This is a genomic window from Pseudomonas indica NBRC 103045, assembly GCF_002091635.1.
Lineage (GTDB): Bacteria > Pseudomonadota > Gammaproteobacteria > Pseudomonadales > Pseudomonadaceae > Pseudomonas_M > Pseudomonas_M indica.
In genome coordinates, this window is the sequence record NZ_BDAC01000026.1 from 1 (window position 1) to 55,747 (window position 55,747).

The window sequence follows — 55,747 nt, forward strand, 5'->3', positions numbered from 1 at the left end:
GGCTTGTATTTCCTCTCCGATCACTTCCTGATCCTGGCGGTTGGCGTGCTGATCCTCCTGGCCACGCTCAAGACCCTCCTGCAACGCCTGTTCAACCCCACCGTCACGACCACGTTCGCCGCCGCTCCGCGAGCGGCCTCGCCGGATGTCAGCGGCGCGTGACCGAAATATGAGCCCGGGCAAAGCCCGGGTTCTTACGCCCGGCGCATGCCGATGTGGGGAATATCGTCTTCCAGGTAGACCTCGGTGACCGGCGTGAAGCCGTAGCGCCCGTAATAGCCTTGCAGGTGGGCCTGAGCGGACAGGTAGACCGGCCGCTGCGGCCAGCGCTGGTGGCATTCTTCGAGGGCGCGGACCATCAGTTCATGACCCAGCCCCTGCCCACGGGCCTCGGCGGCGATCACCACGCGGCCGATCACCACGTCGCCCTCGTGGCGCTCAGGGTCCAGCAGCCGCAGGTAAGCCACCAGCCGACCGTCCTGCCAGGCCATCAGGTGGCAAGTATCTCCCTGCAAGTCCTGACCATCGACCTCCTGATAGGGGCACTTCTGCTCCACCACGAAAACCAGGGTGCGCAGCTCGAGGATGGCGTAGAGGGATTCCTTGTCGAGTTCGCTGTGATGCTGGCTGGTCCAGATGAGCGGCATGGCAAGTTCCTTGGCGGCAAAGCCGGGGTTATACGGAATGCGGCGGGGTGGCTACAACTGGGTGGTGCTCTTCTGGGAGGTGCATGGCCGTGATTGCTGCGCTGTGACCACCTCCGCCCCCTCACCCCAGCCCTCTCCCCAGAGGGGCGAGGGAGTGGATTGTCCGGGCTCGAAAATCTGGCAATCGCTCTTCTCTTCCGTCTAAGAGACAAGACGGCTATTCGGGGCGGACTTGCAGATTCAGAACCTTGCTCTTTCCCCACTCTTCTCTCGGGCGAGCCTCAAACCCGAGGACTCGCACGATCTGCCCCCTCGCCCTTCTTGGGGAGAGGGCTGGGGTGAGGGGGCGGAGATCAGGGACCTACACAGAGCGTCTACAGCCCAGAAAACAACTCTCCCGCCGTAACGCCCAAAGCCTTGGCCGTAGCTTCGGAGCAAGCCCCACTCCTAGTCCTCTCCTCAGCGGAGAGAGAGGAAAGAAAGCGAACCCGGACCTCCGAGCCCACACAAACCTGCCCCCTCGCCCCTCTGGGGAGAGGGTTGGGGTGAGGGGGCGGATTCAAGGCCAGCTCTGCATTCAAGACATTCACCATCAAAAAACCCCGATGCCATATTGCACTGCCAACACCCTTCGGCCCTGTCGGGTAATCGATGTGACGATAAGTCCGTGGCCTCCCCCAAAACGATCCGGCCTAATCACGCCAAGCGGAATGCTCGACCAGCCACGGCAAGGACAACCCCATGCGCAAGGACAACCTCTGCTCCATCCCTCCCGCCGACGGCCAGCCCGGCCTCGAACTGGTCTGGCTCGAAGACTGCCAGCCAGCCCTCGACCAGGGCGTCGCCTGCGCCGAACGCTGGCTCGTTCGGCGCAACGGCCCGCTATGGACAGCCGTCATCCTGGGCCGTGAAGAACAGCCTGGCGGCCACCGGCAAACCGCATTCGACGTCGGTTTTCTAACCCGTTTGCAACAACGCCTGATGGCCATTGATCACTGATCGTCCGCACAGGAAGCTAACCGTCGGCTGGCACGCCCCAAGTCCGCGGCCACCAACTAGGCTCTCAACGAAACGATCCGGCCACGTGGCCCGCGAGACGCGCCAGGCTTCACCCTGCACGTCGAGCCCCCGGGCCCCGGCCACTGGTGTATAAACGCGCCTTTTCTCTGGGGAGGGAACTGCTGTGGAAGAAGTCATCGAACAGCTGCGCGAATTGAACGAACCGGTTCCGGTACCGCTGGAACTGCCGGACGACGATCTGCTGGTGGAGATCGAGGAGCAGTTGCTGATCAACCTGCCCTTCGAGCTGCGCGAGTTCCTGCTCAAGGTCAGCGACGTGGTCTACGGCCGCCTGGAGCCGGTGACTGTGACCGACCCGCAATCCCACACTTACCTGCCGGAAATCGCCGCCACCGCCTGGGACCTGGGCGTGCCGCGCGATCTGGTGCCGATCTGTGAGGATCGCGGCGATTACTACTGCGTCGATCAGGAAGGCGAGGTCGTGCTCTGGTCCGGCGATGAGGCCGAGCTGACCGACGAGCGCTGGGATTCCGTCTGGCACTGGGCCAGGGATGTCTGGCTGGAAAGCTGAGCCATCACTCAACCGCTTCCTCGAACAAGCCGAGCAGGATCGACCGGAAGTGCAGCAGGTCCTGTTCGATGGCCTGCCGCGCTGCCGCGGGATCGCCCTGGTCCAGGGCATCGAGGCAGTGTTGGTGGAAATCGTTGAACAGGGACAGATCGGTTTCGCGAAAAAGCCGGTTGAACAGCGGCCCGGCCTGTAGCCAGAGCGATTCGATCAGGCGGAGCAGCACCGGGTTGCCGCTGGCGCGGTAGAGCGTCAGGTGGAACTGGCTGTTGTCGTACAGGTAGCCCTGCGCATCGCGGCGCGCCAGGGCGGCAGCCATCCGCTCGGTGCAGGCGTGCAGTTGCTCGCGACCGGCGGCATCCAGGCGCCGCGCGCCCTCCTCGGCCGCCATTCCTTCCAGGCTCAGGCGCACTTGGTAGAGCTGGATCAGGCGCTCGGCCGTGATGACCGGCACCCGCACCGAGCGCTGCGGTTCTCCCTCCAACGCGCCTTCGGCGACCAGCCGTTGCAAGGCGCCGCGCACCGGCATCGGACTGGTGCCCCAGCGCGCGGCCAGATCGCGTAGCTTCAGCGCTTCGCCGGGCTCGAAGCGCCCTGCCAGCAGGCCCTCGCGCAGGCGCTGGTACATCTGTTCCTGAAGGTTCTCGGCCATCCTCGGGGGGTTCCCTGTCTTCGCCGGCCGAGCCGGTTTGGCTGAATCTGTAACGCGGGTGAGACAGTCTGGCGTTCGTTCAAGGCACCGGCAAGAGAAGCGATTGGCGCGGATACACCGGAACCGGTCGGCAACGACCTCAAAAAGCTTTTCTTCACGGTCCTATTGACAGCCCTGTGATCACAAAACAATGATGCGTGCAAAAAAACGAACGAGGTGTTCAACATGACCGCCAGCGGTATCGCCGATCGCGCCGTGGAAATCCTGGCCGCCCGCGAACGGGCCCGTTTTCTCGAGCAGAATCCCAAGTCCGTCACCCTCGCCGAGCGCGCCCGCCATTCGCTGTTCGGCGGCGTGCCCATGCACTGGATGAGCGACTGGTCCACGCCCTGCCCGCTGTTCGTCAGCCGCGCCCAGGGCGCGCGTTTTTATGACGTGGACGGCCATGAGTATCTGGACTTCTGCCTCGGCGATACCGGCAGCATGTTCGGCCACTCGCCGGCGCCCATTGCCCGCGCCATTGCCGAGCAGGGCGCCAACGGCCTGACCACCATGCTGCCGGGCGAAGACGCGGTGGTCGCCGGCGAACGGCTGGCGGAACGCTTCGGCCTGCCCTACTGGCAGGTGGCGACCACCGCCACCGACGCCAACCGCTTCGTGCTGCGCTGGGCGCGAGCGATCACCGGGCGCAACACGCTGCTGGTGTTCGACGGCTGCTACCACGGCACCGTCGACGACACCCTGGTGCGCTTCAAGGAAGGCCGCACCGTGCACCGCCCCGGCCTGCTCGGCCAGGCGCGCAACCTGGCCAAGTACAGCCGGGCGATTCCCTTCAACGATCTCCAGGCCCTGGAAGCGGCGCTGGCCCAGGGCGACGTCGCCGCCGTGCTGTGCGAGCCGGCGATGACCAACATCGGCATGGTCCTGCCCGACCCGGGCTATCACCAGCGGCTGCGCGAACTCACCCGCCAGTACGGCACCCTGCTGATCATCGACGAAACCCACACCATCTCCACCGGCCCCGGCGGCTGCACCCGCGCCTGGAACCTGCAGCCGGACTTCATCACCCTCGGCAAGCCCATCGCCGGCGGCGTGCCCTGTTCGGTGTACGGCTGCACGGCGGAGATGGCGCAGGCCATGCAGATCGTCCGCCAGCATGCCGGCGAGCATGGCGAAGTCCATGGGCACAGTGGCATGGGCACCACGCTGTCGGCCAATGCCCTGGCGATGCACTGCATGCGCGCCAACCTGGAAGAGGTGATGACCGAGCAGGCCTACGCCCACATGCTGCCGCTGGCGGCGCGTCTGGCCGAAGGCTTCCGCCGGCTGATCGACAAGCACGGACTGGCCTGGTCGGTGACCGAGCTGGGCGCGCGCTGCGAGTTCCAGTTCTGCGCCAAGCCGCCCCGCACCGGTGCCGAGGCCGAGGCGGCGTTCCACGATCACCTGCAGCAGACCCTGCACCTGTACCTGATCAACCGCGGCATCCTGATCACGCCGTTCCACAACATGACACTGTGCTGCCCGGACACCCGCACCGAGGACGTCGACCGGCTGACCGACACCCTCGACCAGGCGCTCGGCGAGCTGCTCGCGCTCCCTGGCGCACGCATCGCCTGACCCAGGCCCCCGGACGCACGACAAGGACATTCCCATGCGATTCGCCGATCTCAACGAAGCCCAGACCTTCCTCGCCGCCCATCCCGAGGTGAAGAGTTTCGAGCTGTTCATCATCGACCCCAACGGCGTACCGCGCGGCAAGCTGCTGCGCCGGGAAGAGCTTTTGGCCATCTACGAAAGCGGCCGTCCGCTGCCGAGCACCATCCTCGGCCTGACCATAAACGGCGACGATGTGGAGGACTCCGGGCTGGTCTGGGAGGTCGGCGACGCGGATTGCTGGGCCTACCCGCTGCCCGGCAGCCTGGTACTGCAACCCTGGCGCAGCGCGCCCACCGCACAGTTGCAGGTGAGCATGCACCCGACCCAGGGCCTGCCGGCGACGGTGGCCGATCCGCGCCATGTGCTCGCCCGGGTGATCGACGGGCTTAAGGCGGACGGCTACCACCCGGTGATGGCCGCCGAACTGGAGTTCTACCTGATCGACCGCGAGCGCGGCGAAGGCGGCCGACCGCTGCCGGCGCGCCAGATGAACGGCGCCAGGCCCCACGCCACGCAGGTCTATGGCGTCTACGAACTGGAGCAGCTACAGCCGTTCCTCGACGATCTCTACGCCGCCTGCGAGGCCCAGGGGCTGCCGGCGCGCACGGCGATTTCCGAATACGCACCGGGGCAGGTGGAAATTACCCTGGAGCACCGTTTCGATGCGCTCCAGGCGATGGACGAAGGGGTGCGCTACAAGCGCCTGGTGAAGGGTGTGGCCAACCGCCATGGTCTGCAGGCCTGCTTCATGGCCAAGCCGTTCGGCGACCTCTCCGGCAGCGGCCTGCACATGCATGTGAGCCTGGCCGACGCGGACGGCAACAACCTTTATGCCAGTGAGGCGCCGGAAGGCACGCCGCTGCTCAAGCACTCGGTGGGCGGCATGCTCGCCACACTGCTCGACAGCCTGGCACTGTTCTGCCCCAACGCCAACTCGTTCCGCCGCTTCCAGGCCAACAGCTACGCGCCGCTGGCGCCGACCTGGGGCATCAACAACCGCACCGTGAGCCTGCGCGTGCCGGGCGGTCCGGCGAAGAGCCGGCACATCGAGCACCGTATCTGCGGTGCCGATGCCAACCCCTATCTGGCGGCAGCGGCGATCCTCGCCGGCATCCACCACGGCATCCGCCAGCAACTCGACCCCGGCGCCCCCATCGAAGGCAACGGCTACGCCCAGGCCCGGGAGTTCCTCCCCACCGACTGGCTCACCGCCCTGAACGCCCTGGAAGACTCCAGCTGGGCCCGCGACGCCCTCGGCGCCGACTTCCTCAAGGTCTACCTGGCGATCAAACACGCCGAATACCGCACGTTCATGGGCGAAGTGGGCGAGCAGGACTGGCGTTGGTATTTGAACCATGCGTGAGGGGCGAGTGGGAGGCGTGAGGAGAGAGAAGTGAGGGCCCCGGATTGCGCTGGGGTTTATCCGGGCTTCAAATCACGCTCTTCGGCGCGTTCCCCATTCGTATCGCCCCACTCGCACAACGCCCTCTCCCCTGTGGGGAGAGGGCTGGGGTGAGGGGGCGGTCTTTCGGCCCATACCTATGCTCGAATCTGTACCCGCCCCGGATTGCGCTTCGCTTATCCGGGCTACGGTTATGGCTTCACCGACGGAGCTGCTCCAGGCTCAGGCGGCACAGCAGCTTGCCGGGTTCGCGTTCGACCGCCACCACGCCGGCCACGGGGTCGATGCGGTAGGTGAGGTCGTAGAGCTGGATCGGCTGGGACAGCGGGTCGGCACGGAAGGCGCCGAGGCATTCGCCGGTGGGCCAGCGGGCCGAGGGGTAGAGCAGGCCGGGGATACCTTCGTGGGACAGGCGCTTGCCGATGGCCTGGGTGTAGGCGTAGTCGTCGGCGACCAGTTCGGGGAATTCCGTTTCCTTGCCGCGCAGGTCGATGAACAGGCCCGCTGCCTGGACCTGCCAGACCTTGCGGTAGCGCGTCACCACCCGGTCGACGCCTTCGATGTCGCGGAGCATCTGGATCTGGTGGTAGCAGGTCTCGGCCAGGGCGGTATCCTCGTCGAGGGCGCCGTACCAGACGCGCACGGTGCCGTCGCCGTAGCGGCTGGCAACGCTGGTGTCGGCCTCGAACGGGTAGCCGATGGCTTCGCTGTAGGCCAGACCCCGTTCGATCACGCCGGGGCCGACGCTGCGCACGCGCATCTCCGCATCGTTGGCCGCCTCCTGGGCCCGGCTGTCGGCGACCAGGTCGTCGAACAGGTTGGCCGAGACGCGCAACGAAACGATGTTGCGGTAGACGGTGCCGGAAAAATCGCAGGTGGTATCGAGCAGGGCCATCAGCGTCCTCGCTGGAAGTCGATCAGGCGGGCAACCCGGGCAATACCGATCAGGCCGTCGCGCGCCATGACTTCTAGCGGCGTCTCGCCTTCCAGGGCACGGTTGCGCCGGCGTACCCAGCTGAAGCGCAACTCTTCGTCCTCGGGGAACAACAGGCGCAACCCCTTGTGAATGCCCAGCAGGTAGCCGATGCGGTCCAGGGTGTCGCGGTTGGCCGGCAGTGCGGCTTCGCCGGCGCGGTAGCGGGGCAACTGCTTGCGGCTCTTCGGGCTCATGCCGAGCAGTTGCATCTGCAGGTCGGTATCCAGTCCCCAGCGTTCGAACAGGGCGCCGATGACCCGTGCGAGATCGCGGCGGGAGTCTTCGGACGCGAAATCCTGGATGTCGTGGCGTAACGCGGCAGAACTCATGGATCACCTCTCAGGTTGCTTCATCAACATTATTAGGCGATATATCTACAAACACAAGTTCGGCTGGCCATAAAAGTGCTTCGCCGGGAGATTCGTTCATCTACCTGCTAAACCTGAAACGGGTACCTCAGAAAACGCAGGCGAGGCAACTCAGGTAGTTTTCGAAGGTGCCCGGACATAGCCGCAGCAGTCGAGGAGCGAGCCATGGAACCCGGAAATGCCCAACTGTCGATGACCGTGCTGATGACCCCGGACATGGCCAACTTTTCCGGCAATGTCCATGGCGGCACCCTGCTGAAATACCTCGACGAAGTCGCCTATGCCTGCGCCAGCCGCTACGCCGGGCGCTATGTGGTGACCCTGTCGGTGGACCAGGTGATCTTCCGCGAGCCGATCCACGTGGGCGAACTGGTGACCTTCCTCGCCTCGGTGAACTACACGGGGCGCACGTCCATGGAAATCGGCATCAAGGTGGTGACCGAGAACATCCGCGAGCGCTCGGTCCGCCACACCAACAGTTGCTTCTTCACCATGGTGGCGGTGGACGACCAGCGCCAGCCGACGCCGGTCCCCCCGCGCGAACCGGTAACGCCCGACGAGAAGCGCCGTTTCGCCCAGGCCCAGCAGCGCCGCCAGATCCGCGAGGAACTGGAGCAGCGCTATCGGGAGTTGAAGGGCAGTTGGAACGAGTGAACCTGCCTACGATCTGCTGCGCGTCGGCCCTGCTGCGTTGAAAACAGGTTCTATGTGATAGCCCGCTCCGGCTGCCACGCCAGCCACAGCCGGTCGAGCAGCCAGACCGCGATCATCGACAATCCCACCAGCGGGAAGGCGACACCGAGCACCAGCATGATTGCCACCCCGCCCTTCCACAGCGGCAGGTCGTGGCGCAGTGGCGGAACGCCGAAACGCCCGGCGGGGCGGCGTTTCCACCACATCACCAGGCCGCTGACGGCGCTCAGCAGGATCAGCAGGCAGATGCCCAGCATCAGCAACTGGTTGGGCCAGCCGAACATCTTGCCTTCGTGCAGCATCACGCCGGTTTCCACGCTGCGCGCCACCAGACCGTAGTCGCGCCAGCGCACGTCGGCCAGCACCGCGCCGCTGTACTGGTCGATGTGCAGGGTGGCGTCGTTGCGCGGGTCGTCGGCGAACACCGCGATGGAGAACACGCCCTTCTCGCCCTTGGGCCAGGTGATGCCGTAGCCAGGCACCACGCCACGCGCCTCGGCGATGTCCACTACCTGTTGCAGGCTGATCTGCGGGGCGGCGACACCATGTCCGGCGTGGCCCTGGTGTTCGGCGTGGGCGCCGGAGATCGGCAGCGGGGTGTTCTCCACCGCCCAGGGCACGTTCTGCCGGGCCGCGCTGTTGAGGCTGCGCGCCTCCAGGTCGGAGGTCGGCACCTCGTTCCACATGGCCGCCGGGAAACGGTTCCAGACGTCGGCGAAGGTTTTGCCCCAGAAGCCGGTCCAGGTCATGCCGGTGAGCAGCATGAACAGCGTGAGCAACGCGCCCCAGAAGCCGAGCACGGCGTGCAGGTCGCGCCAGAACAGCCGTCCCCGGCTCGCCAGGTGCGGCCAGAGCACACCCGCCCCACCCTGCCCACGCGGCCACCAGAGGTAGAGCCCGGACACCACGAGGACAATCCCCCAACCCGCCGCCAGCTCGATCAACCGGTCGCCCAGGGTGCCGACCATCAGTTCGCCGTGCAGGGCGCGGGCGATGGCTTGCAGGTTGTTGTGCGCGTCCTGGCTGCCGAGCAGGGTGCCGCGGTAGGGATCGACGAACAGGTTCAGCTCGCGGCCGTCCAGCGTGGCGACGAACTGGGCGCTGCGCCCGGCATCCGGCGGCGGCAGGTACTGGCTGACCCGGGCATGTGGATAAGCCTCGCGAACCCGCGCCAGCAGCTCGTCGGCGGCGAGCCGGTGCTCGCCCGCCGGGACCTGCATCAGGTCGGCGTAGAGCAGCGTATCGAGCTGCGGCTTGTACAGGTAGACGATCCCGGTGATCGCCAGCAGGATCATGAAGGGCGCGACGAACAGCCCGGCGTAGAAATGCCAGCGCCAGGCCAGGTTGTAGAACGAAGGCACGGTTTTTCTTGTCATTGGTTTTCCTCGGCGGGCGCCCTCAACGGAGGGCGCCCGCGCTCGTCAGAACGAGAGATCGACCTTGGTCCAGAGGGTCCGGCCGGGTTCGTGGATGCTGCGCGGATCGTCCGCCGGGAAGCCGAAGCCGGCGTTGCCCGCCAGGTTGAGGTGTTCGGCGTAGTCCTTGCCGAGCAGGTTGTCGACACCGGCGCTGAGGCGCAGGTGTTCGCTCACCCGATAGGCACCGTTGAGCGACAGCACGCCGAAACCGGGGCTGGATTCCAGATCCTTTCCGACCACGTTGCCCTTGCCCACGGCAACCCGGTTCTGCGCCCGCACCACTCTCCAGAGAGCACCTGCGCTCCAGTCGTCGGTGGCGTAGGTCAGGCCGAAGCGCGCCTCCAGCGGCGGCATCTGTGGCAGTGCCTCATCGTCCGTGCGGTTCTCGCCCCAGGCGTAGGCCAGGGTGGCGTCGGTGGTCCAGCGCTCGGTCAGGTGGTAAGCCGCACCCATTTCGCCACCCATGATGCGGGCGTCGATGTTTTCCGCCCGCGAGCTGCCGCTGCGGTAGTCGAACAGGATGAAGTCGCGGACCACCCCGGCGTAGGCGGAAACCCAAGCGTCCACGCGCTTGTCGCGATACTGCACGCCGACGTCCAGCTGGGTGGTCTTCTCCGGCTCGATGCCGTCGAAGGCGTTCACCTCGCCAGTGGGCGCCTGGCGCGGCGAGAACAGTTCCCAGTAGTCCGGGAAGCGCTCGACGTGGCCGAGGCCCGCGTACCAGGTGGCGCCGCCCTGGTCGTGCTCGTAGCGCAGGAAGCCGCTCGGCAGGGTGTCTTCGCGGCGCTCGTCGGCGGTGGGGTTGGGCGTGGTGGCCATGCCGCTGCCGAGGGTGTCGCGGTAGTCCTTCACCGTGGCGCGGTCCAGCCGGGCGCCACCGATCAGGCGGTCGCGGTCGCCGGCGAACCAGGTCAGCTCGCCGAACGCGCCGTAGCCGTGGAAGGCGGCGTCCTTGGTCCAGGGCTTGTCGTCGTAGGTGTCGATGCCCATGGCGCTGCGCTTGCGGTGGGTGTTGGCCTGGCCGTCGACACCGGCGATCAGTTGCAAATCGTCCCAGCGCCAGGTGCCGGCCAGTCGCCCGCCGACCGTACGACGGTCGACGTTGGAAGCCATCGCCCCGCTGGCCGGTGCGTCGCGCAGGCTGTAGTTGTCCATCAGGTGGTCGGCGTAGTTGTAGTAGAGCCGGGCCTCGACCTTTTCCAGGTGCTCGCCGAGGTTGCTCTTCTCCAGGCGCAGGCCGAGGCTCTCGCGCTTGAACTGCACGCCGTCCATGCCGCGTCCGGCGTAGCGGGCCTCACCATCGCCGCTGCCAGCCGTGAGTTCGACCAAGGTGTCGGCATCCGGCGTCCAGCCGAGGGCGGCGTCGGCGTTCCATTTGTTCCAGCGCGAGGGCACGGTGTCGCCGTCGCCATCGCGGTAGTCGTCGGCCTGGGCGCGGTTGCCGACCAGCCGCAGGTAGCCCTGTTCGCCGCCCGCGGCGGCGTCCAGCAAGCGGTCGAAGCGGCCGTTGGAGCCTGCCAGCAGGCTGGCGTCGATGCGGCTGCCGAGTTCGCCGAAATGTTCCGGTTCGCGCTCGAAGAGCACGGTGCCGGCGGACGCGCCGGGGCCCCAGAGCACGGTCTGCGGGCCCTTGATCACGGTCAGGCGATCATAGGTTTCCGGGGCGATGTAGGAGGTCGGCGCATCCATCCGTCCCGGGCAGGCGCCGAGCATCTGGCCGCCGTTGGCCAGCAGGTTGATGCGCGAGCCGAACATGCCGCGCAGCACCGGGTCGCCGTTGCTGCCGCCGCTGCGGATCGCGGCGAAGCCGGGGATGGTCTTGAGGTAGTCGGCACCGTCGCTGGCCGGGACCGGCTGGCGGGCATCCTTGGGGTCCGCGACGATGGTCAGCGGCGAACTCTGCACCACGGCGGTGACCACCTTCGGCGCCAGGATGATCACCTGGTCGTGCTGATGCTCCTCGGCGCTGGCGAAGGGCGCCAGCAACAGGCCGCCGAAGACGGCGAAGGCCCGGCGCCAGCGCAGCCGGGAGGGTTTCTGGGCGAACGGGCAGGCGCCATGCGCCGGCCGGGCGTAAGCGTTTTCCAATGGCATATCGTGTTCCTGATCAAAGGCAGAGGCCGTCATGCCGGGCGTCCGGCGCGCGCAGGCAGGCACGCGCCGGAAACGGCAACGGAAACGGCGTTGGGAAAGCGATCAGGCGGACAGCGGCGGCGCGCGGCTGCGGGCACCGGGGAAGAAGGCGGCGCGGGGATGGCCCTGGCTGGCCGGGCTCGGCGGACAGGGCGTGGCGAGACCGTAGGACGGTGGAGCAGGATCGACCGGCGCCTGACTCAGCGCCGGGCAACTGAACAGCAGCGTGCAGTAACCACACTTGGCCCAGAGCGCATCGTGGGGTTCGTGCATCGCCCCGCCGCCATGGCCGGCGTGCGGATCATGGGCCGCATGCCCCTCAGGGTGATTGCCGTGGCCGATGTGCCCCGCATGCGCGGACGGTGCGGAGGTTTCGACCAGCCCCTGGGACAGCAACGGGCCGACGAACAGCATGAGCATGGCGAAGAGGCCAAGCCATGCGGCAGGTCGGTTTCGTCTGCAGGCGGTCACGGGCGTCCTTAGGGGTGGAACTGCAAGTAGAGGCTATCCTACCGGAGCAGAAGTTCCCGCCCCTGGGACAGATAGCCGCAGGCCATCAGAGATGTGGGAAGTGCGGGTTCCAAGCCACCTCCCAGAGAAAGCCATCCGGATCGGCGAAATAACCCGCGTAGCCACCCCACTCGGCGTGCTGCGCCGGCTTCACCAGCCGACCGCCGCCGGCCACCACCTCCGCCAGCAGCGCGTCCACCTCTTCCGGCGAACGCAGGTTGTGCGCCAGGGTGAAGCCGGGGAAACCGCTGCCCTCGGCCGGCACGCCGGCATCGGCGGCCAGGTCGCTGCGCGGGAACAGCGAGAGCCAGGTCTTGCCCAGCTCGAAGAACGCCACCACGGGCGGGCTGTCCAGTTGCGGCAATTTCAGTACGTCGCGGTAGAAGGCGACGGCACGGGGAAGATCGGCGACGCCCAGGGTGATCAGGCTCAGACGCGGTTCCATATGACCTCCTTTGCCGTTTACAGGGACACGGTTGCGGGATGGGGGTATCCATCGTATCCCTTTCAACGAATCAGAAGCTTCGCCAGCAGAGCTGGCTCCTACCAAGAGCGGTCCGGTGTGGCACATATTTGTCGGGGCGAATTCATTCGCCTAGCTTCGCTGGACAGGCAGTTGGCGCAATTGCGACATCGGCGTGCGTCCATTCACCGCAGAAGCTGAGCGGCCGTCACGGATCGGTTAAGCTGCTCTCTCCCCCCGTGGACGGTGCAATCATGCTGACCCTCGGTAATCTGTTCATTTTCATGCTGCTGGCCACCGTCGGCGCCTGGCTATGGCATGGCCACGGCGTGCGCGAACACGCCCTGGCGCGGGTCAAGCAGCATTGCGACAAGCTGGACGTGGAACTGCTCGACGGCAATGTCGCCCTGCGCCGCTTCACCCTGCTGCGCGACGCCCGCAACCGGCTGCGTCTGGCGCGGGTGTACGGCTTCGAGTTCACCGTCACCGGCGAGCAGCGCCACGCTGGCAGCATCGTCATGTTCGGCGTGCATCCCGGCCCCATCGAGATGGCGCCGCATCCGTTCGTCGCCCGGGCCAGCGAGTCGGCCAAGGTGATCCAGATGGACACCTGGCGCCGCGAGCACGAGCGCAAGAGCGGCGAGTAGCGATCAGTCGCGCTGCAGCAGGAAGTCGGCCACCCGCTCCGCCGACGCACGCGGGTCTTCCTGCATGAAGCAGTGCCCACCGGGCACCACCTGCCCGCTCACCACCGGATTCAACGCACACCAGCGCGCCACCGACTTGGCGACGAAGGGGTAGCTCGTCTGCCCGTAGATCACCTGGGTCGGGGTGCGGACCTTGGCCAGCGACGGCCACAGCCGCCGGGGAAAGGAACTGAAGATTTCCGCCTCGCGGCTGGGCCGGCATTTCAGTTCGACGCCATTCTCCACGTCTTTCAGCGCATGGTTCACGTAGGACCGCAGCGATTCATCGCTCCAGCCCTTGAACATCCCACGTCCTTGCAGCGCAGCGAAGGCGGCGGTGCGGTCGGGCCACTGGCGGCGACGGGCGCGGGCCTTGCGCGCCAGGGTATTGCGCCGGTACAGGCCGACCACGTCGGAGAGCGCCATCACGCCGATCAAGGTGGGTGTGAAGAGCACCGGGTCGAGCAGCACGGCGCGCTGGAACAGCGCAGGTTCGCGGGCCAGGATCAGGCTGGTCAGTACCCCGCCGAAGCTGTGCCCGGCGGCGAAACAGGGCACCTCGCCGAACATTGCGCGGTTGGCCTGGAACGCCTCCACCGCCAGCTCGGCACTACGGTTCCAGCCATGGAAGCGCCCGCCGTGGTCGCTGTCGCCATGGCCCTGGACATCGCACAGCCAGAGATCGAAGGACTCCGCCAGGTGCTGGAGCATGGGCTCGTAGGTGCGCCCGCAGAAGCCGTTGCCGTGGAGGAAATGCAGCAGGGGTTTGCCGGACGGCACGCTGCGCCAGCCGCGCAGCGTGAAGCCCGCCGAGGTGGGCTGTGCCCAGGGATAGAGTTGCATGACGAAGCGCCGCTGAAATGACAGCGGGCTAGTGTAATCGGCTCAGCCGGCCAAGGCAGCGTCCGGATCGGCCAGAAAGCGTTCGAGCACGGCGTTGAGCTGGGTCGGCTGGTCCAGCGGGGTGGCATGCCCGGAATCCTCGATGACCACCAGCCGGGCATTGCGCAGCTTGCGGACATAGTCGCGCTTGTAGGCCAGCGGGGTGTAGTCGCGGTCGCCGGAGACGATCAGCATCGGCGTGGCGACGTTCTCCAGCGCCGGCCACGCCGACCAACCGGGAATCGCCCGCAGCGCATGCAGGTAGGAGGTGCGGTCGTTGCCGGCGATGCGCGCCGCGGTCTGGGCCCGCAGCGCGGCTTGGCCGGCATGGGGGAACAGCTTGCGCGCCAGCAGCCAGCCCAGTGCACGCAGCCCAAGCAGGCGGATCAGCAGCAGGCGTAGCGCCAACCGGCAGCGCAAGGCGAAGGAGTCCAGCGGAAAACTCGGTGTGCTGTTGATGGCGACGAAGCCGCGCGCGATGTCCGGGTGCGACGCCAGCAGTTGGAAGCCGATCATGCCGCCCATGGAAATGCCGACGACGAAGCAGGGCTCGATTTCTTTCGCGCGGATGAACTCGGCCACGTCTTCGGCGAGATCGGCCAGGCGCAGCCGGGCACGCAGCGGTTCGCTGCGGCCGTGGCCACGCAGGTCCAGCGCATAGACGCGAAAGGACCGGGACAGGTGGTCGATCTGTGGCTGCCAGTCCAGCAGCGACGAACCCAGGCCATGCAGCAGCAGCACGGGAGTGCCCTGCCCTGTGCAGATGTAGCCGAAGCGGCCACCGCTCAGTTCGATAAAGTCCATGTCGGTTTTCTCCTGTCGGCAATTAATTGTTTATTCGTCTATTACCCGCTAATCGCTTGTTTGCCTTGCGTCGAGGAATGCGACTAGAATCCGATCGCTACGGTTCGGGAATTCGCCATGTACAGTCTTGCCAGCCCCACTCAGGCCCGCAGTAAGAAAGCCCTCGAGCGCTTCCTCAACGTGGCCGCCGAACTGCTTGCCAACAATACGTTCGAAGAAACCGGAATATCCCAGATCGCCCAACTTGCCGAATCATCGGTGGGAACTTTCTATCGTTTGCTCGGTGACAAGGACATCCTTCTTTATGCTGTGCACGAACGTTTCGTCAAAGAAAGCCAGAGTGCCATCGACGAAAGTATCGAAGCGTTATTGCAGGACGACTTGAGCGCTTCCGAACGCATCGACCGTTTCATCCGTACCCTCATCACCCTGTTCGCCCAGCGCGAAGGCCTGCTCCGCGCCTTGATCCGCCGCAGCTCCAGCGACCTGCAGTTCCGCCAGCGTTTCCACCAGCTCAACGCCGCCATCGGCCAGGCGTTCTGCCGTATCGTGCTGGCCCAGCCGCAGGCGATCCGCCACCCGCATCCCGACCAGGCGGCCGATCTTGCCGCGCATATGATGCTGGCCAGCATGAATTACTACACCCTCACCGGAAGTCTCGGCATGACGCCTGCGGAATCCATCCCGCAGGAACTTTCCCGTCTCGTCCTTAATTATCTCGAAGTGTCCGACGTTTAACGCCGACTATCCCGTCTTAATTGTGCCGGCGTGAAATCGCTGGGTTTAAGGGCAATGGAAAATTCATCGGCCGGTTCCTGGTTGGAAAGAATGCCGATGACATAACGACCACTGATCAAGTCGTATACGGCATCGCCTTTCGTCCATAACAACGGCTGGTCGTAATAATTGATCGTATAGGACTCACCGACGCGCCATAAGTTATCCCGATTATCGTAATGATCGACCACGACGATCTGATAACTGTCTTCGTCGAAATACAGATCGCGTTGTTTATAGATATGCCGCATGCCTTTCTTCAAGGTGGCGCGCACATGCCAGACCCGGTGCAGTTCATAACGCAGCAGGTCCGGGTTCACATGACCGGGCTTGACGATGTCCGCATAGGTATTGGTCTTGGCCGCGAACTTGTAGCTGTTGTAGGGCACGTACATTTCCTGCTTGCCCACTAGTTGCCAGTCGTACTTGTCCGGCGCGCCGGAGAACATGTCGAAGTTGTCGGTGGTGCGCATACCGTCGGAGGCGGTGCCGGGCGAGTCGTAGGCGACGTTGGGCGTACGCCGGACACGGCGCTGACCGGCGGCGTAGAGCCAGGCCAGGCGTGGCTCCTTCACCTGGTTGACGGTCTCGTGCACCAGCAGTTCGGTGCCGGCCAGGCGCGCCGGCGCCAGCACCGACTGGCGGAAGTAGAACAGCACATTGCCGTTCCCCTTGCTGTAGTCGCCCGCATCGGCGTTGAACAGGAACAGGTCCTCGATGCTGGTCATAAAGTAGTCGCCATTGGCCTGCGGCACCGCCTGGGCGTAGTAGCGTTTGACGCTGTCGCCGCGGTAGCGGGTCAGGTGGTTCCACAGGACTTCCAGCGCCGACTGCGGGATGGGGAATGGCGTGGCGACCTGGAAATCGGCGATGCCGTTGCCGTTCTCGATCAGGCTGGCGGTGAGCGCGTTAGCCTTGGCCGCCTCGTAGACCTTGGCCGGGTAGGACGCCGAGCGGCGGCTCGGATAGACCGGCAGCTTCCAGGAAGGGAACCGCTTGAGCATCGCCAGTTGGCCGGGGCTCAGTTGCGCCTTGTACTGGTCGGCGTTGGCCGCGGTGATGGTGAACAGCGGCTGGTCGGCGACGAAGGGGTCCTTGTAGCCCTGGGCCGGATCGTAGGCATTCGCCGAGCGCGCCAGGCCGCCGTCCCAGGCGGGAATGGTTCCCGCCGCGTTGCCGGCGCGCTCCGCGCCCAGCGGGGTGAGGTCGGCGTCCAGGCGGGCGGCCTGGTCCGCCGGGACCTTGGCCAGGGCATGGGCGGCGCAGCCGAGCAGCACGGCGGCTAGGGTTGCGCTCATCAGTCGAAGGGTCATGGCGTGTCCGTCCCTGTCAGAAGCTGTATTTGACGTTGAAGCTGAGGTAGTCGCGGTCGCTGCGCTTGTTGGCCAGCCCGCCGCCGGCGTAGCCGACGTACTTGACGCCGAAGGTCAGCGACTCCTGATAGATGGCGTCCAGCCCCAGCGAGTAGCTGCGGGCGTTCTCGACGATGCCGTTGGTGAGTTGCGGCGCGATGCCGTTGATCCCGTACTGGTAGCTGACGCTGGGAACCAGGTTCACCAGGTTGAACACGTTGGTGTAGTTCAACGACAGGCTGGCCTGGGCGCCGACGGCATGGGTGGTGGCGTCGTAGTAGTCGACGTCGTCCTCCAGGTCCTCGACCCGGCTGGCCACCAGTTCCGACAGCAGGGTCGCGGAGTCCGAGTCCAGCAGGCCGTTGAAGTTGTAGATGGCCACCAGGGACGCCTGGTACATCTTCTTCTCGCGGTAGCCGTCCAGCCGCGTACCCACCGGCAGCCCGGCGAGGTTGCCGAGCAGTGCGGTCGGCAGGTATTCCCCGAGTCCCAGGGCGATAGGCGCGTCCGGGCGATAGCTCAGCTCGCCGGCCAGCGACAGGCCGTTGAGGAAGCTGTCGCCGCCGATGGTGGTGTTGAAGCTGATGCCGAACAGGTCGCGGTCTTCCAGGAATTCGGCGTAGTAATTCGAACTGCTCGCCACCGGCAGCACACCGACCACCGGCAGGACGGTGGGCTGGCCGACGGTCAGGCCGAGCATGGGCACGTTCATGTTGTAACGCAGGTAGTAGAAGCCCAGCTCGGTGTCGTTCAGCTCCGGTACGTACCAGCGCAGGGCCAGGCCGTACTGGGCGGCACCGTCGGCCTCCAGGTCACGGCTACGCGGAATGAAGGTGGTCGGCAGGTAGGCGCGAAGCAGGTCGTTGAGGGGGCCGGGCGGCAGGGTGTCGAGGTAGTCCTGCAACTGCTCCGGGCTGTCGAAGGCCAGGCCGCCGGGCAGGGGCTCCTGCAACGGCGGGACGGACAGGTAGTTGCAGCCCTCGCCGATCACGTCGAGGGTCGAGTAGTAGGTGCCGCAGGGGTCGATCTTCGAGGACTCCCAGGCCCAGCCCGGCTGCCAGTAGCCTTCCAGGGTCAGGTTCTCGCGCAGCTCGAAGGAGGCGTAGGCCATGAAGGTGGGCATGTAGGCCTCCTTCACTTCCGAGCCCGGCGCCCGCAGCGCGTTGATGTCCACCGGGTTGGTGACGCCGATGCCGTTCTGATAGAACAGCCCTTCGCCCCAGTTGATCACCTGTCGCCCCAGGCGTGCATTCAGCGCGTGGTCGTCGAGAGTCCAGCTACCGTAGACGAAGGCGTCGAGGATTTCCGCGTCCGAGCCGGCTTCGTCGAGGCCGTCCGAGCTGATCTGCCGGTGCCGGCGCTCGTCGTCTTCCAGTTCGAAGTCGTAGAACGCCCGGCCGCGCAGGAACAGGCCGTAGGTGTCGCGGTAGCGCAGGTCCATCTCCGAGACGACCTTCACCACCTCGGAAAACAGCTCGCCCTGCTTGAAGTTGAGGTTGCCGTCGTCGCTGTTGATCAGCGCCGCATTGTCGCCCCGGCCGCCGTTGGCGCGGGCGATCAGCTTCTGGTCCTGGTCCTCCATGCGGTAGCTGAGGCCGTAGGACAGCGTCGTGTCGAGGGAAGTCGTCCAGTCGCCCGAGCGCACTTGGAACGCCGTCGCCTGCGTCGAAGGCAGCAATCCGCAGATAGCCAGCGTCGCAACGCCCAGACCTCGTCCTTGCTTGGTCACGATGACCTCCTGTTGGGTTCTTATTATTCGGAATCGGAACATCGGTTCCGAATAATGTAGCCCAGTCCGAAAAACTGACAAGCCGTGGCGCGAAAAAAATTTCTCCCTTCACGAAGACAGGACGCAGAGAGCCCGCCGGCTGCCTGCAAGCGTAGCCCAGCGAATCAGCGCCTTGACGGAATCGGAATTTCTGTTTCGATTTGATGACAAGAATGCAGGATCGTCATTCCCGCAGCGCAGGAAGCAGGCTGCCAAGGGAGCCGGAGTGTCACGCACCCACCGCCTGAGTGGTTCAGGGCGAGCCGTTCAGCCATCGAGTCACACAACTACAAGAAGGTACTCGTCATGCTGCGCTCTTTTGCTACTGCTACCTGCCGTTCGCTTCTCTGTGCGCTTCTCGCCCTGCTCGGCACCGGCATCGCCTGGGCCGACTCCCGTTGCAGCGAACGAAGCGCGACGCTGCTGCTGCCCGCCAAGGTCAGTTGCAGCTACCAGACCACCTGGATTTCGTCCGGGCCGCTGAGCATCCGCCAAGTGATCTACCAGACGCCCCTGGGCACGCCGCCGGCCAAGGGCTGGCCGGTGGTGCTGGTCTACCAGGGCTCGTTCTTCCCGTTGGACGACTTCACCTACTACAGCAACATGCCCTTCGGCGGTTTCTACGAGGGAAAATTGATCCAAAAGCTGCTGGACAACGGTTACGCGGTGATCGCCCCCAGCGCCCCGGCCGACCTGTTCTGGCAGACCAACATACCCGGCCTGGCGCAGGCCTATGAGCTGAGCACCGACTATCAGTTCATCGGCAACGTGCTGCAGGCGATCCGCCAGGGGCATTTCGGCCGGCTCGACCCCAGCCGCCAGTACGCCACCGGCATCTCCAGCGGCGGCTACAACACCAGCCGGATGGCGGTGTCCTTCCCCGGCCAGTTCAAGGCGCTGGCCATCCAGTCGGCATCCTATGCCACCTGCAGCGGCCCGGTGTGCGTGGTGCCGGAGCTGCCGGCGAATCATCCGCCGACCACCTTCCTGCACGGTTTCGTCGATGCCGTAGTGCCCTGGTGGAGCATGGACCTGTACTACGACCGGCTGCTCTACCAGGGCATCGAAACCACCCGCTACACCGAACCCCTGGGCGGCCATGAGTGGTTCTCCGCCTCGCCCCGGCACATCCTCGCCTGGTTCAACGCCCACCCCTGACGAGGCGTCCTCGAGCCGGTTTTCAAGCGCCGGAACGTGAGCGGATTTCCGCTCCCGTTCCGGCCGCTTCGGCACGATCTTGCTTACCGAAATGAGGCCGCCCGCCCTGAAAGTCGCGGATTACGCGGGTTCCAGGCTTGGCACGACGCCTGCTATCGCCTTCCTCACCCAACGCCGGCCAGACCGGCGCCATAACGACAAGAGAGGAACGTGATGGACAATTCCAGCACCCTGATCACCCCTGCCGTGCCCCGAACCACCTCGCAGCGCCTGAAATCCATCTTCAGCGGCTCCGTGGGTAACCTGGTCGAGTGGTACGACTGGTACGTGTACGCCGCCTTCTCCCTGTACTTCGCCAAAGCCTTCTTCCCCCAGGGCGACATGACCGCCCAACTGCTCAACACTGCCGCGATCTTCGCCGTGGGCTTCCTGATGCGCCCGATCGGCGGCTGGCTGATGGGCATCTACGCCGACCGCAAGGGACGCAAGGCGGCGCTGCTGCTGTCGGTCCTGATGATGTGCGGCGGCTCGCTGATCATCGCCCTGACGCCGGGCTACGAAACCATCGGCGTCGCCGCGCCGATCCTGCTGGTGCTGGCGCGCCTGCTCCAGGGCCTGTCGGTGGGTGGCGAATACGGCACCTCGGCCACCTACCTCAGCGAGATGGCGACCAAGGAGCAGCGTGGCTTCTACTCCAGCTTCCAGTACGTCACGCTGATCTCCGGCCAGCTCATCGCCCTCGGCGTGCTGATCGCACTGCAGCAAACACTCAGCACCGAGCAACTGGAAAGCTGGGGCTGGCGCGTGCCCTTCTTCATCGGCGCCTTCTGTGCGGTCGCCGCGCTGTATCTGCGCCGCGGCATGGAAGAAACCGAGTCCTTCACCCAGAAGAAGGACAAGCCGAAGGAAAGCCTGCTGCGTACCCTGCTGCGCTATCCCAAGGAAGTGCTCACCGTGGTCGGCCTGACCATGGGCGGCACCCTGGCCTTCTACACCTACACCACCTACATGCAGAAGTACCTGGTGAACAGCGTCGGGATGAGCAAGAACGACTCGACCATGATCTCGGCCGCCACCCTGTTCCTGTTCATGCTGCTGCAACCCATCATCGGCGCGCTGTCCGACAAGATCGGCCGGCGTCCGATCCTCATCGCCTTCGGCGTGCTCGGAACCCTCTTCACCTACCCGATCCTCAGCGCCCTGCAAGGCGTGCAGAACTGGTGGGACGCGTTCCTGCTGATCATGCTGGCGCTGATCATCGTCAGCGGCTACACCTCGATCAACGCCGTGGTGAAGGCCGAACTCTTCCCCACCGAGATCCGTGCCCTCGGCGTCGGCCTGCCCTATGCGCTGACCGTGTCGATCTTCGGCGGCACTGCCGAGTACCTCGCCTTGTGGTTCAAGAGCATCGGCATGGAGAGCGGCTTCTACTGGTACGTCACCGGCTGCATCGCCTGCTCGCTGCTGGTGTACGTGTTCATGAAGGACACCCGCCACCACTCGCGGATGGATCGGGATTGATCCGCGGCCGGGTCAGAGGCGACATGCCTCCAGCCCGGCCTTCAACGCCGCTTCGTCCTGCGGGACGGCGAAGATCAGTTCCAGGCGCGAATCCTTCCGCCATTCGCTGGCCTGCCAGTGGATCGGCTGGCCGTCCAGGGCATTGCCGGACAGCCAGCCGGCGTTGGTCTGCAACACCAGCTTGGCCCGGCGCCAGGGCAGGCTGGCCAGCCAGAGCTGGACACGCATCAGTTCGAACCGCTGGCTCGGGTGCCAGCGCCAGCCGATGCTCCAGCCTTCGGCCTGGGTATGGGTCTGGCAGATGGGCTGCCCCGGATCGCGCCAGAGCGTCGGCAATGCCGCCGGCCCCTTGGGCTGAGGCAAGGACGCGGCACCCGCCCCCGGGCGCCGGTCGATACCGGGCAACCGCCCCAGCGGCAGCGCTCCTTGGGACGTCCAATGCAGCGTGACGGAGGGCAACGCCTCGGCCAGCCGGGCACGGGTCGCCTCGTCGAGATGTTCCGCCTTGTTCAAGACCAGCAGCGCCGCTTCCGGCAGTGCGTCGCGCTGGCTGTCCGGCAGGGGCTGGCCGGCCGCCATGGCCTGGGCATCCAGCACCATGACGCACGGTTGCACGGCCAGTACGCCGTCCCAAGGCGGCTCGCGCAGTTGCCGCAGCAGTTCGCCCGGGTGGCCGAGGCCGGAGGGTTCGATGAACAGGCGGTCGGGCTTCGCCTTGCGCAGCAGCCGGCCCAGCCCGATCTGGAACGGCGCGCCGTTGACGCAGCACAGGCAGCCGCCCGCCACTTCGCCCAGGGCGATGCCGTCTTGATCGGTGGTCAGCAACGCCGCGTCCAGGCCGATCTGGCCGAACTCGTTGATCAGGATCGCCCAGCGCTCGCCGTCCGGCTTCTGTGCCAGCAGGTGGCGGATCAGGCTGGTCTTGCCCGCGCCCAGGGGGCCGGCGATCAGGTGGGTGGGAATGTGTTCGAGCATGGGCTTATGGTGAGGCCTGTCCGGGCCGCAGACAAATCCACTCTGTTAAAGTGCGCGTCCGTCATCGGGAGATCGTTCATGCGCCGTTGGTTCCTTTCCTTGCTGGCCGCCCTGCCCCTGTTCGCCCAGGCCGAGGCCTGCATCGTGCACAGCCGCGCCGAACGACTGGACGTGAAGGTCTGCCAGCAGAACCGCAGCATCCCCGAAGCGCTGTTCCGCAGCGGCTTCTGCCAGCCGCAATTGCAGGGGCAGGAAGTCGAGGTGGAGTTCGTCGAACAGTGCCCACAGGGCGCCTTCGGCATTTGCAGCGACGCCCAGGCGAGCAACATGCCGTACCGGCAGGATATCCATTACTACGGCGTGGCCAGCGATGCCGCCTTCCTCAAGCCCTATTGTGAGCAACAGAGCAAGGGGAATTGGCTGAAGCCCTGAGCGACTCAGCCAAGCCAATCCAGTGTCAGCAACAACCGACGTTCGCCCGGCGCCGGTTGCGGCGAGCGGTGGATGAGGCCGGCGCCTTCGTTGCCGATCCACTTCTCGCCCTTGAGCAACGCCACGTGGCCGGTCTCGATCTGCCGGATACCCTCCGACGGCTCGCCGTCCGGATCACCCAGGCGGCGGCGATCCATCGCCCCCTCTTCCAGCCATTGGCTGCCGACCCCGGCATAGGTGGTCACCAGCCGCAGCGGCACGTGGTCGACGTGGAAGCGCGGGCACATGGCCTTGTCCAGCACGCGCAGGCGCAACCCGATGCGCCGGGCCTCCAGCAGGCAGGCGTAGGCCCGCACCAGCCAGGCCACATCGGCGACGAATTCGGCATGGCCGGGCAGCGCGGAGAAGTCCCCGGCCAGCGCCTGCAAGGAGGGCTCGGCTTCGTTCTCGATCTCCAGGGTGAGGGATTGCGCCAGCGATTCGCCGCTGGCCAGCAACCGGACGGCGAACCCTGCCACGACCTCCGGCAGGCCGCGCTGCCACACCGCCAGGTTGACCCCGTCGAGCAGCGCATCGGCGAGCACGTCCGGCTGCGCATCCAGCCGCTGCCGCACCGCTGGAGCCAACTTCCGGGCCAGCATCAGGCAGCCTCCTCGGTCCAGCGCGCGAAGGGGTCCGGCAGACGTTGCCAGGCGTCCACACCCTCGCTCCATTCCGCATCGGTCAGCAGGCAGCTATCGAGTTCCGCGTTCAGCAGGGCGAAGTCGATGTTCTGCCCGATGAACACCAGCTCCTGGCGGCAATCGCCGACCTCGTCGGTCCAATGGCGCGTGATCGCCGCCAGGCTTTCCTCATCCACGGGCCAGTGGTCGCGCGATACGAAACACCACCAGCGACCGGCGAAGCCATGCCGCATCAACCCACCGGCCTGCGACCAGCTACCGACGTCCTGGGGCCGGCTGGCCAGCCAGAAATAGCCTTTGGAGCGGAGCAGGCGCCCATTGGTCCATTCCCGGTTGAGGAAATCGAAGAAGCGCTGCGGGTGAAAGGGCCGGCGCGCCCGGTATGCCGTGGAGGCGATGCCGTATTCCTCGCTTTCCGGCACGTGTTCGCCGCGCATCTCCTTCAGCCAGCCAGGCGCCTGGGCGGCACGCTCGAAATCGAAGCGGCCGGTATCGAGTATCTTCTCCAGCGGCACCTGGCCCATGACCATCGGAATGATCTCCGCCGTGGCGTTCAGGCGCCCGAGGATGGCCAGCAGTTCGTCGCGCTCGGCCTGGCCGATCAGGTCGATCTTGCTGATCAGGATGACGTCGGCGAACTCCACCTGCTCGATCAGCAGATCGGTGATCGAACGCTCGTCGTCCTCACCCAGGGTCTCGCCCCGGCTGGCCAGGCTGTCCGCCGCCTGGTAGTCGCGCAGGAAATTCAGCCCGTCGACCACCGTGACCATGGTGTCCAGCCGCGCCAGGTCGGACAGGCTGCGGTCCTGCTCGTCGCGGAAGGTGAAGGTCTCGGCCACCGGCAAGGGCTCGGAAATCCCGGTGGACTCGATCAACAGGTAGTCGAAGCGACCTTCCCGGGCGAGCCGGCTGACTTCTTCCAGCAGGTCTTCGCGCAGGGTGCAGCAGATGCAGCCGTTGCTCATCTCGACGAGCTTTTCCTCGGCGCGATTGAGGCTGACGTCGCGCTGGACCTCGCCGCCATCGATGTTGATTTCGCTCATGTCATTGACGATCACCGCGACCTTGCGGCCCTCGCGGTTCTTCAGTACGTGGTTGAGCAGCGTGCTCTTGCCGGCGCCGAGAAAACCGGACAGCACGGTGACAGGCAGGCGTGGGTTCATGGCATTCCTCATCAGACGTTACGCAGGTGTTTTTCCAGTTGCTCCTGGCGCTCCTTGGCCTCGATGCAGAGCGTCGCGGTGGGGCGCAGGAGTAACCGTTGCAGACCAATCGGCTCGCCGGTTTCGGCGCACCAGCCGTATTCGCCCCGGGCCAGGCGCTCCAGGGCTTCGTCGATCTTGTCGAGCAGCTTCTTTTCCCGTTCCAGCAGGCGCAGTTGCCACTGGCGCTGCTCCTCGCGGCTGGCCAGGTCGACGTCGTCCGCGGGGCGATCCTGCTCGCGCAGCTCGTCGAACTCGCCGTCTATGCGGCTGCGCAGCGATTCGCGCTGGCGCAGCAGCAGGTCCTTGAAAAAGGCTTGCTGGGCCTCGTTCATGTAGGCCTCGGGGGGCTGTTGGAGCAGTTCTTCTTCGGTCATGGCTGAATCCGGTTGGCTTCCGTAATTGTTATAACATAACATTTACGTTCGACCATTGCTGCCGAGCGAATCCCGATGAACGCCATAACCCTGCCGGATATCGCCATCCAGTCCAGCCAACAGCAGCAGCCCCTCGACTGGGTTGGCATGTGCGGCATCGCCCTACCTCTGCTGCTGGAGGGGCAACGCATCCAGGCCCATGCGGACGCCGGTGTCAGCCTGGACGACGGCAGCGCCCGCGGCATTCATATGTCGCGCCTGTACCTGGCGTTGGCCGATTTGGAGCACGAGCCGCTGACCACGCCGCTCGTGCGGCGCGTACTGGAACGGTTTCTTCACAGCCATGAAGGACTTTCCCAGCGCTCGGAACTGCGCCTGCGTGGCGAGCTGCCGCTCAGTCGCCCGGCGCTGGTCAGCCCGCTCAGCGGCTGGAAGGCCTATCCCTTCGAGGTTCTGGCGAGGCTGGATGCCGCTGGGTTTCACGTGGAACTGCAGGTGGAGGTCGTCTATTCATCCACCTGCCCCTGCTCTGCCGCGCTGGCCCGGCAGCTCATCCAGCAACGCTTTGTCGAGGATTTCGCCCAAGGCCCGCTGGACCGCGCCGAAGTGCTGGCCTGGCTGGGTAGCAGCCAGGGCATCGTCGCCACGCCCCACAGCCAGCGCAGTACCGCCAGCCTGCGCGTGCGGTTGGATGGGCACGCCGCAGACTTTCCCATCGAGCGCTTGGTGGATTGCGCCGAAGCAGCGTTGGCCACGCCCGTGCAAACCGCGGTGAAACGCGCCGACGAGCAAGCCTTCGCCCTGGCCAACGGACAGAACACGATGTTCTGCGAGGATGCGGCGCGCCGCCTCCATCGGGCGCTGCGCGGCCTCGATGAGGCCCGGGGCTTCCGGGTACGCGTCGTCCATGCCGAAAGCCTGCATGCCCACGATGCCGTGGCGGAGAGCCGTTGGAACTGGGAGGAAACCCGATGATCCGCTGCCTGGGCCTGCAATGGGGACCGGCCGGTCGGCCACTCACTCCGCCCCTGGACCTGCCTCTGCCGGCCGGCAGCCTGACAGCCATCACCGGCGCCAACGGCAGCGGCAAAAGCAGCCTGCTGAAGGTACTGGCCGGTCTGCACAAGCCCCTGGCCGGACAACTACGCCTGGCGGTTCCCTCGCTCGGTGGGGTCGGCTACTTGGCCCAGCAACAGAGCTTCGACCGGCAGTTTCCCATCGACCTGCTCGGACTGGTCGCAGCAGGCAGTTGGCGCAGCCGACTTTCCCGCATCGAACGCCGGCGGCGGCTGGACCAGGCGCTGGCCAACTGGTCACTGGACGGGCTGCAAGACCGCCCCTTGCAGGCGCTCTCTGGTGGGGAACTGCAACGCGCCCTGCTCGCCCGCCTGGAGCTGACCGAGGCGCCACTGCTCTTGCTCGACGAGCCGGCAGCCGCCCTCGACGATGCCGGGCAGGCACTCCTGTGGCAGCAGATTGCCCGCTGGCAGCGCGAAGGCCGTACCCAGCTGGTGGTCTGCCATGATCTGGACGCCGTTCGCCGCTATTTCCCGAATAACCTGCAAATCGCCGCAGATGGCTGCCTTTTCACCTCAAATTCCCGCGATTCGTTCTCCATGCGTGGACTGCGGGTTGCCTGATGGACGCGCTCTGGCAGCCCTTCGTGGAGTTCGCCTTCATGCGTCGCGCGCTGTTCGGCGGCATTGTGCTGGCCGTCAGTGCGGCGCCTCTGGGTGTCTTTTTGATTCTGCGGCGGATGAGCCTGATCGGCGACGCCATCGCCCATGGCATTCTCCCCGGCGCCGCGCTGGGCTTCTGGCTGGCCGGCCTGAGTCTGCCGGCCATGACCTTCGGCGGTCTCGGCGCCGGTCTGGCCATGGCTGGCCTGGCCGCCTGGATCACCCGCCGCACCGGCCTGCGTGAGGATGCCAGCCTGGCGGCGATCTATCCGATCTCCCTGGCCAGCGGCGTGCTCCTGCTCGGTCTGTCCGGCAAGCGACTCGACCTGCTGCACCTGCTGTTCGGCTCCGCCCTGGCCGTGGACGAAACGACGCTTCATGGCATGTTGCTGGTCGCGTCCGCCAGCCTCGTACTGCTCGTGGCGATCTATCGCTGGCTCGCCCTGGATAGCTTCGACCCGCTCTTCCTGCGCAGCGTCAGCCGGCTTGGTCCGCTGGCCCATGGGCTGTTCCTGACGCTGGTGGTGCTCAACCTGGTGGTGGGGTTCCAGGCCATCGGCGCGTTGATGGTGGTCGGGCTGATGGTGCTGCCGGCCGCCGCGGCACGTTTCTGGAGCAGGCGTCTGCCCGTCCTGCTGATACTCGCCGCCCTGCTCGCCGCCGCCTGCGTCTGGCTCGGCCTGCTGTTTTCCTACTACGCCGCGCTGCCCAGCGGGCCGTGCATCGTCCTGCTGGCTGGTGCGGCCTACCTGATCTCCGTACTGGCCGGGCCAGTCCACGGCTTGCTGCGCCGTATCCCTTCGCCGATCGCTACCTGAGGTTCCCTTCGATGCGCCTGTTATTCGCCGCTTTGCTCCTGCTTCTGCCGCTTTCCCTGTCCGCCGCGGAAAAGCTGAAGGTGGTCGCCAGCTTCAGCATCCTTGCCGACATCACCCGGCAGATTGCCGGGAACGACGTGGAGCTGCGGACATTGGTCGGCCCCGACGAAGATGCCCACGTCTACGAACCCACTCCGGACGATGCCAAGGCCTTGCTGGCAGCCGATCTGGTGATCGCCAACGGTCTCGGCTTCGAACCCTGGCTCGACCGGCTGCTGGCCTCCGGCGAGGCGCGCGGCCAACGCATCGACGCGAGCCGGGGCGTGGTGCCACTAACCATCGATGAGGACGGACATCGCATCCCGGACCCGCATGCCTGGCAGAGCCTCGCCAACGGCGAGATCTACGTACGCAACATCGCCCAGGCGCTGATGGCCGCCGATCCGGCGCATGCCGATACTTACGCCCAACGCCGCGACGCCTACCTGCAGCGCCTGCAAGACCTGCTCGCCAAGGCCAGGGAGAGCCTCGGCCGGCTGCCGGCGGGCAAGCGCCGCGTCATCACCAGCCACGACGCATTCGCCTATCTGGGGCAGGCCTATCAATTGCAGTTCCTTGCACCGCAAGGGCTGTCCACGACCGACGAGCCGTCGGCCGCCGAGGTCGCCGCCCTGATCCGGCAAATCCGCAATGAGGGCGTGCAGGCGGTGTTCGTCGAAAACATCCGCGATCCGCGCCTCGTCGAGCAGATCGCCGCTGAAGCCGGCGCCAGGGTCGGCGGCACGCTGTACTCCGACGCCCTGGCGGCGGAAGGTCCGGCCAGTACCTACCTGGGCCTGTACGAGCACAATCTGGATGCGCTGATGGACGCCCTCAAACCCTGACGCCCGGACATGAAAAAGCCCCACGGCAGCAGGCTACGCGTGGGGCTTCGAGGGAGAGATCAGTACTTCCAGCTGACCGACATGCTGGCGTTGCGCGGTGCGGCGTAATAGCCCTGGTCCCAGTACAAACTGGTCAGGTACTTCTCGTCGGTCAGGTTGTTGAGGTTGGCCGAGACGGTCCAATGCGGGTCGATGTCGTAGCTGGCCATCAGGTTGACCACGGCGTAGGCGTCTTGCTCGACCCGTGCCAGGCGACCACCGATATCCACGTCCCGGTGGATATCGTCCTGCCAATTGACACTGGCGCCGACCTTCAACTGCTCCAGGGACGGAACGCGGTAGGTCGCGGAAGCACGTACCAGGTGCTTGGGTACATAGGTCTTGCCGTGCCCGTGATTCTCGTCCTGGATATCGACATAGGTGTAACCGGCGACGGCTTGCAGCCCCGGCAACACTTCGCCGGAGACTTCGAACTCGTAGCCTTCGCTCAGGTAGTTAGCGCCCGAATAGGCTTGGCGGCCATTCACGAAGCCAGCACTTTCGGCAATGTTGTCTTGCTTGGTCTTGAATACCGCTGCGGAGACATTCAGCCGGCCATCGAACAGCTCACCCTTGACGCCTGTTTCGTAGCTGGTCCCTTCAACCGGCGCCAGACGATTGCCACTGGCATCGAGCCTCGACTGAGGGTCGAAGATTTCGGTGTAGCTAGCGTAGACCGAGAAGAGGTCGTTTATGTCATACACCAGACCGGCGTAAGGCGTGATGTCGTCATCCGAGCGTTTCTTCTTGACGCCGTAGCTGTCGCCATCGCTGTCCAGCTTGGTCGCCCGCGCACCGGCGATCAGCGACAGCTTGTCGGTCAGGCTGAAGCGAGCAGCGGAATATACGCTCTTCTGTTTGTCTTCGAAGGTGCTGCCGGCAGTCGATGCATCGAAGGGAGGCTCAGGATAGTTCCCATCCCACTCGGACATGGGCGGAAGCGCAGTACCTATGCCACGGCCGTAATATGAGTCGTCATCGAGATTCGATTTCGACCAATTCACGCCGAGCATCAATTCGTGCTCTCGACCAGCCAAGGCGAATGGCCCGCTGACATAGAGATCGGCGATCCACTGCTTGTTCTCGTCCTTGTACTGGGATGGATAGGCGGCCAAGCCTAAACCGGTCTGGGCATTCGGGGTGCCATAGACATAGAACAGCTTGGAGTCGCCTCGTTTCTCTACACGCGTCAGCACACCCTTGGCTTCCCAGCCATTGTCGAAGCGGTGGCTCAGCTCGGCGAAGGTGCGGTTTTCCTGGTTGTCCCAATAAGCCCAGTCCGACGAGGTGCTGGTGGAGCGGGAGAGGTGGGTGGGCTGGCCGGCGCTGTCGACCAGCGGCAACGCACCCCACATAGGGCTGTTGGAATCGGTCTTCTGCAGCGTATGGCCGAGGGAGAACAGGGTGCTGTCGTCCAGATCGAATTCCAATACGCCGTGGAAGACATTCTTCTCCCGGGAATAGCGATCCAGGTAGGAGTTCTTGTTTTCGTTGGCGTAGACCACACGGCCGCGAACGTTGCCGGACTCGGTCAGCGCCCCCGACACGTCGGTGTCGATGCGGCGCAGGTCCCAGGAGCCAGCGGTCAGGTCGATGCGGGCCTGGGGTTCGAGGGTCGGTCGCTTGCGTACGAAGTTGACGGTGGCGGACGGGTTGCCGGTGCCGGTCATCAGGCCATTGGCGCCGCGCACGATCTCGATACGCTCGAACGGTGCGGTGTCGATGCTGCCGTCGAGGTTGCCATAGACGAAGGGCGTGCCGAGACCGTCGTACTGGAAGTTGGTGATGTCGAAACCGCGCGCGGTGAAGTAAGTCCGGTCGGTTTCCACCTCTTCCACGGAAATACCGGTGGTGTTCTTCAACGCGTCGTTGACGCTGGTGAGCTTGAAGTCGTCCAACTGCGCACGGGTGATGGTGGAGATGGACTGCGGCGTTTCGCGCGGCGTCAGGTCCAGCTTGGTGGCGGCGCTGCTGCTCTTGGCCTTGTAGGAATCCTGCTCGGCCTCCTTGGAGTCACCGACCACGGTGAGCGTATCGAGTACCGCCGCATCGGAGCTTTCCTGGGCGATGGCCCCTTGCAAAAGGCCGAGCGAAAGCGCGGACGCCACGCAGGTGGCCAGACCGGTCTTCTTGATCACTGTTTTTCCCCGTAGATATTCGTTGGTCCCCGTCCGCCTGACTCCGAAGCGGCGACGACCTTTTTAAGCGAGCATCGTCAGGCTGGGGCTATCCAAGCCAACAGAACCAGTGACGAATGCTAATAATTATCGATAAATAATCGCATCGAGACGTGACCAGGTCAACGCAATTGAGGCTGATTAGCATTTACTAGGCGGAAATGGGGCTAAGCAAGCCGTCTGCGCAAAAAAAGCGCGGCAAACGTGTCGGGAAAAATCGAGCGCTGCGCCGGTCAGGTCGACGCAGCCGTGCTCAGGGTTGCAGGCGTACCGGGGGAACGTTGCCGCAGTCCTCGCCGATCCAGCGGGAGACGTATTCCATCTCGCTCTGCTGGGCCGCTTGGCCGCTGCGTTGGTGGGTACCGGTTATCCGCGTGACATATTCGCGATCGCTGATGAAGCGGGTTTCCCCTTCGCCACTGGCCTCCGGACAGGTGAAACGGAATGCCCAGCGTTCGGCGCTGCGCTCGGTGAATTCATTCTTGCAGCCACCCTGCTGGTGCTGCAGCGGAATGTTCTCCGCCTTGACCTGCTCGGCCGTCAGGCAGATGCGCACCCCCTTGTCACCCACCTGAACGCCCTGCTTGGCCATCATGTCTTCCATCATCTTCCGCTGCTCGGGCGGCAGGCTTTTCATGCGCTCCAGCATCTCCTGCATACCGGGCAGTTCCTGGCCGTCGACCTGCATCTTGTTGGAACTGACCTCCCACAAGCCGGGCCGGATCACCTGGGCATGGGCCACAGGAGCCAGCAGGCAGACCGCCGTCGCAATCGTCGTCGCAAGGTGTTTTTTCATGGCTGGGCATCCGATTCGCCGAAGATTCGAACTGCAAGCGTAGAACATCGTCCTTGAACCGTACCCATCAGAAGCTGCGACCATCGACCTGGACCACCTTCAACCCGGAACGATCCAGCTCGGGCAAGCAGCGGACATTGATCGCCGCCGTCTCCTTCCCGCTGAGGTCCTTGCCGAAGCCGAACGGCGCACAACCGCACACCGGGCAGAAGTGATGGTCGATGACGTGCTTGTTGAAGCGATAGGTCGCCATATCCGCCTCCGGCGTGACCAGCCGCAACTGCTGTTTCGCCACGAACCACAGCAGGTATCCCTTCCGACTGCAATGGGAGCAGTTGCACTCGATGACCTGCTCGATTTCGCCCTCCACTTCGAAGGCAATGCGTCCACAGTGACAGCTTCCCTTGTGGATAACCGTATGGGTGCTCATGGTTTCCTCCTGAAAAGACGGTGCCCTTCACCATAGTCGAAGCTATCGGGAACGCGGATAAGAAAAACCCCGGCACCAGGCCGGGGCTCTTCCGATACGACGCGGGCTTCTCAGCCCTGCCCGCTTCCCTCGTGGGTCGCGGGGCTGTCCGGCGTGGTGACCGGACAGCTCCAGAGTTCCAGCGCCGGCTGGCTCGCTTTTGGCGAGCCGAGCCATTCACTCAGGTCGTGACAACGCTGGTCGAAACACAGTTGGTAATCCCCCGCCTCGGGCGTTCTGCCCAAGCGCAGCGGCTGCAAGGGCGGTAGCTGGCGCTGGTAGTGCCAGGTGCCCTCGCGCAGTTCGGCGCCGTCCGGTATTTCCATGCCGGCGCCAGAACCCTTGACTCGCGCCTCGCCGAGCAGCAGGCCGCTCGGCGTCACGCGGTAATCCTCTTCCCAGCGCACCTTTTCGATGGTGTGCCGCCAGGCCAGGGTAAAGGCCGGGACGGGCAGTTCCGCCCAGACTGCCCCGGCCAGTCCCATGCAGAGACCGATCACGCGACCACCGGCTTGCCATCGCGGCGCAGGCGCCAGAAGTGCACGGCGAGCATGCCGACGCCAAGGGCGAAGCCCAGTTCGTCGGTGATCGGCAGGGCCATGACCAGGCAGGCACCGGCGGCCAGACCGAGCAGGCGCTCCCACCAGAACAGCTTGCCGTGCAGGTAGCCCACCGACGCCACACCCCAGAGGGCGATGGCGAACATGGCCTTGACCGCCACGTAGGCTGTCATCATCAGGCTGTCGCCTTGCAGCATCAGGGCCGGTGCGTACACCGCCATGAACGGCACGACGAAGCCGGCGATGGCGATACGCACCGCCCACAGTCCGATCTTCAGGCCGGTTTCCTTGGCGATCGGCGCGGCAGCGAAGCAGGCCAGCGCCACGGGCGGGGTGAGGTCGGCGAGGATGCCGAAGTAGAAGACGAACATGTGCGAGACGATCAGCGGAACACCCAGCTCAAGCAGCGCCGGCGCGGCGATCGAGCTGGTGATGATGTAGTTCGGGATCGTCGGGATGCCCATGCCGAGGACCAGGCAGGTGAGCATGGTCAGCACCAGCGAGAGCAGCAGGTTGTCCTGGCCGATGGCGAGGATGTAGCCGGCGAAGGTGGAGGCCACGCCGGTCAGCGAAACCACGCCGATGATCACGCCGACCAGGGCACAGGCGATGCCCACCGGTACCGCGTGGCGCGCACCTTCCACCAGCGCATGCAGGCAGATGACCAGGGTGTCGCGGCCGCCCTTGAGGAACCAGCAGGTCGCCACCAGCACACCGATCACCGCGAACACGACACCGATGCCCAATTGGAAGAACCCGGCGCAGAGCAGCCCCAGGGCCACCCAGAAGGCGCCCCGCAGGCCCTTGGACGACACCCGCAGGATGATCGCCGAGCCGAGGATCACGATGGCCGTCAGCGCCAGCCCCACCATGCCGGAGAACAACGGCGTGCGGCCGGAGAACAGCAAAAAGACCAGGATGCCCAGCGGAATCAGCAGGAACCAGCGCTCCTTCACCGCCTTCCACGGGTTCGGGCACTGGTCTTTCGGCAGGCCCTTGAGGTTGGCGCGCTTGGCTTCCAGGTGCACCATCCAGAACACCGAACCGAAATACAGCAGCGCCGGAATCAGGGCCGCCTTGGCGATTTCGACGAAGGGCACGTTGATGGTTTCGGCCATGATGAAGGCCACGGCGCCCATCACCGGCGGCATCAGCTGGCTGCCCATGCTGGAGGTCGCTTCCACGGCGCCGGCGAAGGCCGGGCGGTAGCCGAAGCGCTTCATCAGCGGAATGGTGAACTGGCCAGTGGTGACCACGTTGGCCACGCCGGAGCCGGTGATGGTGCCCATCAGCGCGGAAGACACCACGGACACCTTGGCCGGACCGCCGAGCTTGTGGCCGAACAGGCCCATGGCGAAATCGGTGAACAGCTTGATCATCCCGGCCTGTTCGAGGAACGAGCCGAACAGGATGAACAGGAAGATATAGGTGGCGGATACATAGGTCGGGGTGCCGTAGAAACCCTCGGTACCGAACGCCAACTGGTTGATGATCTGGTCGAAACCATAGCCCCGGTGCGCCAGGTCGCCCGGCAGGTACTCACCGAACAGCCCATAGGCCAGGAACAGGCCACAGATTATCGGCAGCGCGATACCCATGACCCGCCGCGCCGCTTCGAAAACCAACACCATCAGGACCAGGCCGATCACCATGTCGCCGCTGGTGAGGTCACCGGAGCGCTGGATCAGGTCGGCTTCGAAAATCCACTGGTAGGCCGCCGTGCCCATGCCGGCGAGGCCGAGCAGCCAGGCCAGCGGCTGCCAGGGGCGTTTCTTGCCGAACGCCGGGAAGCTGAGGAAGACCAGCATCAGCAGGAAGCCGATGTGCACCGCCCGCAGCACCTGGGTGGAAACCAGGGGGAAGGCGGCGGTGAAAACCTGGAAGGTGGAAAACGACAGGGCGACGAAGAACAGCGCCTTCGGCCAACTGCCTGTCGCGGCCTCGAGGCCTTGATGATGCTCACTCATGGAGGGTTTCCCTCATCTACTGCAGGTGATGCCCGGAAAAACCGCTAACAAAACCTGCCGCTATCCCCAGAGTCAGGATAGCGCTGGTTTTATTAGCGTCTCTGCGCGGGTAAAGCCCCTCTCCTCGCGGAGAGGGGGCTGAACGGGAACAAACGTTGACGGCTACGGCTCACTTGAGCACGCCGGCTTCCTTGTAGAAGCGCTCAGCGCCCGGGTGCAGCGGGATCGGCAGGTTCTGGGTGGCAGCTTCCAGCTTGATGTCCTTGGCTGCGGAGTGGGAAGTGGCCAGGCGGTCGAGGTTGTCGAACATCAGCTTGGTCATCTTGTAGGCCACATCATCGGAAACGCCTTCGTGGGTCACCAGGATGTTCTGGATCGCTACGGTGGGAACGTCCTCTTCCTGGCCGTCGTAGGTCCTGGCCGGAATCACAGCGGCCTGGTAGGCGGCGTTGTCGATCTTGCCGACGACATCCTGCGGGATCGCGACGAAGCTGATCGGCATGGTCGCGGCCAGATCGCGGATCGCGGCCATGCCGAGACCGGACGATTGCAGGGTGGCGTCGAGCTGGCGGTTCTTGATCAGTTCGACGGACTCGGCGTACGGCAGGAATTCCACCTTGCCCATGTCCTCGTAGCTCAGGCCGGCAGCCTTGAAGATGGCGCGGGCGTTCAGCTCGGTGCCGGATTTCGGCGCGCCGACGGAAATACGCTTGCCCTTCAGGTCAGCCAGGGTCTTGATGCCGGATTCCTTGCTGGCCACGATCTGGATGTAGTTCGGGTAGGTCGAACCGATGGCGAGCAGCTTCTTCAGCGGGGCCTTGAAACCGGCGTCTTCCACACCGTTCCAGGCATCGGCCACCGAGTCGCCCAGGGCCAGGGCCAGTTCCCCACGACCGGCTTGCAGCAGGTTGAGGTTTTCCACGGAAGCCTTGGTGGCCTGCACGGAGGTTTTCGAGCCTTCGATGCCGTTGCTGTAGATCTGCGACAGGCCGACACCGATCGGATAATAGACGCCGCTGGTGCCGCCGGTGAGGATGTTGATGAAGGTCGGCGCCGCAACCGCGGCGGTGCTGGCAGTGAAGGCCGCGGCAGCGGCGAGAAGGCTGAAACGCTTGATCAGTCTCATGGAAGAATCTCCGTCGTTGTTATTTGGTTGTTGCAGAGTTTTTCACTGTAGACGAGCTCACACAGGTGAGTACCCGTCCGGCTTTTTCACAGGGAAACGAGCACCGATGCGAACCCGGCGGTTGGCATCCGATGAAGAGAAGTCGGGGTTATGCGGAGGAGATGGCAGTTCATACAGGCCTCTTGTCTTTTTTATTGGACCGTCGCGGTGTTCCGCGCAATCGAAGCCTGTTATTGCAGGGGCCGTGCCAAAGCCGTTCGGCAGCGGTTTAGAGCGTTCCGGATGGGAAGCAGTGTCGACAATGAGCGGAATTCCGCCGATGGAGAAAGGCCGTTCGGCAAGAATCCGCTCCCCTCACCTGCTCGGACGAAGGCTCACTCTTCCTCGCTGCTGCCCGCCGGTAGGTAGCTGCTGCGGCTGAGGCCGTGGCGCTGCATCTTTTCATTGAGCGTGCGCCGGGGAATCTGCAACAGCGCCATCACGTCGCTGATATTGCCCTGGCAGCGCTGCAAGGCGGTGTGCAGGCACTGCGCCTCGAACGCTTCCATCTGTTCGGCCAGCGACTGTGGCCCTTGCTGGGTCTCTTCCGAAGAGGTCAGGCCGAGGGCATACCGTTCGGCCGCGTTGATCAGCTCGCGGACGTTGCCCGGCCAGTTGTGCGCGACCAGCCGCGACAGCTCCTGCGGCGTCAGCGGTTGCAGTTCGCGGTTGTGGCGCTCGGCGGCGACCGCCGCGAAATGGTTGAACAACAGGGGAATGTCTTCGCGCCGTTCGCGCAACGGAGGAATGCGCAGCTCCGCTACGTTGAGGCGGTACAGCAAGTCCTCACGGAAACGCCCGGCGCGAACCTCGTCCTGCAGGTCCGGCTTGGCCGCGCTGATTACCCGCAGGTCGACCTGGATGCTGCGATTCGACCCGAGGCGCTCCAGGGTTTTTTCCTGCAATACCCGCAGCAGCTTGACCTGCTGCGCCAGCGGCAGGCTCTCCACTTCGTCGAGGAACAGCGTGCCGCCATCGGCATGTTCGATCCGCCCGATGCGCTTGCCCTGGGCCCCGGTGAAGGCACCGCTTTCATGGCCGAACAGCTCGCTCTCGAAAATGCTTTCCGGAATCGCCGCGCAGTTCAGCGCCACGAACGGCTTGGCCACCCGCGGGCTGAAGTCGTGCAGGCAGCGGGCAACCCGTTCCTTGCCGCTGCCGGTTTCGCCACGGATCAGCACGTTGACCGAGGTACCGGCCAGTTCGAGGATTTGCCGGCGCAGGTTTTCCATGGGACGGGAAACACCGAGCAACTGGGCTTCGATGCGATCCTTGAGGGCGAACTGCTGGCGCAGCTGGCGGTTCTCGCAGACCAGCCGGCGCTTCTCCAGCGCGCGCCGCACGCTGTCCAGCAGGCGCTCGGGATTGAACGGTTTTTCGATGAAATCGTAGGCACCCTGGCGCAACGCCTGCACGGCCATCGGTACGTCGCCGTGGCCGGTGACCATCAATACCGGCAGGTCGGCATCCAGGTTTTGCAGGCGCTCGAGCAATTGCAGGCCATCGCTGCCAGGCATGCGCACGTCGCTGACCACCACGCCGGGGAAGTCCCGGTCGACCAGCGCCAGCGCCTGGGCGGCATCGATACACACATGCACCGTGAAGCCGGACAGTTCCAGCCACTGCTGCACCGCCTCGCGGATAGCCGCTTCGTCATCGACAAAAATGACCTGACCGTTCATGACGTTACTCCTGCTCGATGCCTGGACCTCACGAGCCTTCCCGCAAGCCCGCGCAGTTTAGCCACGCGGCGCCTGCCCCGCCCATGTTCCCCGGCCGCTGGCGGCGCACCGTTGCCGTCAGTGCGACCGGTGTCACGCTGGCGCAGCCGGAAGCCGCAAGGTGAATACCGCTCCTTCTTCGCCATTCGAGGCCTCCAGGCTGCCGCCCAGTTCGCGGACGATGCCGTAGGACACCGCGAGCCCCAGGCCCAACCCCTCGCCCACCGGTTTGGTGGTGAAGAATGGATCGAAGACGTTAGCGATATGTTCCTCGGCGATACCGCCGCCGCTGTCCTCGATACTGAGCTGCCACTGCCCGCCCTGGGCCTCGATGGTCATCCGCAGCATCCGCCGTTCCTGCCCGGCCATGGCGTCCAGCGCGTTGTGCAGCAGATTGAGCAGCACCTGTTCGAGCCGGATGGCGTCGCCGAGGACCTGGGCCGCCGGCTCCAGGTGCTTGACCACCTCCACCTGTTCGGCGCGGATACGCGGGGCCAGCAGTTGCAGCGCCTGCTCGAGGACATGATCCAGGCTCAGGCGCTCGCGCAACCCGCCCGGGCTCTTGCGGGCGAAGGTCTTGAGGTGGCCAGTGAGCGCGGCCATGCGCTGAAGCAGCCCATCGATCCGCGCCAATCCGTCGCGCACGTCGTCCTGACGACCGCTGTCGAGCAGCAGGCGCAGGCTGCCGAGCTGCATCTGCATCGCGGTCAGCGGCTGGTTGATCTCATGCGCCAGCGCCGCGGACATCTGCCCCAGGGCGGCCATCTTGGCGGCATGCACCAGTTCGTCCTGGGCGGTACGCAACTCGGCGGTGCGCTCTTCCACCAAGCGTTCCAGTTCCTCGCGGCTGCGCTGCTGGAGACGCCGGTTCTTCTCCCGCTGGGCCAGGTAGAGCAGCAGGAACGCGAGGGTCATCCAGATGCCGGCGGCGGCCAACCGGTAGCTGCGCACGCTGTCGGCAACCAGGGTCGGCTCCATCAGCAGGTTCAGGCTCCAGCCCTCCTCCGGCAACGCCAGCCGCTGCCAGAGATAGACGCGCCGGCCTTCCGGGCCATCCACGCGACGCAGCTCGGCATCCTCGGCGACGGTCTGCAACGGCTCACTGGGCAGCGGTTGCAGGTTCTGCTCGGCATATTTGCGCGACTCCACGAGTTCGGCCCGCACCGTATCGCTCAACTCGTTCAGATAGCGGAAACGCCACGCCGGACGGTTGGATAGAATGACGATGTCGTGACTGTCGGCGACCAGCATGGTGCCTGGCTGGCTGGCCCATTCGCGCTGCAGTTCTTCCAGCTCCAGCTTCACCACCAGCACCCCGAGCGACCGGCCGCCGCCGTCCTTCACCACGTGGGAGAGGAAATAGCCCGGAATGCCGGTGGTTACGCCCACCGCGAAATAACGCCCGGCGTCGTGATGGATCGCATCCTGGAAGTACGGGCGGAACGCGTAGTTGTTGCCGACGAAGCTGCTCCACTCTCGCCAGTTGCTCGAGGCGATGGCCTCGCCGCGGCTGTCCAGCAGATAGAGCACCGCCGAGCCCGCCTCGGTGTTCAGCCGCTCCAGGCGGCGATTGAGCGCTTGGCGCAGAACCGGATTGGCCGGGTCGTCGAGCAGGCTGCGGATGTCGCTGTCCAGCGCCAGCAACGCCGGAACCGAGCGGAAGCGCTCGACCAGGGTGTGCATGGTCTGGGCATAAAGGGCGAGCTGTCCGCGTGCCTCGACGCTGCGCTCCTCCCAGGCGCGCCGCTCGGCGAAACGCCCGGCGAGGAGCATGCTTATCAGCAACCCGAGAAAGATCAGCAGAACGATCAGGGCAACGCGAAAACGCACGAGAATGGCTGGCATGAACGACTCTGGCGAAACGGATCGCCCATGTTAAGCCATCTCTCGCGCCTCGCCACGCTCCCGCGGCGCTCGATGCCGCCGCTCCGCCCGGTGGCGCTCAGGCGTACAGGTCGCGGCGCGACCAGGGCAAATCGTGGGAACCGTCCCCGTACGGCTTCACGGCGAGAATCTGGTGGAGGTTGATCCAGCCCTGCTCGAAACCGTAGGCGCAACCGGCCAAGTACAGCCGCCAGATGCGCAGCGCCTGTTCCGGCACCAGCCGGGACGCTTCCTCCAGGCGGGACTCCAGGTTCGCGCTCCAGAAATTCAGGGTCCGTGCGTAATGCAGGCGCAAGCCTTCCACATCGACGACTTCCAGGCCCGCTTCGCTGATCCGCGCGGTCATGGTGGCCAAATGCGGCAGCTCGCCGTGGGGGAACACATAGCGGTCGATGAACTCGCCAGCCCCGCGGCCGACCTGGCGGCCGTCGGTGTGCTTGGCGGTGATGCCATGGTTCATCACCAGGCCGCCGGGGCGCACCGCGCCATACAGCCGCTCGCAATAGAGCGCCAGGTTGGCATGGCCGACATGCTCGAACATGCCGACGCTGACCACCTTGTCGAAGCGGCCGTCCTGCGGCAGGTCGCGGTAGTCCAACAGTTCGAGTTCGATCCGGTCGTCCAGGCCCTCGGCCTTGACCCGTTCCCGCGCCAACGCAAGCTGTTCGCGGCTGAGGGTGATACCGAACACCCGCGCGCCGAACTCACGGGCGGCGAAGCGAGCCAGGCCACCCCAGCCGCAACCGACGTCGAGCAGGTAATCGCCGGGCTTCAACCGCAACTTGCGGCACAGGTGGCGGAGCTTGGCCTGCTGGGCCTGTTCGAGGTCTTCCTGCCCGGTTTCGAAATAGGCGCAGGAATAGACCATGTCGCGGTCCAGCCAGAGCGCATAGAAGTCGTTGGACAGGTCGTAGTGGTAGGAGATCGCCGCCGCATCGGTGTCCTTGTCGTGGGCACGGCGCTCGGGTGGGGCGGCGTTTTCATCGGGAATCAGCGCCCGGCTGAGCGCATCGCAGAGGCGGATCACCTCGCTGATTGAACCCTCCATTTCCAGGCGGCCTTCGACAAAGGCCTCTCCGAGGGCGTCCAGGGTAGGTTGTTCGAACTGGGTGATCAGGCCGGGGTCCTTCACCACCAATGTCACGCTCGGGATGGGGCCCAGTTCGAGTTCATACCCGTTCCATAGGCGCAGCCGCAAAGGCAGCTGGATTTCCCGCAATACTGGTGGAAGCAACGCCAACATGAGGTGTCCCCCCCGGTTCGCATAAACTCTCAGCAAGCGTAGACCACTATAATCCTTCTTCATTCTATGAGACTGATAGAGTTCAGCTATCGTTCGTTGTGCCGGAAATCCCCGCCAACAGACCCTCACTGACCCAGCGCTTCAGCCACACGGCCGCCTGCAGCGCGGCGTTCTCGTTCCGCTCGCTCAGCACGGTGCAAAGTTCGGCAAAGCAGAGCCCGTCCACGGCCATGCCTTTCAACGCCTCGGCTTCGCCCTCTTCCAGGCTGCGGTAGCGGCTGATCAGGCCCTGGCGCCAGATCAGGCAATGGTTTATCTCATCCAGCGTCCGGCTTCCGGGCAGGCCGCTGCCTTCCTTGTGCGAACGCCAGGCTTCCACGCTGTTATAGCGACAACCCAGCCACTGCACGCTGGGTTGCAGGTGAACCCGCAGACCGGGCCAGTCATTGGCGGGCATCGCCGCCATGTCCGCGAGCGTCAACGGCTCCCCTTGGGCGGCATCGAACGCCAGGGTGAACGCCCACTCCAGGCGCACCAGTTCGGCCAGGGCCTGATCCCCGCGTTGTTCGATGAATGCGGGCAGACGCTCGCCCAGCCAGCGCAGGCTGTAGTGACGGGAGGGACAGACGCGCAGGTAATCCCGGGCCATGCCCTCGAACGCTTCGCCGAGCCTGGCACTCACGGCCGGATAGTCCTCGGCCAGGGCCTGGACCAGCCGGGCACGGTAGGCGTTGTGGTAGATCGCCAGACCTTCATCGACGCTGAGGGCGGAACTGCCGACCAGACTGGCGCGCAGCGCTGCATTCGGCTCCGTGCGATCGTCCAGCAGGTAGGCTTCCATCTGCCGCTGCCATTCGCTCAGACGCATGCGGCCTCCCGGGCGAGCACCGCTTGCCCCAGCGCCCTGGCCTTGCCCAGTTCGGCCAGCAATTCGTCCAGCGGAGGGAAGTTGTCGTCGCGTTCCAGCAGCGTCGCCACCGGTCCCAGGTGCGCCAAGGTGCGCTGGTAGAGCTGCCAGACCGGGTCGTTCACCGGCTGGTCGTGGGTATCGATGAGGTAGGCGCCGTAATCGCTGTGCCCCGCCAGATGCAGCTGGCGGATGCGTGCTTTCGGCAGCCCGCTGATGAATGTCCAGGGATCGAAGCCATGGTTACGGGCGCTGACATAGACGTTGTTCACGTCCAGCAGCAACTCGCAGCCGCTCGCTTCGCTGAGCGCGGCAAGGAACTCCCATTCGCTGAACGATGCCTCCGCGACACGCACGTAGCTGGAGACATTTTCCAGCACCAGCGGACGTTCGAGAATGTCCTGCACCTGGCGAACCCGCTCGGCGACATGTCGCAGGCTTTCCTCGGTGTAAGGCAGCGGCAGCAGGTCGTGCAGTTGGTGGGCGCTGCCACGGCTCCAGCACAGGTGGTCGGAGATCCACGCCGGACGAACGGTCTGCGCCAGGCGCTTGAGGCGTTGCAGGTAGTCCCCATCCAATGGGTGCGGGCCTCCGATGGATAACGACACACCGTGCATCACCAACGGGTAACGCTCGCCAATGGCCTCCAGGTAATACAGCGCCTTGCCACCATCGACCAGGTAGTTTTCCGAAACGATTTCGAACCAGTCCACCGGCGGATGGCCTTCGAGAATGTCCTGGTAATAGGCCGTGCGCAGCCCCAGGCCATAACCAAGACAGGAATCGGCAATCGACATAAGGCCTCCTTTCGAGACAAGGCGGGAAGCCGAAGAGGCTTCCCGCCCGGAGGCATCAGTCGCCGACCTTGCCGCCCGCGGATTGGCACTCGGCCAAGGTCATGGACTTGAAGCCTTGGCCCTTGCACGCGCCCTGCCCTTTGCACGAGTTCTGCGCCGTCTTGCAGTCGTTTTGCCCCTTGCAGGCATTCACGCCATAGCAGTGCACCATGGCTTCCTCCGCCACGACCTGGGCTGGCAAGCTGGCGAACAGCCCTGCGGCCGCCAGGGCCAATGCCGCACCGGTGATGCTGGTTTTTGCGCTCATACCGTCTTTCCTCTTTTGTTTTGGAATGGTCGGCGTTTCCGAAAGATCGATCCGACAGACAGGTAGAGTCGCCTTCCCCGGCAGCGTTACAACCGCCTGGAAAAATCCACGGCAAAACCTTCAACCCAGCCGAGGACGCTTGCTGGATGACGGTTCTTCCGGCGGTCGCGAAGAGGATGGCAGGTCTGTCTGCATCAGCTCGCTCACCTCTTGTGCGCAGAGATCATGGAAGGCTTGGTCGCGCTGCGTACCGAGCCCCGCGAGCGCTCGCCAGTCGGTATCGCCATCCTGCCCGTAGGCCTGCTCCTCAAGTTCCCGAAACTTGCGCTCGATGGCTCGCCATTCCACACCATTTCGCAGGCGGACCAGGGCCCGCATCGGCTCCCAGTCAGCCAGGAAATTACGTAGCATGCCGGGCGTATCCAGCGCGGCCTGGATTCTCTGCGCTGCCAGCCGCAAATCCTTGTCGCGCACCTGGGAACAGCCCCGGTACAGCATGTCCTGATTGCCCAGCGTGAGACCCAGCCGCTGCTGCAGACCGGACTGGAAGGCGAGATGCACTTCCACTTCATCCACGCCCCACAACCTTTTCACCTTCTCTGCGGCGATATGGCTGATCTGATCGCGGACGAACATTTCCCGGCCCAGGGTCATCAGTTGGCTACTGCTCAAATCTCCCCGTCCCGCGCGGGTATTGATCTGTTGCAGTTCCATGTTGTTCAGGCCCACCGCAATACGATCCCGGCAGGACGAGGTCGCTTCTTCGGCGATGCCCAGGTAGATCGGCAACTGAGTGTCTTCCGGGTCTTCCAGCATGCGGGTCAGGTCGGTCAGCAGATGCCGCATCCGCTGTTCGAGGCGGGGACGGGTCTGCTCGTTCTTGAAGTCCGCGGTCTGGTCCATGAACTCCAGCCAGGTATTGAGGTGGCCCGCGCGCTCTTCACCACCCAGCTGTTGCCACTTTTGCACCTGTTCGGGCGTCAGGTTCTTCATCCATTTGGCCACGTTGGTTTCCAGCGGCTGGCTGGCAACTTCCACCGGGTTGCCTTCGTCTTCCGTATACGAGAGGGTCGGCCCGCCCTCCTGGTAGATTCGTTCGAATTGACTGCGGATCGCCTGGGAAAGCGGGTTACCCCCCACCTCCACATCGCAGTCGTGGGGAAGCTGGGCGATCTCCTCCGGCAGCGAGGTCAGACGGCAATGCGCGATATCCAGAACGTCCAGGTTCTTCAGTCGCGCGATTTCCGGGGGAATCAGCGAAATCGGATTCGAAGAAAGCTTCAGCACCTCCAGTCGTTCCATAGCAAAAATTACCGGAGGGATTTCCTGGAACCCGGTCTGGTTGGCCTTCAGCTTGAGCAGAGGCAGAGCGGCCAGGTCCTCGGGAAGTTCCTGCATCAGATTGGAGTTGATATTCAAGCTCTGCAGGGACGTCAGTCCGGCCATACCTTGAGGCAGCTGGGTGAGCAGGTTGAACGAAACTTTCAGCTTCTCCAGTTTGCTGAGCCGAGTCAGCGAATCCGGCAAGTCTTGCAGGTTGTTGCTATCAGCGATCAATCTTTGCAGGTTTTTCAGCCGACCGATGCTATTGGGCAGGTGCTCCAAGTCATTTTCAACCAGATAGAGCGATTTCAGGTGGGGCAACTCATCGAACTCGGGGAGTTCGGTTACAGGACAACCGGTCATGCTGAAATGCCGGAGGTTGGGTAGACGCATCAGGGAGGCGGGAAGCCGATTCAACTCGCAACAGCTGAGTTCCACGACGCTCAATTTTTCCTGGGCTTCGGGGTGTCCAAAGATATCCGGCAACTCCCCGAGCTTCAGGTTTTCCAGAGCCAAAACGGCCCGTTTACCGTTCAGGACATCCAGAATTTTCCCCTCGGCGATGCGGCGATGTTCGGCCATCTCGGGACTGCTTGCCTCACCCACCCATTTCCTGAGCTGGACCTCGCACATGCTTGGAGACGAGGAAGTACTGGGTTCTCCTGGAAAGAACCGAGGGGCATGGGGCAGCACCCAGCTCTGTCCTGGCACGGGAAGAGCGATGTTGCCCTGATAGGCCGCCAACCACTGCGCGATCGGTTGAAGCTGCATCCCTTCGGGAACATGCAGGCCAGGGGGTAGCTGAAGAGCCGGTGCTCGATTGCCCGGTTCCCACTGGAGATTTTCGGATCCCGTTTCGGATGTGTCGGAGGAGGAAGAGGTCCGTGCCGAGCTGGAAATGCTCGGCGAAAGGGGCGGTGTATTCATCTCAGCGCTCCCGGTCAGGCGAAACGTTGATGAAACGAAAAGGACGAATGAAAGGCTGCCGGTGTCTCCGCCCTGGATGGTCGTCCTGCAGAGACGAGAGCCTTCTCCAACTCCTCGCGCAGATAGACGCATCGACCGATGAAATGCCGCAGGGTCGCGGGGGCATCCAGTGTCGCCATATCGATCGCCACGACACGGTGGAGCAGCAGTTGCCGGGTCTCGGGATTGAGGCCGATATGGGTGTCCTGCATCAGGACCGACTGCAAATTGAGCGCGAGCGCCATGGCCAGGAAATGGCCATCGCTTCTCGGATCGACTTCCCTGAGGGAGGCATAGAGGTGCCAACGGGCATCCTGGTCGGGAATCCAGAGCAGACAACTCACGCCTTCCGGCGCATGTACGACAGCCTGTCCCTGGGCATCGAAAACGAGCGTATTACCGAGGCCGGTTCGCCCGCGCGAAAATGCTTCCGTGAGCCAGGCTCGAGCATCTTGGGGGTACATTGGAGATCTCGCGTTGCGGTGGGAACACCGGTGTGTGGTGATCCTTGGTCGGAGAGTTCCCGGTTAACGATGGTCCATATCGAACGAAATACCCATGGTAGAGCCTTTCGTTTTGCCATCATTCAGTCCAGGCGGGGGCGTTTTGGCGCCGGTTCCTCTGGGTCGCGCGACGAAGACGCCCGTTCGGTTTTCAGCAGTTCCTCGGCCTTGTTCGCGCATAGCTCGCGAAAGGCCTGCTCACGCCGTACGCCAAGACCTGCAAGTGCTGTCCAGTCGGTATTTCCATCCTGGCTATAGGCCTGATCTTCCAGCGCTTCGAACTCTTTTTCGATGTTCCGCCATTCCGCCGGGTGCCGCTGGTTCACCAACTGCCGTATCGGCTCCCAATCGGCCAGAAACGTACGCAACACACCGGGCGTATCCAGTTGCTGCTGAATGTCCTGAGCCGCACGCTTCAGATCCTCCTCGCCAACTTCAGACAGAGACGAGAAAGACATGTCCTGGCTACCCAGTGTCAGCCCCAGTCGGTCACGCAGACCGATCAGATAGGTCAGATGAACTTCCACGCCCTCTTCCTCATCGTCCCCCTTGGGCAGTTCCTTTGCCTTTTCCTCCGCTATCTGGGAAATCTGATCGCGAATGAACATTTCGCGCCCCAGGGCGATCAACTGGCTGTCGCTGTACTGGCCACGGCTTGCTCGCTCGCTGACTTGTTGCAATTCCATTCCGTCCAACCCCATCAGGACACGATCCTCACATCTCGAGACGGCATCCCGGGCGATCTCGAGATAGGTTGGCAATGGGCTTTCCTTGGGGATACGGATGGGGTCGGAAGTTTCCAGCATGCGGGTCAGGTCTTCGAGCAGTGACTGCATCCGGTGTTCGAGGTGAGGGCGGGTCTTTTCGCTCTTGTAGTCCGCGGTCTCGCGCATCGCTTCCAGCCAGGAATTGAATTCTCCGACTTGCGCTGCGAGTTCGGCGTTATCCACAAGCTGTTGCCATTTACTCCGTTGTTCGGGCGAGAGGGTCTTCAACCATCCGGCTATATTCGCCTCCAGGGGTTGGATTGCCTGTTTTCCGACATGAATCTGCGGCCCGTTACCTCTGTTCGACAAACGCCCGATGAGGGCCCGGGGTAGCGGATTGCCACTCAATTCGACACGGCATGTGTCCGGCAACTGGCCAATTTCTTCGGCAACCGAGGTTATCCGGCATTCGGAAAGATCCAGGAACTGCAGATTGCTCAAACGGGCTATGTCCGCAGGGATCGTCGTCAGGGCCGTCCCATTGAGGCGTAATTCTTCCAGTGATGTCATGGTGAACACCACCGAAGGTACTTCCCTAAGCTCGTTCATCCCGTTGAGGAACAACTGCTCCAGCGACAACCGGCTTAAAGACTTAGGGAGATCGCTCAAGCGGTTGGAGCCGACATCGAGCTTCTCCAGATCCCGCAGATCGCCCAGGCTGTCAGGTAGTCCATGCAGGCGGTTGCCTGGGACAGTGAGTTCTCTCAGCGCCGTGAGCTGTCCAATGGACTCCGGCAGAAACTCCAGTCGGTTTCTATCGAGGTTGAGCGCCAGGAGAGAACCCAGCCTGTCGATGCTCTCCGGCAATGCAGTCAACCGGTTATGGCTGAAGTTCAGGGATAGCAGTCCGGGCATTTTGCCGAACTCAGGAAGACGGCTCAGGCCGGCGTTTCGCACGCTCAGGATCTCCAGCCGAGGGAGCTGCAAGAGCGAAGCCGGAAGCGTATCGAGCCGGCAGTCGTTCAGCCTCACAGACCGCAGCCCTCGCATGATCTCGGGCCGGTCGAAGATATCGGGTAGCGTTCCCAACGCCAGGTCACTCAGAACCAGTTCGTCTTTCCCTTGCAGCACGTCCTGGAAATGCCGCGCGGCCGTCGTTCGCGCGGTGCGCATGTCCGGCGTACCGGCTTCTTCCAGCCAACTCGTCAGACGCGGCTCCATGCCATGGGCCGATGTGGAAGACGTCGTAGAGCCGCCCGCCTCCGGTTGCGGAATGCGAGGCAGAAGCCAGCCCAGTCCGACACTCGGTAGCTGAAAAGCGCCCTGGAAAGCGCTCAGAGCGCCCCTCATCATGCCCAGGATATTGTTCGTCATGGGCGGCACCTGGAGCGCCGGAACGGGATTTCCTGGTACCGATTGCGCGGTGTCCTCCAAGGCTTCGGATGAATGGCTGCTGCAGGAATGGAAGGAAGTGGCAGGCGAGTGAGGTATCCGGTCCATTTCGAATGGCTCCGACGAAATGACAAAAAGCATTGCCGGGCCGAACCATCAAACGTCCGGTAAAGGCGCCATGACCTCATGCCTGACGCGCCGGGACACGATCATTCGATGGACATTCCGTTGCGGCAACTCTGCCTTGAGTGGCATCCGCGACGAAGAGAATCCGAGATAAGAAAGATTTTTGCAGACGGACGGGCATTTCTGCCTGTAGCAGTAGCAACCCCGGCCGCACGAACGCCAACGGCGGCCGGAGCGCTTGGTCGGTTACTCCACGGTCACCGACTTGGCCAGATTCCGCGGCTGGTCGACATCGGTGCCTTTCAGCACGGCAACGTAATACGAGAGCAGTTGCAGCGGCAGGGTGTAGAGGATCGGTGCCAGCACATCATGAATGTGCGGCATGTTGACCAAATGGGTGCCCTCGCCGTTCTCGATACCGGCCTCTTCGTCGGCGAAGACGATCAGCTCGCCGCCGCGCGCGCGGACTTCCTGGAGGTTGGACTTGAGCTTTTCCACCAGTTCGTTGTTCGGCGCCACGGTCACCACTGGCATGTCGGCGTCCACCAGGGCCAGCGGGCCATGCTTGAGTTCGCCGGCCGGGTAGGCTTCGGCGTGGATGTAGGAGATTTCCTTGAGCTTGAGCGCCCCTTCCATCGCCACCGGGTACTGGGCGCCACGGCCGAGAAACAGGGTGTGGTGCTTCTCGGCGAACAGTTCGGCGACTTTCTCCACGGTCTTGTCCATGGCCAGTGCTTCGCCAAGACGGGTCGGCAGGCGGCGCAGCTCTTCCACCAGTTCGGCTTCGACGCCCTCCTCCAGGCCGCCGCGCACCTTGCCCAGGGCGAGGGTCAGCAGCAGCAGCGCCACCAGTTGGGTGGTGAAGGCCTTGGTCGAGGCCACGCCGATTTCCGGGCCAGCCTGGGTCAACAGGCACAGATCGGACTCGCGCACCAGCGAGCTGGTGCCGACGTTGCAGATCGCCAAGCTGGCCAGGTAGCCCCCTTCTTCTCTGGAGCGTGCCTTGGCGTTGCGCAATGCAGCCAGGGTGTCGGCCGTTTCGCCCGATTGGGAGATGGTGACAAACAGGCTGTCCGGCTGCACCACCACCTTGCGGTAGCGGAACTCGCTGGCGACTTCGATCTGGCAGGGAATCCCGGCCAGTGCTTCCAGCCAATAACGCGCCACCATGCCGGCGTGATAGCTGGTGCCGCAGGCGACGATCTGGACGTTCTTCACCTTGGCGAACAGGTCGGCGGCCTGGGGGCCGAACGCCTGGACCAGCACCTGCTCCTGACCGATGCGGCCTTCCAGGGTGCGCTGGACCACCTTCGGCTGCTCGTAGATTTCCTTCAGCATGAAGTGGCGGTATTCACCCTTGTCGGCGGCTTCCGCGCCTTCGTGATACTGCACGGTTTCACGCTGTACCGGCTGGCCTGCGTTATCCCAGAGGCTGATGCGGTCGCGACGAATCTCGGCGATGTCGCCTTCTTCCAGATAGACGAAACGATCCGTGACCTGACGCAGGGCGAGCTGGTCGGAAGCCAGGAAGTTCTCGCCGATACCAAGACCGATCACCAGCGGGCTGCCACTGCGGGTCGCCACGAGACGATCAGGCTGGTCCGCGCTGATCACCGCCAGGCCATAGGCACCATGAAGCTCGGGCACCGCTGCCTTGAGCGCGGTGGTAAGGTCGCCGGTTTCCTTCAGCTTGTGGTGAAGCAGGTGGACGATTACCTCGGTATCGGTGTCGGAAACGAAGGCATACCCCAATCCTTTCAGGCGAGTACGCAGTTCCTCGTGGTTTTCGATGATGCCGTTGTGCACCACCGCCAGGCCGTCGCCGGAGAAGTGAGGGTGGGCATTGCGTTCGCACGGTGCGCCGTGAGTGGCCCAACGGGTGTGAGCAATGCCCAGGCGACCGGCCAGAGGCTCATCCTTCAACGCTTGTTCCAGTTCGGCCACCTTGCCGGAACGGCGGCGGCGCTGCAGCCGGCCGGCCTCGTCCAGAACGGCCACACCGGCGCTGTCATAGCCGCGGTATTCCAGGCGCTTCAAACCTTCCAGCAGGATGGCGGTGATGTTGCGTTCGGCAATGGCGCCAACGATGCCACACATAGGATTCTCCTCAGGCTTCCACGGCGACGCAGAGCAGGGTGATGCCGCGTTCCGTTATCTGTTCGCGCGCCTCGGTCGGGAGGCGTTCGTCGGTGATCAGGGTATCGACGCTGCTCCAAGGCAGCTCGAGATTGGGAATCTTGCGGCCAACCTTGTCGGCCTCGACCATCACGATGACTTCCCGGGCGACCTCGGCCATAACGCGGGAGAGTCCAAGCAATTCATTGAAGGTCGTGGTCCCGCGTTCGAGATCGATGCCATCGGCACCGATGAACAGTTGGTCGAAATCATAGGAGCGCAAGACCTGTTCGGCGACCTGCCCCTGGAACGACTCCGAGTGCGGGTCCCAGGTGCCGCCGGTCATCAACAGGACCGGTTCGTGCTCCAGCTCGCGCAGCGCATTGGCCACGTTCAGCGAATTGGTCATCACCACCAGGCCAGGCTTGTGGCCAAGCTCCGGGATCATCGCTGCGGTGGTGCTGCCGCTGTCGATGATGATCCGCGCATGCTCGCGGATGCGCCCGGCGGCGGCACGGGCGATAGCCTTCTTGTAAGGGGAAACCGGCTGGGTATCTTCGCCGATCAGCTCGTGGGGAACGGGCACCGCACCGCCATAGCGACGCAGCAGCAAGCCGTTCTTCTCGAGTGCGGCGAGGTCCTTGCGAATGGTGACTTCGGAGGTGGCGAAACGCTTCGCCAGCTCGTCCACGCTCACCTCGCTCTGCTCGGCGAGCAGGGCAAGAATGGCATGACGACGTTGCGGAGTGTTGCGTTTCGACATTCTTAAGTTTCGATTCGAAAGATAATGATGCGAATCAAAACATAAGCAGCTGCAAGCTGCAAGCTGCAAGCTGCAAGCGACAGTGAGTCTTGGGCCCGCCGCCGGCCAGCTTTTGCTCTTACTTGCAGCTTGAGCCTTGCCGCTTATGGCTGCTTTTTAGGACGTTTCCAGCCTTCGATATTGCGTTGGCGGGCACGTCCTACGGCAAGGCTGTCCGCAGGCACATCGGCCGTAATGGTCGAGCCCGCCCCGGTGGTGGCGCCCTTCCCTAGCGTCACGGGAGCGACCAGCGCGGAATTGGAGCCGATGAATACGTCTTCGCCGAGAACCGTCCGGTGCTTGTTGGCGCCATCGTAGTTGCAGGTGATGGTCCCGGCGCCGATGTTGGTCCGCGCGCCGATCTCGGCATCGCCCAGGTAGCTCAGGTGACCTGCCTTGGCGCCCGCGCCCATGCGCGCGTTCTTCAGTTCGACGAAATTGCCCACATGCGCCTTGGCCTCCAGGATCGTGCCGGGACGCAGACGGGCAAACGGACCGCAGTCGCTCCCCTCGCCCATCTCGGCACCTTCCAAGTGGCTGTTGGCCCTGACCACCGCCCCCTTACGCAAGATGCTGTTCTTGATCACACAGTTCGGGCCGATCTCGACACCCTCCTCGATCACCACCCGGCCTTCGAGAATCACGTTGATGTCGATCAGCACGTCGCGGCCCACCGTCACCTCGCCGCGCACATCGAAACGAGACGGGTCGCGCAACGTCACGCCCTGAGCCATCAGGCGGCGGGCAGCGCGTTGCTGGTAATGACGCTCCAGATCGGCAAGCTGGATGCGATCATTAGCACCCTGCACTTCCATCGCATCGTCGGGCTGCTCGGTGGCGACCACCAGACCGTCCTGCACCGCCATCGCAATCACGTCGGTCAGGTAGTACTCGCCTTGGGCATTGTCATTGGAAAGCCGCCCCAGCCAGTCGGCCAGGCGCTTGCCCGGTACCGCGAGGATGCCGGTATTGCCCTCGCAGATTTGCCGTTGGGCGGGCGTTGCGTCTTTGTGCTCGACGATGGCTTTCACCACACCGTTCTCGTCACGAATGATGCGACCGTAACCGGTCGGGTCGTTGAGATCGACGGTGAGCAGCGCGATCTGCTCGGGCCCGACTTTCTCCAGCAGGCGGCGCAGGGTTTCCACCTCGATCAACGGCACGTCGCCATAGAGGATCAGCACACGTTCGGCCGACAACGCCGGCAGCGCCTGGGCAACGGCATGGCCGGTGCCCAGTTGTTCGCTCTGCAGGACGAAATTCAGATCGTCCGCAGCTAACCGTTCCCGGACCTCGTCAGCACCATGCCCGATCACCACATGGATTCCCTGCGGAGACAGTTGGCGACCCGTGCCGATGACGTGGCCCAACATAGGTTTTCCGGCTACGGGATGCAGCACCTTGGGCAGGGAGGAGCGCATGCGGGTGCCTTGGCCAGCGGCGAGAATGACGATATCGAGGGACATGACGAATCCTGGTGTCGGAGGCTGGGGAAAACCTCGATGCAGACAGCTTTCGCCCCGCCGGGTTTCGCTCTTGCCAGCCCATGGGTGGAACGGCAGAAAAAGAAAAAGGGTAGCCAAGGCTACCCTTTTACTCGCTTGCGATGAAGCCGAAGCAGGGGCCGGTCAGCCGCCGAACTTCTTGCGCATCTGCTGGACGGTACGCAGCTGGGCTGCGACTTCCGCCAGGTGAGCGGCGGCGGAACCGTAGTCAAACTCCGCGCCCTTCTCGTGCAGCGCCTTCTCGGCGGCCTTGAGGGCCTCCTGAGCCGCAGCTTCGTCGATATCGGCCGCGCGCTGAACGGTGTCGGCAAGCACCTTCACCATGTTCGGCTGCACTTCCAGGAAGCCGCCGGAGATGTAGTACACCTCCGCCTCGCCGCCCTGCTTGATCAGGCGGATCGGGCCCGGCTTCAGGTCGGTGATCAGCGGTGCGTGGCCCGGCGCGATACCCAGATCACCCAGGTTGCCGTGCGCGACCACCATCTCGACCAGACCGGAGAAGATTTCGCCTTCTGCGCTGACGATATCGCAATGGACTGTCATAGCCATATCTAACCTCACGTGAGCGCCCGTTGCCGGGCGCACCGATTACAGCTTCTTGGCTTTTTCGATGGCTTCTTCGATGCCGCCGACCATGTAGAACGCCTGCTCCGGCAGGTGATCGTAGTCGCCGTTGAGGATGCCCTTGAAGCCCGCGATGGTGTCCTTCAGGGAAACGTACTTGCCCGGGGAGCCGGTGAAGACTTCCGCCACGAAGAACGGCTGCGACAGGAAACGCTGGATCTTACGAGCGCGGGATACCAGCTGCTTGTCGGCTTCGGACAGTTCGTCCATACCGAGGATCGCGATGATGTCCTTCAGCTCCTTGTAGCGCTGCAGTACGTACTGCACGCCGCGAGCGGTCTCGTAGTGATCCTGACCGATCACGTTCGGGTCCAGCTGACGCGAAGTGGAGTCGAGCGGATCGACCGCCGGGTAGATACCCAGGGAGGCGATGTCGCGGGACAGAACCACGGTGGCGTCCAAGTGGGCGAAGGTGGTCGCCGGGCTCGGGTCGGTCAGGTCGTCCGCAGGTACGTATACGGCCTGGATCGAGGTGATCGAACCGGTCTTGGTGGAGGTGATGCGCTCCTGCAGAACGCCCATTTCCTCGGCCAGAGTCGGCTGATAACCCACCGCGGACGGCATACGGCCCAGCAGCGCGGACACTTCGGTACCGGCCAGGGTGTAACGGTAGATGTTGTCGACGAACAGCAGAACGTCGCGGCCTTCGTCACGGAACTTCTCGGCCATGGTCAGGCCGGTCAGTGCCACGCGCAGACGGTTGCCCGGCGGCTCGTTCATCTGGCCATAGACCAGGGCCACTTTGTCGAGAACGTTGGAGTCCTTCATCTCGTGGTAGAAGTCGTTACCCTCACGAGTACGCTCACCCACACCGGCGAACACGGAATAACCGCTGTGCTCGATGGCGATGTTACGGATCAGCTCCATCATGTTCACGGTCTTGCCCACGCCGGCGCCGCCGAACAGGCCGACCTTACCGCCCTTGGCGAACGGGCATACCAAGTCGATCACCTTGATGCCGGTTTCCAGCAGCTCGTTGCCGCCAGCCTGGTCCGCATAGGACGGTGCAGCGCGGTGGATACCCCAGCGCTCTTCCTCGCCGATGGGACCGGCTTCGTCGATCGGGTTACCCAGTACGTCCATGATCCGGCCCAGGGTCGCCTTGCCGACCGGAACGGAGATGGCAGCGCCAGTGTTGGTCACGTCCAGGCCACGCTTGAGGCCTTCGGTGGAACCCATGGCGATGGAACGGACAATGCCGTCACCCAGCTGTTGCTGGACTTCCAGGGTGGTTTCCGCGCCCACGACCTTCAGCGCGTCATAAACGTTCGGCACCTGATCACGCGGGAATTCCACGTCGATAACGGCGCCGATGATTTGAACGATACGTCCGCTACTCATTTTTGGTTCCTCTAACTTTTGAACCGTTTTACACCGCGGCAGCGCCGCCGACGATTTCCGAGATTTCCTGAGTGATCGCAGCCTGACGCGCCTTGTTGTAGATCAGTTGCAAATCACTGATCAGCTGGCCGGCGTTGTCGGTAGCGTTCTTCATCGCGATCATCCGCGCCGCCTGTTCGGCAGCGTTGTTCTCGACCACCGCCTGGTAGACCTGCGATTCCACGTAGCGTACCAGCAGGCCTTCGAGCAGCTGCTTGGCATCGGGTTCGTAGAGGTAGTCCCAGTGGTGCTTGAGCTCCTGGCTCTCATCGGCCACCAGCGGAACCAGTTGTTCCACAGTCGGCTTCTGCGTCATGGTGTTGACGAACTTGTTGGAGACCACGTACAGGCGATCGATACGGCCATCCAGGTAAGCATCCAGCATCACCTTGACGCTGCCGATCAGATCGTTGATCGACGGCTCTTCGCCCAGGTGGCTGATGGCAGCGACGACGTTCCCACCGAAATTACGGAAGAACGATGCGCCCTTGCTGCCGATCACGCAGAGGTCGACCTCTACGCCTTGCTCACGGAAACCTGCCATGTCCTTGATCAGGGCCTTGAACAGGTTGGTATTCAAGCCGCCGCACAGACCACGGTCCGAACTCACCACGATGTAACCGGCGCGCTTGACGTCGCGCTCGATCATGAACGGGTGACGGTATTCCGGGTTGGCATTGGCCAGATGACCGATCACCTGACGGATGCGCTCGGCATAGGGACGGCTGGCAGCCATGCGCATTTGTGCCTTGCGCATCTTGCTGACCGCCACCTTTTCCATGGCGCTGGTGATCTTCTGCGTGCTTTTGATGCTCGCAATCTTGCTGCGAATCTCTTTTGCGCCTGCCATTTCACACCTTTCGGGTTAGCAGGCGGGGGTCTTGCGACCCCCGCTGCGGCTTACCAGGTTTGGGTGGCCTTGAACTTCTCGATACCGGCCTTGATGCCAGCGTCGATCTCGTCGTTGAAGTCACCCTTCTCGTTGATCTTCGCCATCAGATCGGCGTGATCACGGTTGAAGTAAGCAATCAGCGCAGCTTCGAAGCTGCCGACCTTCGCCAGTTCGATGTCGGTCAGGAAGCCACGCTCGGCGGCATACAGCGACAGCGACATTTCGGCGATGGACATCGGCGCGTATTGCTTCTGCTTCATCAGCTCGGTAACGCGCTGACCATGCTCGAGCTGCTTGCGGGTGGCCTCGTCCAGGTCCGATGCAAACTGGGCGAAAGCCGCCAGTTCACGGTACTGGGCCAGGGCGGTACGGATACCACCGGAAAGCTTCTTGATGATCTTGGTCTGCGCGGCACCACCTACGCGGGATACCGAAATACCGGCGTTGACCGCCGGACGGATGCCCGAGTTGAACATGGCCGATTCCAGGAAGATCTGACCGTCGGTGATGGAAATCACGTTAGTCGGAACGAACGCGGAAACGTCGCCGGCCTGGGTTTCGATGATCGGCAGAGCGGTCAGGGAACCGGTCTTGCCAGTCACGGCGCCATTGGTGAACTTCTCGACATACTCTTCGGAAACGCGGGAAGCGCGCTCCAGCAGACGGCTGTGGAGATAGAACACGTCGCCCGGGTAGGCTTCACGTCCCGGCGGACGGCGCAGCAGCAGGGAGATCTGGCGGTAAGCCACGGCCTGCTTGGACAGATCGTCATAGACGATCAGCGCGTCTTCGCCGCGATCGCGGAAGTATTCGCCCATGGTGCAGCCGGCATACGGAGCCAGGAACTGCAGCGCAGCGGATTCGGAAGCGGAC

52 protein-coding genes (1 of these 52 cut by a window edge) are annotated in these 55,747 nt (G+C 64.1%); 14 read left to right on the forward strand and 38 right to left on the reverse strand.

Annotated elements, in window-relative coordinates; genetic code table 11:
• Window positions 1-194: 194 nt before the first annotated feature.
• Window positions 195-647, reverse strand: coding sequence for a GNAT family N-acetyltransferase (locus tag PIN01S_RS22825; protein WP_084339213.1), 453 nt, complete (start codon window positions 645-647; stop codon window positions 195-197).
• Between the two features lie 741 nt (window positions 648-1,388).
• On the opposite strand from PIN01S_RS22825, the gene PIN01S_RS22830 reads away from it, so the two are divergent.
• Together PIN01S_RS22830 and PIN01S_RS22835 are read left to right on the forward strand one after the other, a co-directional pair.
• On the forward strand, window positions 1,389-1,646 hold the full coding sequence (locus PIN01S_RS22830; protein ID WP_084339214.1) for a LasR-specific antiactivator QslA: 258 nt from the start codon (window positions 1,389-1,391) through the stop codon (window positions 1,644-1,646).
• A gap of 184 nt (window positions 1,647-1,830) precedes the next feature.
• Window positions 1,831-2,238, forward strand: a complete 408-nt coding sequence (locus PIN01S_RS22835; protein WP_084339215.1) for an SMI1/KNR4 family protein — start codon at window positions 1,831-1,833, stop codon at window positions 2,236-2,238.
• 4 nt (window positions 2,239-2,242) lie between these two features.
• Here the strand turns inward: PIN01S_RS22835 and PIN01S_RS22840 are convergent, their stop codons facing one another.
• On the reverse strand, window positions 2,243-2,887 hold the full coding sequence (locus PIN01S_RS22840; protein ID WP_084339216.1) for a GntR family transcriptional regulator: 645 nt from the start codon (window positions 2,885-2,887) through the stop codon (window positions 2,243-2,245).
• 225 nt (window positions 2,888-3,112) lie between these two features.
• Here PIN01S_RS22840 and PIN01S_RS22845 point away from each other — a divergent pair, with 225 nt between their 5' ends.
• Window positions 3,113-4,507, forward strand: a complete 1,395-nt coding sequence (locus PIN01S_RS22845) for an aspartate aminotransferase family protein (protein WP_084339217.1) — start codon at window positions 3,113-3,115, stop codon at window positions 4,505-4,507.
• A gap of 34 nt (window positions 4,508-4,541) precedes the next feature.
• Window positions 4,542-5,909: a glutamine synthetase family protein gene (locus PIN01S_RS22850; RefSeq protein ID WP_084339218.1), complete on the forward strand. Its 1,368-nt coding sequence runs from the start codon at window positions 4,542-4,544 to the stop codon at window positions 5,907-5,909.
• A gap of 238 nt (window positions 5,910-6,147) precedes the next feature.
• On the opposite strand, the gene PIN01S_RS22855 is transcribed toward PIN01S_RS22850, so the two are convergent.
• On the reverse strand, window positions 6,148-6,843 hold the full coding sequence (locus tag PIN01S_RS22855; protein ID WP_084339219.1) for an RES family NAD+ phosphorylase: 696 nt from the start codon (window positions 6,841-6,843) through the stop codon (window positions 6,148-6,150).
• Window positions 6,843-7,253 carry an MbcA/ParS/Xre antitoxin family protein gene (locus tag PIN01S_RS22860; RefSeq protein WP_084339220.1) on the reverse strand — a complete coding sequence of 137 codons (411 nt, stop codon included), beginning with the start codon at window positions 7,251-7,253 and terminating at the stop codon, window positions 6,843-6,845. The genes PIN01S_RS22855 and PIN01S_RS22860 overlap by 1 nt, the downstream gene beginning before the upstream one ends.
• 204 nt (window positions 7,254-7,457) lie before the next feature.
• Here PIN01S_RS22860 and PIN01S_RS22865 point away from each other — a divergent pair, with 204 nt between their 5' ends.
• Complete coding sequence (locus tag PIN01S_RS22865; protein WP_084339221.1) at window positions 7,458-7,946, forward strand: acyl-CoA thioesterase; 489 nt, start codon at window positions 7,458-7,460, stop codon at window positions 7,944-7,946.
• Between the two features lie 50 nt (window positions 7,947-7,996).
• Here the strand turns inward: PIN01S_RS22865 and PIN01S_RS22870 are convergent, their stop codons facing one another.
• The 4 genes from PIN01S_RS22870 to PIN01S_RS22885 form a co-directional block, all read right to left on the reverse strand.
• A complete protein-coding gene (locus PIN01S_RS22870; protein WP_084339222.1) occupies window positions 7,997-9,361 on the reverse strand; it encodes a PepSY-associated TM helix domain-containing protein in 1,365 nt (454 codons plus the stop codon).
• 45 nt (window positions 9,362-9,406) lie between these two features.
• The gene (locus PIN01S_RS22875; protein WP_084339223.1) at window positions 9,407-11,497 is read right to left on the reverse strand and encodes a TonB-dependent copper receptor; all 2,091 of its coding nucleotides are present in this window, start codon (window positions 11,495-11,497) and stop codon (window positions 9,407-9,409) included.
• Between the two features lie 102 nt (window positions 11,498-11,599).
• Window positions 11,600-12,007: a DUF2946 domain-containing protein gene (locus tag PIN01S_RS22880; RefSeq protein ID WP_280141738.1), complete on the reverse strand. Its 408-nt coding sequence runs from the start codon at window positions 12,005-12,007 to the stop codon at window positions 11,600-11,602.
• An 85-nt stretch (window positions 12,008-12,092) separates the two neighbouring features.
• Window positions 12,093-12,491 (reverse strand): VOC family protein, encoded by a 399-nt coding sequence (locus PIN01S_RS22885; RefSeq protein WP_084339225.1) that lies wholly within the window; start codon window positions 12,489-12,491, stop codon window positions 12,093-12,095.
• 272 nt (window positions 12,492-12,763) lie between these two features.
• On the opposite strand from PIN01S_RS22885, the gene PIN01S_RS22890 reads away from it, so the two are divergent.
• Window positions 12,764-13,156, forward strand: coding sequence for a DUF3301 domain-containing protein (locus tag PIN01S_RS22890; protein ID WP_084339226.1), 393 nt, complete (start codon window positions 12,764-12,766; stop codon window positions 13,154-13,156).
• Window positions 13,157-13,159: 3 nt separating this feature from the next.
• On the opposite strand, the gene PIN01S_RS22895 is transcribed toward PIN01S_RS22890, so the two are convergent.
• Window positions 13,160-14,038: an alpha/beta fold hydrolase gene (locus tag PIN01S_RS22895; protein ID WP_084339227.1), complete on the reverse strand. Its 879-nt coding sequence runs from the start codon at window positions 14,036-14,038 to the stop codon at window positions 13,160-13,162.
• 42 nt (window positions 14,039-14,080) lie between these two features.
• Window positions 14,081-14,881 carry an alpha/beta fold hydrolase gene (locus tag PIN01S_RS22900; RefSeq protein ID WP_084339228.1) on the reverse strand — a complete coding sequence of 267 codons (801 nt, stop codon included), beginning with the start codon at window positions 14,879-14,881 and terminating at the stop codon, window positions 14,081-14,083.
• 117 nt (window positions 14,882-14,998) lie between these two features.
• Between PIN01S_RS22900 and PIN01S_RS22905 the strand changes: the two genes are divergently transcribed.
• Window positions 14,999-15,619, forward strand: coding sequence for a TetR/AcrR family transcriptional regulator (locus PIN01S_RS22905; RefSeq protein ID WP_084339229.1), 621 nt, complete (start codon window positions 14,999-15,001; stop codon window positions 15,617-15,619).
• Here PIN01S_RS22905 and PIN01S_RS22910 read toward each other — a convergent pair.
• The gene (locus PIN01S_RS22910) at window positions 15,616-16,971 is read right to left on the reverse strand and encodes a DUF1329 domain-containing protein (RefSeq protein WP_084339230.1); all 1,356 of its coding nucleotides are present in this window, start codon (window positions 16,969-16,971) and stop codon (window positions 15,616-15,618) included. The genes PIN01S_RS22905 and PIN01S_RS22910 overlap by 4 nt on opposite strands.
• 16 nt (window positions 16,972-16,987) lie before the next feature.
• A complete protein-coding gene (locus PIN01S_RS22915) occupies window positions 16,988-18,739 on the reverse strand; it encodes a DUF1302 domain-containing protein (RefSeq protein ID WP_169715873.1) in 1,752 nt (583 codons plus the stop codon).
• 345 nt (window positions 18,740-19,084) lie between these two features.
• On the opposite strand from PIN01S_RS22915, the gene PIN01S_RS22920 reads away from it, so the two are divergent.
• On the forward strand, window positions 19,085-19,936 hold the full coding sequence (locus PIN01S_RS22920) for an extracellular medium-chain-length polyhydroxyalkanoate depolymerase (protein ID WP_084339232.1): 852 nt from the start codon (window positions 19,085-19,087) through the stop codon (window positions 19,934-19,936).
• A gap of 213 nt (window positions 19,937-20,149) precedes the next feature.
• Complete coding sequence (locus PIN01S_RS22925; RefSeq protein WP_084339233.1) at window positions 20,150-21,457, forward strand: MFS transporter; 1,308 nt, start codon at window positions 20,150-20,152, stop codon at window positions 21,455-21,457.
• A gap of 12 nt (window positions 21,458-21,469) precedes the next feature.
• Here PIN01S_RS22925 and PIN01S_RS22930 read toward each other — a convergent pair whose 3' ends face one another.
• Window positions 21,470-22,432, reverse strand: coding sequence for a CobW family GTP-binding protein (locus tag PIN01S_RS22930; RefSeq protein ID WP_084339234.1), 963 nt, complete (start codon window positions 22,430-22,432; stop codon window positions 21,470-21,472).
• 78 nt (window positions 22,433-22,510) lie between these two features.
• Between PIN01S_RS22930 and PIN01S_RS22935 the strand changes: the two genes are divergently transcribed.
• Entirely contained in the window at window positions 22,511-22,864 is a 354-nt protein-coding gene (locus PIN01S_RS22935; protein ID WP_084339235.1) for an NADH:ubiquinone oxidoreductase, read from the forward strand.
• Window positions 22,865-22,869: 5 nt separating this feature from the next.
• Here PIN01S_RS22935 and PIN01S_RS22940 read toward each other — a convergent pair whose 3' ends face one another.
• From PIN01S_RS22940 to dksA, 3 genes are read right to left on the reverse strand one after another with little or no spacing between them, the layout of a single operon-like run.
• Complete coding sequence (locus PIN01S_RS22940; protein ID WP_084339236.1) at window positions 22,870-23,505, reverse strand: DUF1826 domain-containing protein; 636 nt, start codon at window positions 23,503-23,505, stop codon at window positions 22,870-22,872.
• Window positions 23,505-24,710, reverse strand: coding sequence for a zinc metallochaperone GTPase ZigA (gene zigA, locus PIN01S_RS22945; protein WP_084339237.1), 1,206 nt, complete (start codon window positions 24,708-24,710; stop codon window positions 23,505-23,507). Before zigA ends, PIN01S_RS22940 begins: the two co-directional genes overlap by 1 nt.
• 11 nt (window positions 24,711-24,721) lie before the next feature.
• Window positions 24,722-25,126 carry an RNA polymerase-binding protein DksA gene (dksA, locus tag PIN01S_RS22950; RefSeq protein WP_084339238.1) on the reverse strand — a complete coding sequence of 135 codons (405 nt, stop codon included), beginning with the start codon at window positions 25,124-25,126 and terminating at the stop codon, window positions 24,722-24,724.
• Window positions 25,127-25,201: 75 nt separating this feature from the next.
• Here dksA and folE2 point away from each other — a divergent pair, with 75 nt between their 5' ends.
• Genes folE2 through PIN01S_RS22970 form a run of 4 tightly spaced genes read left to right on the forward strand, consistent with a single transcriptional unit; the run spans window position 25,202 to window position 28,507 of the window.
• Entirely contained in the window at window positions 25,202-26,101 is a 900-nt protein-coding gene (gene folE2 / locus PIN01S_RS22955) for a GTP cyclohydrolase FolE2 (RefSeq protein WP_084339239.1), read from the forward strand.
• Complete coding sequence (locus PIN01S_RS22960; protein ID WP_084339240.1) at window positions 26,098-26,766, forward strand: metal ABC transporter ATP-binding protein; 669 nt, start codon at window positions 26,098-26,100, stop codon at window positions 26,764-26,766. Before folE2 ends, PIN01S_RS22960 begins: the two co-directional genes overlap by 4 nt.
• Window positions 26,766-27,623, forward strand: coding sequence for a metal ABC transporter permease (locus PIN01S_RS22965; RefSeq protein WP_084339241.1), 858 nt, complete (start codon window positions 26,766-26,768; stop codon window positions 27,621-27,623). Before PIN01S_RS22960 ends, PIN01S_RS22965 begins: the two co-directional genes overlap by 1 nt.
• Before the next feature lie 11 nt (window positions 27,624-27,634).
• Window positions 27,635-28,507, forward strand: a complete 873-nt coding sequence (locus PIN01S_RS22970; protein WP_084339242.1) for a metal ABC transporter substrate-binding protein — start codon at window positions 27,635-27,637, stop codon at window positions 28,505-28,507.
• Between the two features lie 59 nt (window positions 28,508-28,566).
• Here PIN01S_RS22970 and PIN01S_RS22975 read toward each other — a convergent pair whose 3' ends face one another.
• From PIN01S_RS22975 to atpA, 22 genes are all read right to left on the reverse strand, one after another.
• Window positions 28,567-30,684: a TonB-dependent siderophore receptor gene (locus PIN01S_RS22975; RefSeq protein ID WP_084339243.1), complete on the reverse strand. Its 2,118-nt coding sequence runs from the start codon at window positions 30,682-30,684 to the stop codon at window positions 28,567-28,569.
• A gap of 292 nt (window positions 30,685-30,976) precedes the next feature.
• The gene (locus PIN01S_RS22980) at window positions 30,977-31,519 is read right to left on the reverse strand and encodes a DUF3617 domain-containing protein (RefSeq protein WP_084339244.1); all 543 of its coding nucleotides are present in this window, start codon (window positions 31,517-31,519) and stop codon (window positions 30,977-30,979) included.
• Window positions 31,520-31,586: 67 nt separating this feature from the next.
• A complete protein-coding gene (locus tag PIN01S_RS22985) occupies window positions 31,587-31,949 on the reverse strand; it encodes a GFA family protein (RefSeq protein ID WP_084339245.1) in 363 nt (120 codons plus the stop codon).
• Between the two features lie 110 nt (window positions 31,950-32,059).
• Window positions 32,060-32,488, reverse strand: a complete 429-nt coding sequence (locus tag PIN01S_RS22990; protein WP_084339246.1) for a DUF1850 domain-containing protein — start codon at window positions 32,486-32,488, stop codon at window positions 32,060-32,062.
• Complete coding sequence (locus tag PIN01S_RS22995; RefSeq protein WP_084339247.1) at window positions 32,485-34,515, reverse strand: TRAP transporter permease; 2,031 nt, start codon at window positions 34,513-34,515, stop codon at window positions 32,485-32,487. Before PIN01S_RS22995 ends, PIN01S_RS22990 begins: the two co-directional genes overlap by 4 nt.
• Before the next feature lie 169 nt (window positions 34,516-34,684).
• A complete protein-coding gene (locus PIN01S_RS23000; protein WP_084339248.1) occupies window positions 34,685-35,641 on the reverse strand; it encodes a TAXI family TRAP transporter solute-binding subunit in 957 nt (318 codons plus the stop codon).
• Window positions 35,642-36,015: 374 nt separating this feature from the next.
• Window positions 36,016-37,362, reverse strand: a complete 1,347-nt coding sequence (gene mifR, locus PIN01S_RS23005; RefSeq protein ID WP_084339249.1) for a sigma-54-dependent transcriptional regulator — start codon at window positions 37,360-37,362, stop codon at window positions 36,016-36,018.
• 132 nt (window positions 37,363-37,494) lie between these two features.
• Entirely contained in the window at window positions 37,495-39,246 is a 1,752-nt protein-coding gene (locus PIN01S_RS23010) for a sensor histidine kinase (RefSeq protein WP_084339250.1), read from the reverse strand.
• Window positions 39,247-39,343: 97 nt separating this feature from the next.
• The gene (gene cfaB / locus PIN01S_RS23015) at window positions 39,344-40,528 is read right to left on the reverse strand and encodes a C17 cyclopropane fatty acid synthase CfaB (RefSeq protein ID WP_084339251.1); all 1,185 of its coding nucleotides are present in this window, start codon (window positions 40,526-40,528) and stop codon (window positions 39,344-39,346) included.
• A gap of 82 nt (window positions 40,529-40,610) precedes the next feature.
• Window positions 40,611-41,396, reverse strand: a complete 786-nt coding sequence (locus tag PIN01S_RS23020) for an HvfC/BufC N-terminal domain-containing protein (RefSeq protein WP_084339252.1) — start codon at window positions 41,394-41,396, stop codon at window positions 40,611-40,613.
• Entirely contained in the window at window positions 41,387-42,232 is an 846-nt protein-coding gene (bufB, locus tag PIN01S_RS23025; RefSeq protein ID WP_084339253.1) for an MNIO family bufferin maturase, read from the reverse strand. The genes PIN01S_RS23020 and bufB overlap by 10 nt, the downstream gene beginning before the upstream one ends.
• A 55-nt stretch (window positions 42,233-42,287) precedes the next feature.
• On the reverse strand, window positions 42,288-42,539 hold the full coding sequence (bufA2, locus tag PIN01S_RS23030; protein ID WP_084339254.1) for a BufA2 family periplasmic bufferin-type metallophore: 252 nt from the start codon (window positions 42,537-42,539) through the stop codon (window positions 42,288-42,290).
• A 120-nt stretch (window positions 42,540-42,659) separates the two neighbouring features.
• Entirely contained in the window at window positions 42,660-44,789 is a 2,130-nt protein-coding gene (locus PIN01S_RS23035) for an NEL-type E3 ubiquitin ligase domain-containing protein (protein WP_169715874.1), read from the reverse strand.
• A gap of 14 nt (window positions 44,790-44,803) precedes the next feature.
• Window positions 44,804-45,292 carry a CesT family type III secretion system chaperone gene (locus tag PIN01S_RS23040; protein WP_084339256.1) on the reverse strand — a complete coding sequence of 163 codons (489 nt, stop codon included), beginning with the start codon at window positions 45,290-45,292 and terminating at the stop codon, window positions 44,804-44,806.
• Between the two features lie 122 nt (window positions 45,293-45,414).
• Window positions 45,415-47,412 carry an NEL-type E3 ubiquitin ligase domain-containing protein gene (locus PIN01S_RS23045; RefSeq protein WP_169715875.1) on the reverse strand — a complete coding sequence of 666 codons (1,998 nt, stop codon included), beginning with the start codon at window positions 47,410-47,412 and terminating at the stop codon, window positions 45,415-45,417.
• A gap of 390 nt (window positions 47,413-47,802) precedes the next feature.
• On the reverse strand, window positions 47,803-49,653 hold the full coding sequence (gene glmS / locus PIN01S_RS23050) for a glutamine--fructose-6-phosphate transaminase (isomerizing) (protein WP_084339258.1): 1,851 nt from the start codon (window positions 49,651-49,653) through the stop codon (window positions 47,803-47,805).
• 10 nt (window positions 49,654-49,663) lie between these two features.
• Complete coding sequence (locus PIN01S_RS23055; RefSeq protein ID WP_084339259.1) at window positions 49,664-50,434, reverse strand: DeoR/GlpR family DNA-binding transcription regulator; 771 nt, start codon at window positions 50,432-50,434, stop codon at window positions 49,664-49,666.
• Between the two features lie 143 nt (window positions 50,435-50,577).
• Entirely contained in the window at window positions 50,578-51,939 is a 1,362-nt protein-coding gene (glmU, locus tag PIN01S_RS23060; protein ID WP_084339260.1) for a bifunctional UDP-N-acetylglucosamine diphosphorylase/glucosamine-1-phosphate N-acetyltransferase GlmU, read from the reverse strand.
• A gap of 162 nt (window positions 51,940-52,101) precedes the next feature.
• Window positions 52,102-52,527, reverse strand: a complete 426-nt coding sequence (locus tag PIN01S_RS23065; RefSeq protein WP_084339261.1) for a F0F1 ATP synthase subunit epsilon — start codon at window positions 52,525-52,527, stop codon at window positions 52,102-52,104.
• A gap of 39 nt (window positions 52,528-52,566) precedes the next feature.
• The gene (gene atpD / locus PIN01S_RS23070) at window positions 52,567-53,943 is read right to left on the reverse strand and encodes a F0F1 ATP synthase subunit beta (protein WP_084339262.1); all 1,377 of its coding nucleotides are present in this window, start codon (window positions 53,941-53,943) and stop codon (window positions 52,567-52,569) included.
• A 28-nt stretch (window positions 53,944-53,971) separates the two neighbouring features.
• Window positions 53,972-54,832 carry a F0F1 ATP synthase subunit gamma gene (atpG, locus tag PIN01S_RS23075; RefSeq protein ID WP_084339263.1) on the reverse strand — a complete coding sequence of 287 codons (861 nt, stop codon included), beginning with the start codon at window positions 54,830-54,832 and terminating at the stop codon, window positions 53,972-53,974.
• A gap of 50 nt (window positions 54,833-54,882) precedes the next feature.
• Window positions 54,883-55,747, reverse strand: the 3' portion of a protein-coding gene (gene atpA, locus PIN01S_RS23080) for a F0F1 ATP synthase subunit alpha (RefSeq protein ID WP_084339264.1). It continues 680 nt past the right edge of the window; 865 of the gene's 1,545 nt are visible here — the last part of the coding sequence; its start codon lies beyond the right edge, outside the window — the gene reads right to left on this strand; the stop codon is at window positions 54,883-54,885.

Coding starts and splice junctions, on each gene's coding strand:
- PIN01S_RS22825 (WP_084339213.1), bottom strand. CDS start 647: ATGCCGCTCATCTGGACCAGCCAGCATCACAGCGAACTCGACAAGGAA.
- PIN01S_RS22830 (WP_084339214.1), top strand. CDS start 1,389: ATGCGCAAGGACAACCTCTGCTCCATCCCTCCCGCCGACGGCCAGCCC.
- PIN01S_RS22840 (WP_084339216.1), bottom strand. CDS start 2,887: ATGGCCGAGAACCTTCAGGAACAGATGTACCAGCGCCTGCGCGAGGGC.
- PIN01S_RS22845 (WP_084339217.1), top strand. CDS start 3,113: ATGACCGCCAGCGGTATCGCCGATCGCGCCGTGGAAATCCTGGCCGCC.
- PIN01S_RS22850 (WP_084339218.1), top strand. CDS start 4,542: ATGCGATTCGCCGATCTCAACGAAGCCCAGACCTTCCTCGCCGCCCAT.
- PIN01S_RS22855 (WP_084339219.1), bottom strand. CDS start 6,843: ATGGCCCTGCTCGATACCACCTGCGATTTTTCCGGCACCGTCTACCGC.
- PIN01S_RS22860 (WP_084339220.1), bottom strand. CDS start 7,253: ATGAGTTCTGCCGCGTTACGCCACGACATCCAGGATTTCGCGTCCGAA.
- PIN01S_RS22865 (WP_084339221.1), top strand. CDS start 7,458: ATGGAACCCGGAAATGCCCAACTGTCGATGACCGTGCTGATGACCCCG.
- PIN01S_RS22870 (WP_084339222.1), bottom strand. CDS start 9,361: ATGACAAGAAAAACCGTGCCTTCGTTCTACAACCTGGCCTGGCGCTGG.
- PIN01S_RS22875 (WP_084339223.1), bottom strand. CDS start 11,497: ATGCCATTGGAAAACGCTTACGCCCGGCCGGCGCATGGCGCCTGCCCG.
- PIN01S_RS22885 (WP_084339225.1), bottom strand. CDS start 12,491: ATGGAACCGCGTCTGAGCCTGATCACCCTGGGCGTCGCCGATCTTCCC.
- PIN01S_RS22890 (WP_084339226.1), top strand. CDS start 12,764: ATGCTGACCCTCGGTAATCTGTTCATTTTCATGCTGCTGGCCACCGTC.
- PIN01S_RS22895 (WP_084339227.1), bottom strand. CDS start 14,038: ATGCAACTCTATCCCTGGGCACAGCCCACCTCGGCGGGCTTCACGCTG.
- PIN01S_RS22900 (WP_084339228.1), bottom strand. CDS start 14,881: ATGGACTTTATCGAACTGAGCGGTGGCCGCTTCGGCTACATCTGCACA.
- PIN01S_RS22905 (WP_084339229.1), top strand. CDS start 14,999: ATGTACAGTCTTGCCAGCCCCACTCAGGCCCGCAGTAAGAAAGCCCTC.
- PIN01S_RS22910 (WP_084339230.1), bottom strand. CDS start 16,971: ATGACCCTTCGACTGATGAGCGCAACCCTAGCCGCCGTGCTGCTCGGC.
- PIN01S_RS22920 (WP_084339232.1), top strand. CDS start 19,085: ATGCTGCGCTCTTTTGCTACTGCTACCTGCCGTTCGCTTCTCTGTGCG.
- PIN01S_RS22925 (WP_084339233.1), top strand. CDS start 20,150: ATGGACAATTCCAGCACCCTGATCACCCCTGCCGTGCCCCGAACCACC.
- PIN01S_RS22930 (WP_084339234.1), bottom strand. CDS start 22,432: ATGCTCGAACACATTCCCACCCACCTGATCGCCGGCCCCCTGGGCGCG.
- PIN01S_RS22935 (WP_084339235.1), top strand. CDS start 22,511: ATGCGCCGTTGGTTCCTTTCCTTGCTGGCCGCCCTGCCCCTGTTCGCC.
- PIN01S_RS22940 (WP_084339236.1), bottom strand. CDS start 23,505: ATGCTGGCCCGGAAGTTGGCTCCAGCGGTGCGGCAGCGGCTGGATGCG.
- zigA (WP_084339237.1), bottom strand. CDS start 24,710: ATGAACCCACGCCTGCCTGTCACCGTGCTGTCCGGTTTTCTCGGCGCC.
- dksA (WP_084339238.1), bottom strand. CDS start 25,126: ATGACCGAAGAAGAACTGCTCCAACAGCCCCCCGAGGCCTACATGAAC.
- folE2 (WP_084339239.1), top strand. CDS start 25,202: ATGAACGCCATAACCCTGCCGGATATCGCCATCCAGTCCAGCCAACAG.
- PIN01S_RS22960 (WP_084339240.1), top strand. CDS start 26,098: ATGATCCGCTGCCTGGGCCTGCAATGGGGACCGGCCGGTCGGCCACTC.
- PIN01S_RS22965 (WP_084339241.1), top strand. CDS start 26,766: ATGGACGCGCTCTGGCAGCCCTTCGTGGAGTTCGCCTTCATGCGTCGC.
- PIN01S_RS22970 (WP_084339242.1), top strand. CDS start 27,635: ATGCGCCTGTTATTCGCCGCTTTGCTCCTGCTTCTGCCGCTTTCCCTG.
- PIN01S_RS22980 (WP_084339244.1), bottom strand. CDS start 31,519: ATGAAAAAACACCTTGCGACGACGATTGCGACGGCGGTCTGCCTGCTG.
- PIN01S_RS22985 (WP_084339245.1), bottom strand. CDS start 31,949: ATGAGCACCCATACGGTTATCCACAAGGGAAGCTGTCACTGTGGACGC.
- PIN01S_RS22995 (WP_084339247.1), bottom strand. CDS start 34,515: ATGAGTGAGCATCATCAAGGCCTCGAGGCCGCGACAGGCAGTTGGCCG.
- PIN01S_RS23000 (WP_084339248.1), bottom strand. CDS start 35,641: ATGAGACTGATCAAGCGTTTCAGCCTTCTCGCCGCTGCCGCGGCCTTC.
- mifR (WP_084339249.1), bottom strand. CDS start 37,362: ATGAACGGTCAGGTCATTTTTGTCGATGACGAAGCGGCTATCCGCGAG.
- PIN01S_RS23010 (WP_084339250.1), bottom strand. CDS start 39,246: ATGCCAGCCATTCTCGTGCGTTTTCGCGTTGCCCTGATCGTTCTGCTG.
- cfaB (WP_084339251.1), bottom strand. CDS start 40,528: ATGTTGGCGTTGCTTCCACCAGTATTGCGGGAAATCCAGCTGCCTTTG.
- PIN01S_RS23020 (WP_084339252.1), bottom strand. CDS start 41,396: ATGCGTCTGAGCGAATGGCAGCGGCAGATGGAAGCCTACCTGCTGGAC.
- bufB (WP_084339253.1), bottom strand. CDS start 42,232: ATGTCGATTGCCGATTCCTGTCTTGGTTATGGCCTGGGGCTGCGCACG.
- bufA2 (WP_084339254.1), bottom strand. CDS start 42,539: ATGAGCGCAAAAACCAGCATCACCGGTGCGGCATTGGCCCTGGCGGCC.
- PIN01S_RS23035 (WP_169715874.1), bottom strand. CDS start 44,789: ATGAATACACCGCCCCTTTCGCCGAGCATTTCCAGCTCGGCACGGACC.
- PIN01S_RS23040 (WP_084339256.1), bottom strand. CDS start 45,292: ATGTACCCCCAAGATGCTCGAGCCTGGCTCACGGAAGCATTTTCGCGC.
- PIN01S_RS23045 (WP_169715875.1), bottom strand. CDS start 47,412: ATGACGAACAATATCCTGGGCATGATGAGGGGCGCTCTGAGCGCTTTC.
- glmS (WP_084339258.1), bottom strand. CDS start 49,653: ATGTGTGGCATCGTTGGCGCCATTGCCGAACGCAACATCACCGCCATC.
- PIN01S_RS23055 (WP_084339259.1), bottom strand. CDS start 50,434: ATGTCGAAACGCAACACTCCGCAACGTCGTCATGCCATTCTTGCCCTG.
- glmU (WP_084339260.1), bottom strand. CDS start 51,939: ATGTCCCTCGATATCGTCATTCTCGCCGCTGGCCAAGGCACCCGCATG.
- PIN01S_RS23065 (WP_084339261.1), bottom strand. CDS start 52,527: ATGGCTATGACAGTCCATTGCGATATCGTCAGCGCAGAAGGCGAAATC.
- atpD (WP_084339262.1), bottom strand. CDS start 53,943: ATGAGTAGCGGACGTATCGTTCAAATCATCGGCGCCGTTATCGACGTG.
- atpG (WP_084339263.1), bottom strand. CDS start 54,832: ATGGCAGGCGCAAAAGAGATTCGCAGCAAGATTGCGAGCATCAAAAGC.